The sequence below is a fragment of the Paenibacillus macquariensis genome (assembly GCF_900156375.1).
Lineage (GTDB): Bacteria > Bacillota > Bacilli > Paenibacillales > Paenibacillaceae > Paenibacillus_AQ > Paenibacillus_AQ macquariensis.
The window spans coordinates 115,343-173,013 of the sequence record NZ_FTNK01000004.1; the positions used below are offsets into that span (position 1 = coordinate 115,343).

Consider the following 57,671-nt stretch of genomic DNA (forward strand, 5'->3'; position numbering starts at 1 on the left):
TTTGTTAAATAATTTTACTTCGTTCTAAAATAACGTGGGATAAATTGGAGTCTGTTGTATAATTGATAAATAAGTAGTTGGGGTTATGAATTACAGAGCGCTTCTTTTGAGTGTGAATCACAAATGTGTTAAGCTGTAGCTAACATACTGGAGAGGGTAATTTCCATGAAACGTAAATTTGGGGATCGTGCGAACTGGCGCAGAATATCACGTCGCCGCTTTACCTGCCGTTATGTAGAGACCAAGAGGTTTACAGGCTATATTACGTTATATACCATTTATAACCTAAAGGAACCGCTTTGGAAAACCTATGGCAGTCATACGTATCGGATTGCGGATAAAGGATATTCTTGGCTACAATATTATCCCAAGAACAGCCATTATATCGTGACGGCGATGTTTGATGAGAAGCAAGAAATTATACAATGGTATATTGATACATGTAAAACACAAGGGGTAACTGAACAAGGTGTTCCTTGGTTTGATGATTTGTATTTAGATGTTGTTGTACTTCGTAACGGTGAAGTATTTCTTCTAGATGAAGATGAGCTAGATGATGCACTGAATCGTAAAGATATTACTAACGTTGATTATGAATTAGCAGTATCAACGGCGAAACAATTGCTAGATGAGATTGACGCCCATCATTTCCCCTATTTCCTGATGTCGATAGAACACCGTAAACAATTATTTGAGAACGGTGAATTCAGGAGGAACTCATGATTCTTAACTCTAACATTTCATTGATTCGTAATGGCAACAAAGGTTCACGGTTAATCAAGAGGACTCTATTCATTATTCTAATAATAGCCGTTTTGATACTTGCTTGGTTAGGTAATGTATTATGGAAGGTTAATAGCGTGCATCCATCCGATTCAAGTCAATATGAATCGGTGGATGTTGGCATTATTCTTGGCTCATCGATGTGGGGTGATTCTCCAAGCCCAAGTCTTTCAGAAAGACTGAATTATGGACTGAAGCTATTTCATGATGGGAAATTCAATCACTTCATCGTAAGTGGGGGGTTGGATCAGCCAGATTTCAAATACACTGAAGCTGAAGGGATGCGCCAATATCTACTGGATCACGGTGTATCGGACGATGCAATCATAATGGAGAACAATGCAACCAGCACGTTGGAGAATTTGCAATTCAGCCAATTTATCATGAAGAAGAATGGTTGGAATTCTGCTGTTATCATCACACATACATACCATGGTATGCGTTCTCTCGAAATTGCTGAATATTTGAACTACGATCATCCAGTATTGTCAACGACACAATCTGAGGTTCTTTCCATGCCTTATCATAAGAGTAGAGAAATTCTAGCCTACACGAAGTGGAAATTAGACGAGTGGATGTTAAGGCTTGGATGGAAATCACTCGAAACTGTTAATAACCCTGCGTAAAGTTGAATACATTGAATAGAGATATCATCCCAGTAGATAATGAGGTGATGGTGCATGAGCGGGCGTGTCATGGCCTCTAACGGCCAGCCTGAGGGCAGGCCATCTAGACAAATCAATGTTGTTTTACGTAGCCAAGATACGCCGATACAGACCAATGCGGTTCCTGAACGTGATACCTTAAAGGTACCAAAGGGTACTCCTGAACAAGGTTTGTATCAAGAAATTCAACGAGAGTTAGAACTACTTATTGGGTTAGATAACATTAAAGAATTAGTGTTTGAAATCTATGCACTTCTTCAGGTTGCTGTGATGCGTTCGGATGCGGGTCTTGCAAGTGGTGGGCATGTCTATCACATGATATTTAAAGGGAACCCAGGAACAGGAAAGACAACCGTCGCAAGAATTATTGCCAAGATATTTCAGAAGATGGGTGTACTCAGTAAGGGGCATCTGATCGAAGTAGAACGTGCGGATTTAGTTGGGGAGTATATTGGACATACGGCACAGAAAACGAGAGATCTCGTTAAAAAGGCCATGGGAGGCATTCTTTTCATTGATGAAGCTTATAGTCTGGCTCGTGGTGGGGAGAAAGATTTTGGAAAAGAAGCGATTGATACATTGGTAAAAGCCATGGAAGATAACAAAAACCAATTCATCCTTATCCTTGCAGGTTATTGCGATGAAATGGATTACTTTCTACAGACCAATCCTGGGCTTCCCTCACGTTTTCCCATTCAAGTCGATTTCTCCGATTATTCGATTGATCAACTCATTCAGATCTCAGAACTGATGGCTCGCGATCGAGACTATATTCTCATGCCACAGGCGATACTTAAATTAAGACAGCATATCTCACAGGAAAAGAATGAAAGTTTACATGCATTTAGCAATGCGAGATATGTACGGAATTTAATCGAGAAATCGATTCGTAATCATGCGGTTCGACTTCTCAATCAGTATGAGAATAGTAATCCAGGCAAACAAGAACTGATGACATTACGTACGGAAGATTTCAAGTTTGAAACAACAAAGTCCAACTCGAGTATATAACTCGAGTTGGATGATTCAAACACAACTAACATTTTTATAGCAGATAAAGGGGTAATTTAATTCATGGCTAATAACATCACGTTTGATACAGAAACAGATTTACCAGACCGGGCAGTACTGGTCAGCTTAGTGACAGATTCCGTTAAGAAAAAGGGGATCAATCCGGAATACTCTCTTCATGAATTAGTGCAGTTAGCTGAAACAGCAGGCGTAGAAGTTATGGATACGATTAGTCAGAATCTTGCCAAACCGGATCCTAAATTTTTCATCGGTAAAGGTAAAGTAGAAGAACTTCGAATGGCAATGGAAGCAGTAGATGCAACTACGGCTATATTTGATCATGAACTATCAGGGGCACAGGTGCGGCATTTAGAGGAAAGTCTAGATGTTAAGATTATTGACCGTACCCAATTAATTCTTGATATTTTTGCTCAAAGAGCTAATACACGTGAAGGAATTATTCAGGTTGAGCTTGCGCAGTTAACGTATCTACTGCCACGACTTTCCGGACATAGTACGAATCTTTCTCGTCTTGGCGGTGGGATTGGGACTAGAGGTCCAGGTGAAAGTAAGCTTGAAATGGACAGACGTCATATTCGAAATCGTGTTAACGATTTGAAGGATCAATTAGAAGAAATTACAAAGCATCGTACACTGTATCGCGAACGTAGACAGAAGGCAGGTGTCTTTCAAGTAGCGCTTGTTGGATATACGAATGCGGGTAAATCAACTTTACTGAAAGAGCTAACCGATGCAGACGTATATATTCAAGATCAATTGTTCGCAACATTAGATCCTACCACTCGCGTATTAGAGCTACCTACAGGAAAAGAAGTGGTGATTACGGATACCGTTGGATTTATTCAGAATCTACCTCATGATCTCATTGCTGCTTTCCGTGCAACGCTAGAGGAAGCAAACGAAGCGAATCTGATCCTTCATGTTGTCGATGCTTCTTCAGAAATGAGAGAAGACCAGATGGCAGTGGTTCAGTCTATTCTTGTGGATTTAGGTGCATCTGATAAACCGCAAATTGTACTCTATAATAAGAAGGATCGTTGTACACCAGAACAACTGGAAATGTTGAATACCGGAGAAGGGCATTTGACGATCAGTGCATTTGATGAAGCGGATTTGCTAGCGATAAGGGATGCGATCCAGACTATACTCACAGGGGACACCATTATTTTCCGAATTCCTGCGGATCGCGGAGATCTAGCATCTCTGTTATATCGTGTGGGCGAAATTGTTAATCAAGAATTCGACGGTAGTGATTCACTTTATGAGGTAATCCTTCACAAAGATGATTATGAGAAAAATGGCTATTTGCTACAAGATTATATTGAAGTATCACATACCTAGATAGAATGAACTAAAGACGAACCCCAATATTCGTGATCTTCTTTAGAAAAGATTGCACGGGGGATAGAAAAATTTAGTTCAATCGATATAGACTGATTTTATAGATAACAAATAAATACAATACGCATTGATTGATGACAGCAAGGGAGAATCTAGAAGAGTTATGGCAAGATTTACGGAAGAACTAGAACAAGACATGATCGCGATAGAGCATCAGATTAAAGATCGGATTCAGGCTGTGGATCGCATTGTAGATCTCAATCAATGGAAAGTCATTGACGCATTTCAAAATCATCATGTGAGTGATTTTCATTTTGCTGGATCTACGGGTTATGCCTACAATGATCGAGGCCGCGAGGTGCTAGATTTAGTATATGCCGATGTATTTGGTGCTGAAGCTGCCTTGGTCAGACCTCATTTTGCATCAGGAACGCATACGATTTCTACAGCACTTTTTGGGGTGCTACGCCCTGGAGATGAATTGTTTTATATCACTGGACGTCCCTATGACACACTTCACAAGGTAATTGGTTCAGTAGGAGACGGTCATGGTTCGTTATTAGATTTCGGGATCACTTACCGAGAAGCAGAACTGCAAGAGGATGGAAATGTGGATTGGGTTGCGATTGAGAATGGAATTACGCCTGCCACGAAAGTCATAGGAATTCAACGTTCACGAGGATATGATTGGCGTTCATCGTTCACAGTAGAACAGATTGGTGAGATGGTTCGAAGAATAAAAGCTATTAATCCGGAGCTAATCGTGTTCGTTGATAACTGTTATGGTGAATTTACGGAGGAATATGAACCTACCAATGTTGGAGCTGATCTTATCGCTGGTTCTTTAATTAAGAATCCTGGTGGTGGAATCGCGGAGACGGGTGGTTATATTTGCGGTAAGAAAAAGTACGTTGAATTAGCCGCATACCGCTTAACAGCACCGGGAATTGGTGGCGAGGTAGGCGCTATGATGGGAACGACTAGAGGCATCTACCAAGGCTTGTTCCTTGCTCCAACACTTGTGGGACAAGCGATAAAGGGTAGTATATTTGCTGCGGCCATGTTTGAAAAAGTAGGATTTGTTACGAAACCTGCCTGGCATGAGAAACGAACGGACCTCATTCAAGCGATATCCTTCACTGGACCAGAGCATTTAATTGCATTTGTTCAAGGTATTCAGTTAGCAGCAGCTGTCGATAGTCACGTTGTTCCTGAACCGTGGGAAATGCCAGGGTATGAACATCCTGTCATCATGGCGGCAGGTACCTTTATTCAAGGTGGGAGTTTGGAATTATCTGCGGATGCACCCATTCGAGAACCTTACATAGGGTATATGCAAGGTGGACTAACCTATGCACATGTTAAATATGGGGTGCTAAAAACGATCCAAGTCATGAAAGACAGAAATTTATTGTGAGTTTACCTAACACGTCCTTGACACCGTGCATTGGGAATTGTTACAATGATAGATATTAGATCATTGGAAGGTTGATGAGTCGTGGGAGATGAAATTCGTAGAAATATGGCGTTATTCCCGATTGGTATCGTGATGAAGTTGACTGATTTATCAGCACGACAGATTCGCTACTATGAACAACATCAGTTGATCGTTCCGGCACGTACGGCAGGGAACCAGCGTTTGTTCTCTTTTAACGATGTGGAAAGACTGCTTGAGATTAAGGCTTTGATTGAGAAGGGTGTTAATATCGCTGGTATTAAGCAAGTTATGAACCCGGTGATGAAGGAATCTGAGGAAGCAACAGTTATGACGCCAGATACTGAAGTGAAGCGTAGAGAACTATCGGATTCACAACTTCATCGTTTACTTAAGCAACAACTTGTAACTGGCAAAAGACCGGGGCAGGTGTCATTGTTTCAAGGGGAGTTGTCTCGATTTTTTAATAAATGAGGAATTATCAAGCCAAGTGTATGAAGGTTTGATATTTCATCAAATAAATTAAGTATTATTAGGAGAAAAGGGGAGAGGTTCTGTGAGTTATTCAAAAGAAGATATCTTAAAAATGGCAGAAGAAGAAAATGTACGCTTTGTTCGTTTACAGTTTACTGATTTGCTAGGGACGATTAAGAATGTAGAAATCCCTGTAAGCCAACTGAAGAAAGCCGTCGATAACAAAATGATGTTTGATGGTTCTTCTATTGAAGGATATGTACGTATTGAAGAATCAGACATGTATCTGTATCCTGATCTTGATACTTGGGTTATTTTCCCGTGGGTAGCAGAAGATCGAATCGCTCGGTTGATTTGTGATATCTACATGCCAGACGGAACACCATTTGCTGGGGATCCTCGAGGTATTTTGAAACGCAATTTAAAAGAAGCTGAAGAGATGGGCTTTACATCGATGATGGTAGGTCCAGAACCTGAATTCTTCTTATTCAAAACAGATGAAAAAGGCAATCCAACGACTGAATTGAATGACCAAGGTGGATATTTCGACCTTTCTCCTATGGATCTTGGTGAGAACTGTCGTCGTGAGATCGTTCTTACACTTGAAGAGATGGGCTTTGAAGTTGAAGCATCCCATCATGAAGTAGCACCAGGACAACATGAAATTGACTTCAAATATGAAGATGCTATTAAAGCAGCGGATCAGATCCAAACGTTCAAGTTGGTTGTAAAAACCATTGCTCGTGAACATGGACTACATGCTACCTTTATGCCTAAACCCCTATTTGGAGTAAATGGTTCAGGAATGCACTGTCACCAATCGCTCTTTATTAATGATGAGAATGCTTTCTATGATGAAAGTGATGAATTAGGATTGAGCAAAACAGCACGCCACTATATGGCTGGAGTTCTGAAGCATGCGCGCGCATTTGCTGCTATTACGAACCCGACTGTCAATTCATATAAACGTCTTGTGCCTGGTTACGAAGCACCTTGTTATGTAGCTTGGTCTGGTAGTAACCGTAGCCCAATGATTCGTATCCCTGCATCTCGCGGACTCAGCACTCGTGTTGAAGTACGTAATCCGGATCCAGCAGCGAATCCTTATCTAGCGCTATCTGTTATGCTTAAAGCGGGTCTAGATGGTATTAAGAATGAAACTAAACTACCGGCTCCAATCGACCGTAATATCTATGTGATGTCGGAAGAAGAGCGCATTGAAGAGGGTATTCCAAGTCTACCTTCCAACCTTAAAGAAGCTTTGAATGAACTTATTCGTTCCGAAGTAATTACATCAGCTCTTGGTGATCACGCTCTAGCTTATTTCTATGAGCTTAAAGAAATTGAGTGGGATATGTTTAGAACTCAAGTTCACCAATGGGAACGCGATCAATATATGACTTTGTACTAGAAATTATAACCCTTGGCGCTCTAAGCGTTGAGGGTTTTTCTTTGGGTGGTTATATGAGATTTTGGCGGGCTATATCCTTGATAAGGATGAACAACTTCTTGATACTGTGGAAAATTTATCATGGATGAACAAAGTACAGTTGACCTATCATCTAGAAGCTAATAATAAAAAACCAATCGCACACAATATCGGCGATTGGTTGTAGTTCTAGGAAAATTATGTATTAATTAATTTTTTCTAATTTAAATACAAATTCCATTTTAGCGGTATTGCCTGAGTAACGTCCACGGTTTTCTACGATAGCTACTGTTATTTTTTTACTAAATGAAGATTTAATGGAGGAAACTTTAACAGTTGTATTTGCAACTCCATCATCGGGATATTTATCTTGCTCTTGAGCTTCTGCGCGCAACTTAATGGTACCATTGGAATCTGCTTTGATCGTTACACTCGACCCATCGGATAATTCCTTTCCGTTAACAAACGCTCCCCACCACCATTCATTTCCCACACTGTTATTTTGGACTAAATCCGCGCTTACGAAGGTTACTTTAATTTTTTCAGTCTTTCCGGCAGCGAGTACCGGTTGTACACTCAGAACAAAAAGTAAAACCAACAGTGTACTAAACTTAATAAACTTCCAATTCATGATGCAACCCCTCAACTAGTAAAATTTTAACTAATTGTACCACTTTGGAAAAAATAGGTCTATAGACTTATTAATTTTCTGTTAATCCCGAGATGAACTACTTTTTTTGGAAAGGAAGATGCCTAAAGTAGTATTTAATTGGAAAGCTGTCTCGGCGGGACCAGCTCACACACTAGCTCATAAAGAGGGCGGTAGTCTATGGGGATGGGGCTACAATACTAAAGGACAGCTGGGTAATGGAACTAATAAAAACATCTTAATTCCCATAGGTAAAGATAATGATTGAACCTCTGTTAGGAGAACTGTAATTACAAGCGATGGACATATTATGTTTACTAAAAAGGATGGAATAATTTGATATACAGTTTCGTTTGGAATTGACATTGGAGGTCCCTGAGGAATGGCTGATGACATTCTAAGGGGATCTTTTTGGTTTTTCAAAGTATTTTAGGGGTATTATCATTTTCTCGTGAGAAGTGAATATGAACCGCATTCTTAATGTAGGAATGCGATTCAATATATGTAGAAGTGATAGCGTTGAAAATGGAAAATAGAGGTGAATACCTGATTACTTATTCAGATGTAACTCAGTCTTTAATGACAAGATCCAATAGCCCTGCGAATACATGGGCTTGTTGTTTGGAAATCGAGCAACCTTTTAGGTCATCCAGATTAATACTTAATGAAGAGAACTCACATGTACTGAAATCAAGTCCATCATGTTTCGCTCCAGAGTATTGAGCTTGATCTAGATTGGAACGTAGAAAATTCACTTGTTTCAAAGTGGAATAACAATAGTCTGAGCTAGAAAATGTGCAATCTTCGATGTTAACCTGTTTCATATTTGCAAACCTGAAATTTGAAAATTCCCCTAAACAATTCGTGAAAAGAACGTTTCTAAGTGTAGATTCAGATAAATCCATCCCAATGAGTTTACAATTTCGAAACACTGTTCTGTGAATGCTTGCGTTACTGAAGTCTACATTGGAAAGGTCACACTTATCAAAAATGACATCGGTTAGCTCCAAATTAGTGAAATTAGAATGGGAAAAGTTCACGTTATTAAATATAACCTCATCAAAAGTAACTCGATCTAAGCTCTTATTATCCATTAAGCAGTCTTGAAACTTTCCTCTTTCAATACAATCCTCAGACTGAATCTCCATGGCAAGAGGTGATTTATCGGGTAGATCCAGGGGGATTTTTGGCGATTCCATTTTACTACTTAACTTCTTAGTCTTCATGCGGTTCCCACCTCGTTCTGAACAATCGTACTCATGTACTTATATCCTCCTTGCAAAAAGAATAATATTCAATTAACCAAAGAAAAGAACACAGCTCATGGTAAGCAACCGTATCCTTTCCTGTCGCATAAATAATTAATAACAATTTGAAATGATGATTGCTAATGAATGTCGCGGAAGAGACCCACAACCTTACCTAGGATCGTGACATGATTTAAACGTAATGGCTCATAAGTTGGATTCTCAGGTTGGAGTCTGATATGATCCTTCTCTTTATAAAAAGTCTTGACCGTAGCTTCATCTTCCTCGGTCATCGCAACAACGATATCGCCGTTATCAGCTGTCTGTTGTTGGCGTACAATGACAAGGTCTCCATCATGAATACCAGCTTCAATCATACTATCTCCCATGACAGAGAGCATAAATACTTTCTCATCACCCACGAAATGTTGAGGAAGTGGGAAATAATCTTCTATATTCTCTGTTGCAGTAATAGGTATACCGGCCGTCACTCTACCAACAATTGGTACGCGGGATACATCATGAGTGAAAAGATGAGAGTTCTCAGACTCTTCTTGTCCCAAAATTTCAATCGCTCGCGGTTTAGTTGGATCTCTACGAATGAGGCCTTTCTTTTCTAAGCGGTCCAAATGTCCGTGTACAGTTGAACTAGAAGCTAGTCCAACAGCTTCTCCGATCTCCCGTACGGATGGTGGATATCCCTTAGTACGTACTTCGTTACGTATGAATTCTAGTATAGACTGTTGTCGGCTAGATATCTTCGACATATTTACCCACCTCATTAAAGTGACTTTCGGGAAATTATAACATAGAACTGCCGTTCGCACAAACGTAGGTTCTAAATTGGCAAGAACGTTTGTTCTAAAAAGTGTTGAAAGAAACAAGTGTTCGTGTTATAGTTATTTCAATAACAAGAACAAACGTTTGGGAGATGGTATTAATATGTTGAGATATAGTACTTACGAAAGTATTCATAGACCTAGTAGCGATGCACTTACACGTACAAATACATATGCATGGAGAGTAAAACTAAATGCTTTCATATCCCCACAGTTGATTAAGAGACTGATATGGGTGTTGTTACTATTGACAGTAGGCTGTACTGGGATGGTCAGTGCATTTGCTAATTCTGCCGGAGAGGTTCGTGAAGAGAGACATTTGATCATTCAGCCTGGAGATACGCTTTGGGGGATTGCCATTCAAGAGAAACCTGCTGGTATGGATACTCGCGTATACATCAAAGAAATGAAACATTTAAATGAATTATCTAGCGGTACAATCAAGGCTGGAGAGGTGCTCTCATTACCACAATACTGAATTAGAACGTTCAATAGAGCTTGCTGAGGAGGAATCCTTGACAAGCTCTTTTTATCATGGCAAAGTTAGTACTGTTAGTCTTGATTGGAGGAAAGTTTATGGATATAGACAACGTGATATTACGTATTAATGAACTTGCCCAAAAGAAGAAAACAGTAGGCTTAAATGAGGATGAAATGCAAGAACGTGCGCGTCTACGTGAACACTACCTTCAGAACATTCGTAACAATTTCAAGCAACAGTTGGATTCGATAGAATTCACAGATGAACTATCGAGTTCTGATCAAGACAGTAATAAGTAAACCTACATTATAAGGGGGACAACGGCATGGCTCGTTCGTGGGAGAGAATGGTACAGAAAAATAAAACCCAGCTCAATAAGCAACGTAAGAAACAAGGTAAATCAAGCATTTCCAGTATGTCGAGTGCAGGATCTGCGGCAAGTGGAGAAGCTTTTAAGGGTCGTAAAATAGCTCTTCCTGTTGTGTTAGTTTTGTTAGCATGTTTATATGGACTACTTGGTATTGCTTCAAGTAATGTTCCTGGCAAAGAGAACTTAAATACACCTACGATGACATGGTTTATCATGGGGGCATACATTTTACTTGGGGTCATTATTTATTTGAGACGTCCATACTTGCTTGTAGGTAAAGATACATTACAGACGACGAGGTTAAATAGAGTGCGTGACATATCAGCTTCTAAGATTACAAACATTAAAGTAGCCAAGGGTTCCGTTGTGATCGAGCAGAGTGGCAAGGGTGGTAACTGGGTATTTACTCGTCTCATTAACCGCTATGATATTCAAGCTATGGGGTTACGATTGGAAGAATTCGCTAAAGCAAACAACATACCTTTCGAAAAGTAATGGGTGAGGGAGAGAATTAGAGAGATGTCGATAAATGCTGTTATGTTTGATTTAGATGACACCCTATTGTGGGATGATCGTAGTGTTGAGGAATCTTTTGAAGCCACTTGTAAGAGAGCTGCTGATATTACTGGAATAGATCCTATTCAATTAGAAGCTGCTGTTAGAATTGAAGCTAGAGCGCTGTATGAGTCATATGAGACATATCCTTTCACTACCATGATTGGCATTAACCCATTTGAAGGACTCTGGGGGCACTTTACTGCAGGGGAACAATCTGAATTTCGTCAGCTAGAACAGATTGTTCCTTTATATCGTAAAGAATCATGGAGACTTGGCCTTTTGAAAATGGGTATTGACGACGCTCAGTTGGGTGCGGAACTTGCTGAGCAATTCGGAGCGGAAAGACGTTCTCGTCCACATGTATATGAGGAAACCTTTCAAGTGCTTAAAGAATTACGTGGAAAGGTGAAATTACTTTTACTTACGAATGGATGTCCAGCATTACAGCAAGAGAAGTTGGATGGTGTTCCAGAATTAGCTCCTTATTTCGATGAGATTATCATTTCTGGTCAATTCGGTAAAGGTAAACCGGACGTTTCTATTTTTAATCATGCACTTTCTAGACTAGGCGTTACTAACGATCAAGCACTTATGGTTGGTGATAAACTGACGACGGATATCCGTGGAGGTCTAGCTGCAGGAATTCAGACGGTATGGATTAATAGAACCAACAAACCTGCGGACCCAGAAATTGTACCCAACTTCGAAATTGAGCATCTATCACAACTGCACAAGATCATTGCTCAATTCTCTTAAAACATTATTTCACCAAAAATATGGATTTGTTCTCATTTGTTTGTATCAAAAGCCTTTTTCTCTGTTTCGGTAGAGTGAGAGGTTTTTTTGTTTATATGATAAATGTCACAATATTGTGTATAAATGATTCGTTCTGATGGAGTTTGAGCTTTATAATAGAATTGATAAGTAGAATGAGTACATACTGGTTAGATTTGATAGGCAATGAGTAATTAGAAAGGTTGGTAAATCTATGAGAAGAATGATCGCGGGTACAAGTTTATTATTGATCCTATTAACGGGAGTTGTGGGGTGTAGTAGTGCAAGTAAAGACCACGCAGGGATGGATATGGTGAACGATGGTTCGTTATCACCAGTTATCGTAGAATTAAGCATTCAACCTGATCCGGTGAAAGTGAAAGAGAACGTGAAGATTGAAGTTCTAGTGACTCAGAATAACAAGCAAGTGACGGATGCAGATAAAGTGAGCATTGAAATCGTACCTACAGCAGCCAATGGGAAACATATAGAGATGCCTGCTAAGCATGTGGGTGATGGGAAATATGTCTTGGAGACAAGCTTTGATCAAGCGGATAAGTATAGTGTTACTTCTCATGTAACGGTTGGCGCTATGCATACGATGCCAAAGAAAGAAATAACCGTTACGGACTGAATGAACGCTATATAAAATAAAAAGACAACCTCACTTTTCCATAAACGGAAAGGATGGGGTTGTCTTTTAAAGTGTGAAATATATGATTAAGCTTTCTTAAAGTCAGGATCATTGACAGGTGATGACACCCAGCCATTCTCTTCGATAAAGAGGCGAACAGCGATAATCTGACGGTTATCCATTAATGTGAAGAAATGATTCGTATTCTCGGGTACAGAGATAACATCTCCAGCAGATAATTCAACATCGAAATAGCCAACATCTGCAGATCCTTTGATAACAAAGATTCCTTTACCAGACACAATGGCACGAATTTCATCTTCCGTATGGGTATGGACTTCTTCAAATTTGTTAAGAAGTTCACTCAGATTCGGAGTTGAATCGGAAAGTGTGATGACATCCCATATTTTATATCCACGACGTGCAGCCAAATCTTGAATTTCCGCATCATAAATCTTTAGGATTGTGCTTTTCTGTTCATCCGTTAAAATGAAATTGTTTTGTAGTTCTTCTGGCAACTTAGCCGGTTCCCAACTTTCATAAATAACATCTTGACTCTCCAAAAAAGTACGGACATTTTCTTCTCCAGTGATGCGTTCGTTCGTGTTTCTAATAACGATTTCAGCCATTCGTAACCCTTCTTTCCCACTTGGTTTAATTAGCATTATAATATAGGTTTATTTCTTTGTCGATGATTGATTTAGCAAAATGCTAAGCCTATCAAGAGAAATTGCACGGAAGTTGCTTCTCTATTGTAACGTATTCTGTTAAAATAATATTTAACGTTTTGCAGGGGGGATATAAGTTGAATATACAGAGCCTAGAAGAATCATTAAAAGAACGAATATTCATCATGGATGGCGCTATGGGGACAATGATCCAGCAAGAGGATCTATCGCCAGCAGATTTTGGTGGAGAAGAGTTAGATGGTTGTAATGAAATGTTAGTTCTTACCCGTCCAGATGTGATTGAACGAATTCATGAAGAGTATCTGGCTGCAGGTGCAGATATGATTGAGACCAATACATTCGGTGCAACTTCAGTTGTACTTGCTGATTATGATATACCTGAAATGGCTCGGGAAATCAACTTGAAAGCTGCTGAAATTGCACGCCGAGCTGCAGATAAATATAGTACGGATAGTAAACCTCGTTATGTTGTAGGTGCAATGGGGCCTACGACGAAGACCTTGTCTGTGACAGGTGGGGTTACCTTTAAGGAATTAATTGTATCTTATGAGGAACAAGCCCTTGCTTTGATCGAGGGTGGTGTCGACATGTTGTTGTTAGAGACGAGTCAAGACACGTTGAATGTGAAGGCAGGAAGTATTGGTATTCGTCAAGCTTTTGAAACCAGTGGTGTGACATTACCTATAATGATCTCGGGTACGATAGAACCGATGGGTACAACTTTAGCTGGTCAGAATATTGAGTCCTTCTATTTATCGCTGGAGCATCTTAATCCGATTTCAATCGGACTCAACTGTGCTACAGGACCTGAGTTTATGCGAGATCATATTCGTTCTCTTGCTGCCATGGCCAAAACAGCTGTAAGTTGTTATCCCAATGCTGGACTACCGGATGAGAACGGGCATTATCATGAGTCACCTGAATCACTTGCCTTTAAGATCGCTGACTTTGCTTCAAATGGCTGGTTGAATATTGCAGGAGGATGCTGTGGAACGACACCAGAACATATCCGAGTGATGGCAGAGACGCTATCTAAATATGAAGCTCGTCGTGTGTACGGGGAACATCCTCCAGCAATTTCTGGTATTGATGCAGTCTTTGTTGAAGAGGATAATCGTCCAATCATGATCGGAGAGCGTACGAATATTTCGGGTTCTCGGAAATTCAAACGCCTAATTAAAGAAGAGAAGTTTGATGAGGCTTCTGAAATTGCACGTTCTCAAGTCAAGGGTGGAGCCCAAATTATAGATATAAACCTTCAGGACACGGATATCGATGAGGAATTCGCTGTGAATCATTTCCTTCCAATGGTAGCTAAGAAGATCAAAGCTCCGTTGATGATTGATTCTACATATGATCACATTATCGAATTGGGACTTCAGTATTCGCAAGGGAAAGCGATAATTAACTCTATTAACCTTGAAGATGGTGAATCAAAATTCGAATCCGTTGTTCCTCTGATACATCGATATGGAGCAGCAGTAGTATGTATCTTGATTGATGAGCGTGGACAAGCGGTCACACGTGAAGCTAAGCTTGAAGTGGCAACGCGTTCGTATGATCTTCTTGTGAATAAGTATGGTTTACATCCATCGGATATCATATTTGACCCTAATATGTTCCCAGTAGGTTCTGGTGATCCACAGTATATCGGTTCGGCTGTTGAGACGATAGAGGGGATTAAGTTAATTAAGGAGAAGTTCCCTCTGGCTAAAACCATTCTTGGACTAAGTAATATCTCCTTTGGTTTACCTGATGCGGGGCGTGAAGTATTAAATTCAGTATATTTGTACGAATGTACAAAAGCTGGACTTGATTATGCTATTGTGAACACGGAAAAGCTAGAAAGATACGCTTCTATATCGCAAGAAGAACGTCGCCTTGCAGAAGATCTTATTTATCATACGGATGATAAGACGCTTGCTGATTTTGTAGCAGCCTTCAGAGAAAAGAAAATCGTCAAAAAGGAAGAGATCTCTAATCTTACATTAGAAGAACGTCTTGCTTCTTATGTTGTTGAAGGAACGAAAGAAGGACTTCTTCCTGACTTAGAAGAGGGACTGAAGAAATATTCTGCACTAGAATTGATCAATGGCGCTCTAATGACCGGAATGGCGGAAGTAGGCAGACTTTTCAACAATAATGAACTTATTGTTGCTGAAGTATTGCAAAGTGCTGAAGTTATGAAAGCATCCGTAACGTATCTTGAGGATTTCATGGAGAAGGATGAGAGCAGCGTTAAAGGTAAAGTCATTTTAGCGACAGTAAAAGGTGATGTTCATGATATTGGAAAGAACTTAGTTGAGATTATTCTTTCTAATAATGGTTACCAGATCATAAACTTGGGTATAAAAGTACCACCTGATAAGATTATAGAAGCTTATCGAAATGAGAAAGCCGATATCATTGGCTTATCTGGATTACTTGTAAAATCGGCTCAGCAAATGATCGTTACTGCTCAGGATTTGAAGATTGCAGACATTGATGTTCCGATTATGGTAGGTGGAGCTGCACTTACTCGCAAGTTCACCAAAACGCGTATTAAACCAGAGTATGATGGTATGGTTGTCTATGCGAAGGATGCTATGGATGGGTTAGATATTGCAAACAAACTGATGGACCCAGAACTGCGGGAAGTGATGATAGCAGAGATGCTTGTTGAACAAGAGGCGATCTTAGCTGCTAGCCTTGAGACCGTACCATTACCAGTGTTGACTCGTGCAGTGAAGTCTACGATTGCAACGGACAACCCTGTGCTTATTCCACCAGATACAGAACGTCACGTTCTTCGTAATTATCCTATTTCTCATATTATTCCTTATGTGAATATGCAGATGTTGTTAGGTCACCATCTTGGGTTGCGTGGTTCGGTGGAAACATTATTAGCAGAAGGTAATGCGAAAGCAGTGGAACTAAAAGCGAGTGTAGATACTATATTAGATGAGGCAAGAGAGAATGCAATTATTCAAGCTCATGCGATATACCGCTTCTTCCCAGCACAATCTCAAGGCAATGATATTATTATCTATGATCCAGAAGATCATTCGAAAGTGTTACACACATTCACTTTCCCTCGTCAGAGAGTAGAACCGCATCTTTGTCTATCTGATTTCTTGAAATCTGTAGAGAGTGGAATTATGGATTATGTAGGATTCCTTATCGTTACGGCAGGACATGGGGTTCAACAACTGTCTACAACTTGGAAGGAAAACGGTGATTATCTTCGTTCGCATGTGCTGCAAGCCGTTGCGCTAGAGACCGCGGAAGGATTAGCAGAACGTATCCATCATATGATGCGCGATTCGTGGGGCTTCCCTGATCCAGCGGATATGACGATGAAGAAACGTCATGGTGCTCGTTATCAAGGGATCAGAGTATCTTTTGGTTATCCAGCTTGTCCAGATTTAGAAGATCAAGGACCGTTATTTAAGCTTCTACAACCAGAAGACGTGGGTATCGAGTTAACGGAAGGGTTCATGATGGAACCAGAAGCTTCTGTATCCGCGATGGTATTTAGTCATCCACAGGCTCAATACTTTAATGTTGAGAAAGCATAAATTAACGTTAAATATGAAGTAAATACCACTTGGACATATCAGCATAAGATCCTCCGATATTTCGGGGGATCTTATGTTGGGTTGTTGAAAGGAGAAAGATAAGAAGCATGGAATTATTGTTTCTTGGTACGAATGCAGGTGTTCCAACGCTGCAACGAAATGTGACCTCTATCGCACTGCGTTTATTCGAAGAAAGACGCAGCTTCTGGCTATTTGACTGTGGTGAGGCTACCCAGCATCAAATCCTCAGATCGCCATTAAAGCTCAGTAAGCTTGAGAAAATATTTATAACACATTTACATGGTGATCATCTATTCGGTCTCCCTGGGCTACTTGCTAGTCGTAACAATCAAGGCGGAACTTCGCCCTTAACAGTCTATGGTCCTCGTGGTATTAAAGAGTTCTTAGACACGACTATGAAGTTGAGTCAATCACGTGTGGACTATGTATTAGAGGTAGTGGAGCATGAAGGTGGAATTATCTTTGAAGATAAGGGATTTATTGTTGAATCTAGATTGTTGGAGCACCGGATAGATAGCTACGGATATCGTGTGACGGAGAAGGATCGTACAGGGAGTCTTAATATGACGCTCTTAGAATTGCACGGAATTAGACCGGGTCCACTGTATGGAAAACTCAAGTGCGGTGAGAGTATTGAATTAGAGAATGGGACGGTTTTACGTCCAGAAGATGTGTTGGGACAGCCGAAAAAGGGAAGAATTGTAACCATCCTTGGAGACACACGCCCGTGTCCTGCGGTTGTTACATTAGCACAAGGTGCGGATATGCTTGTTCATGAAGCTACATTCCTTCATGAGATGGTAGAGACTGCTCACGAGTATTATCATAGTACAGCAATTCAAGCCGCTAACGCTGCTAAAGACGCAGAAGCGAAACAATTGGTTTTGACGCATTTCAGCTCACGATATAAAGATATGGAACAACTTGGTCAGCTTCTTGAAGAAGCTAAAGAAATTTTCCCGAATACAATGTTAGCAGAAGAATTTCACATTCTTCCAATTGAGCGTATACAATGAGATAATTGATGTGTAGTACATTGAGAAATAATCATCAATTATTTTCCGGGCAAGCGCAAGTTTAGACACAGGGTTCCATAAAAATGCTAGGGATTTCAGTTATAGTTCGATAATATGTGACGAATGACGAGTGGAAATGATGCGATATGAGGTGTTATATGCCTTAGGAGTCAGGAAATAGTGATTCGTTTAGTATTGTTGGTATTAAATATTGAAACATTTCCCACTATCTGAAGTGAGCGTGGAAGGTGTAACATTCCTGAGTATATGGAATCAGCAGAGAGTTCAGTAAACTTCATTAATGATTCACAGCATTAAGTGAATGGAAATTTACTCATTAATTGGTCTTACGTGAAAGGATGTTTCTTAGAAATGAAGAAGTCTAAAGGTCTATTAATTGATCTAGATGGCACGTTGTATCATGGGAAACATATGATTTCAGGAGCAGACACACTTATAAATACGTTGAAAGAATTGCATATTCCGTATTTATTCGTAACCAATAACTCATCTCGAACAGCAGAAGATGTAGCAGAGGTATTGAACGGTATGGGCATTCAGGCTGCTCCTAGCGATGTTTGCACATCGTCACAAGCAGCGGCAAAGTACATTGCAACTGAATCACCAGGAGCCAGAGTGGCAGTTCTAGGAGAGCACGGGCTACGTCATGCGTTATCTGAAGCTGGGTTGCAAGAGGTAGAAAGCTCACCACAATATGTGGTGCAAGGAATTGACCGATCTTTTACATATCATTCATTATCTGCAGCGATTGGTTGGATTAGTGAAGGTGCACAATACATTCTAACTAACCCTGATTTACTTCTTCCTTCTGATGATGGACAAATACCAGGTGCAGGGACGATCGCGGCTGCAATTGAAGCTGGATCTGGCGTGAAACCTATTGTTATTGGCAAACCTTCCAGTCATTTAATGACCTATGCTACGGATATATTAGGTATGGAGGCAACAGACGTAATTGTCATTGGTGACAATATGCGTACTGATATTGCTGCTGGCGCTGCAGCTGGTTGTGAAACGGTGTTAGTTCTTACTGGAATTACTACGGAAAATAACTTGCAACAGCATATCCAGTCTACTGGTGTGGAGCCAGATGTTATTTTTAAGGACTTGCATGAACTTCTTAATTTCCTGAGCGCTTAAAAGAAATGTAAGCATTTCAATAAATGGCGTTATAATTAATAATTATACAGATGATAGATGAAAGGGTTGAAGAACACATGCCTGAAATGCCCGAAATGGAAAATTACAGACGACTCATTACTGATCAGATATTGGATGTTCCAATCACGAATGTCATTGTGAATAGGGAGAAGTCCATTAATATCGAACAGGATATTTTCATCTCTGAATTATTGAATACAAGGGTTATTTTTATAGAACGTCGTGGTAAATATTTGAACTTTCATTTAAACAATGGACGTAGATTGTTAGTGCATCTTATGCTTGGTGGACTCATATTTGTTGGTAAGAACGAGGATCTTCCTCAGCGGAATACGCAAGTAGAAATTTCATTTGGAGAAACGACGTTATACTTTATGGGGCTTCGACTAGGATACGTTCATCTGTTGTCGGCGAAGGAAGTTGAACAAGTACTGGGTCAGCTTGGTCCAGAAGTGACGGATCGAAGAATGAATAGTGAGCGATTCCTCAATATTGTAAATGGTCGTCGTGGTGCTTTAAAAACGTTACTCGTAAACCAAAATGTCATCGCAGGGATTGGGAATCGTTATGCGGATGAGATAGCTTTTGAAGCGAGATTACTACCATCAGCGAAGGTTCAGGACCTAGAGCCAGAAGCAATAGAGCGATTATACGTTAGTACTAAATCTGTACTAAGTAAAGCCGTTGAGGCTGGAGGGTATATTGACACACCTGTCACGAAAGATGATTCCCACACAGGTAGCTATAAATCGGAGTTTAAAGTATATGACCGTGAAGGTGAGCTTTGCCCACAATGTGGTGGTATCGTGGTTAAAGTCGAGTTGAATAGTAAAAAAACGTTCTATTGCCCTACATGTCAGCATGAACAATGACCTGAAGATCGGGAGTCATATCAGTATTCGAGGTGGCTATGCTAAAGCAGCACGTCGCGCGATCGATATGGGGGCTCGATCTTTTCAATATTTCCCTAAGAACCCACGTAGTTTGCATATTAAAGACTTCGATAGTAAAGATGCGCAAAGATGTAAAATTCTATGCGTAGAGGCCGGAATAGTGAGCATTGCGCATACGCCGTATCCTGTCAATCTAGCTGTAGATCAGAGTGACGAGCAGGCATTGTACGATCTTACAGTGAGGTCAATACAGAATGATCTATGTATAGCCGATGCCTGTGGTTCGTTGGGGGTTGTGGTCCATTTTGGCCATTATAAAGGAAAAGATCCGTTACAAGGTTATAAAAATATAATAAAATGTCTAAATGAGGTACTCTCTTCGTGGGAAGGACACGCAAAGATATTAATAGAGAATCAAGCGGGACATGGTCACAGTATGGGGACTACGCTTGAGGAGATGGTTAATATCCGTAAGTTATCCCAATACCCTGATAAAATTGGCTTCTGTTTCGATACATGTCATGCATTTACGGCAGGAATATGGGATACTTCTCATAGTGATTCGTTATTCGAGAAAGGTGAGGTATTGGATTATTGGCGTAATCTAATGGCTGTTCATCTTAACGATTCCCGTTTTCCTTACGGTTCTGGGCAAGATCGCCATGCACGCGTGGGAGAAGGGTTCATTGGCGAGAAGCCATTTCAAGAGCTATTGACGTATAAAGGTATTGCGAATGCGGCAATTGTGATGGAAACAGAAGCGGGGATAGATGGAACACATAAAGAGGATATCTCCAAAGTCCTTAGGTGGACTTCGCTATAAAGAGAACATGTAGGGTGAGATTGTCAAATCATTGAAGGGGATGATAATTATGATTCATTTGTACTTAGATGACTATCGTCGCTGTCCTAAAGGATTTGCATTAGCTCGTAGTGGAGAAGAATGTTTGATGATGCTAAGGGAATGTAAAGTTGATATCTTATCACTTGATTATGAACTTGGGTTCGATAGTGAGATGTGTGGTAGAGATGTAGTGACGGCGATCATTCGAGAAGGCTTATACCCACGCGAAGTTTATCTACATACGTCAAGTATGTCAGGTAAGCAGGAGATGTACCAGTTGTTCTATGAGCATAAACCTGCGGAAATGATCCTCCACAATGGGCCAATGAGTGATAAGGAGTTACACCGTATTGCGAAGGCCGCTGAATTATCATGAGGACGCTTAACGAGCTCGAGTTACGCTCCGAAATGGATAATAAGGGTAAACCTATAGCTGTATTTATGTACACGCCACTATGTGGAACCTGTAAAGTTGCCCGACGGATGTTGGAAGTGGCGGAGCATTTACTTCCCTCAAATATACTGTCTGTGGCAGATGTTAATATGATGCCTCAAATAGCTCAAGAGTACCAGATTACAAGTGTACCGGCTCTACTGCTTATGGATGCAGATCGCAGCTATCCAGCAAGGATTCGCTATCGTATGGGGTCTGTGGAAGAATTATTAGAAGCGATAAGGAGTGTGATCTGAATGATATCGATGCAACATATTACGCTGCAAAGAGAGAATGATATTATACTGAATGATGTTTCTCTTGAGATTAAGAGTGGTGAGAACTGGGCTATCCTAGGTAGGAATGGTTCTGGTAAGACAACACTGTTAGAAATGATGACAGGTTATCTGTTTCCTAGTCGTGGTCGAGTTGAAGTGATGGGCAATGTGTATGGGCAGTGTGATATTCGTGAAATACGCAAAAGTATTGGATATATCAGTCCTTCATTATTAGATAGATTTACTATGACGGATACCGTGTGGGAAGTTGTGGCAACGGGAGCATATGCGTACTTGCGCTTCTACGAAGCCATACCACAAGCCGTCAAAGAGGATGCGTATCGTCTATTAGAAGAAATGAACATATCAAAGTTAGCTGAACATACATTAGGTACCTTATCTCAAGGCGAACGTAAAAAGGTGTTGCTTGCTCGCTGTTTAATGGGTAATCCTAAGATACTTATAATGGACGAGCCGTGTGCAGGTCTTGATCTTTTTGAACGTGAAAAAATGTTAATAGAAGTAGATCGTTTGCGACAACGCGATATAACGGTCGTCTATGTTACCCATCATGTAGAAGAAATTGTTCCACTATTTACCCATGTAGCTCTTATTAAAGATGGTCGCTTAGCTGGTGCAGGACCAAAGGAACAAGTTCTAAATAAAGAAATGATTATGCGTACCTATGAAATTCCAGTTGAACTGGAATGGGACGGCGGACGTCCCTGGATCAAGGTAACTTCTGGAGGTTAATCCAACTTGGATGATAACAATGTAAATATAAGTGAAGAAGTAGAACAACTAGAGCAACAAGAACAACAACAGTCACGGTTTATAGTTACAGCAAATCATGGATTTGCTCCTTTCGCACAAGAAGAACTACGTCGCTTATTTGGTAGTGTCAAAAGTACGGTACTTATTTCGGGTGAAGTATTCCTGGTGAGTGTTGCATATACATGGAGTGAAGTCGCAAGCATGATTGCGAATCAAGCCCCTATTTTCGTACGCCATATTCAGCCCGTGGATATCGAGATTGGTGCTGATCAATTAGATGTTGGTGTGAGTGAATTGAAGTCCTATCTACTTCGCCAAGAAGAACTACAAGGTGCAAGTGTTTCACTTCAAGTTCGTAAGTCGGAACAAAGCTTAAGTGAGAAAAGTGCGGGTGCCTTGAGAGAGCAACTACTTGCAGAAATGGAAGAACTTCATGCGGAATTTACAGTTCAAGATGCGAAATGGATACTATCGGTATTTGTTTCATCTGATCATATCTATGCAGGTGTATCGCGTCCTCAGGATAACCTCTCCGACTGGAACGGTGGAGCTGTTCGTTTTCAACGAGAAGAAGGCCAGATTTCCCGCGCCAAATTCAAATTGTTGGAGGCAGAGAAATCCTTCGGTATTGATTTCTCAGCTTTTCGTCATGCACTTGATATAGGCGCAGCACCTGGGGGTTGGACTTCCTTCTTACTTGAGCGTGGAATGCACGTGACTGCGGTTGATCCAGCGAAGATGCACGAGTCATTAGTGAATAACTCGCAATTAAAGATTATGCGAAAGAATGCATCGGAAGTGAAGTTCCGTGATAACCAATTCGATCTGCTTGTCTGTGATATGAGTTGGAGTCCAAAACAAATGGTTAAGCTTGTTAAAGATCTACTCTATTGTCTGTCCCCGGGGGGAACAGCCATTGTCACGGTTAAGCTAATGCACAAGAAGCCAATGGCATTGATCAAAGAAGTGATTGCTTCATTTGAAGAGGATCAGATGCAACTACAATATGCTAAACAGTTGTTTCATAATCGCGACGAGATAACTCTTCATATGATTAAATATTAATTCGGTGAAGGGGGGTTAGTTATCTTTTGGAACAATATATCGTTTCGTTTATTACTGATGCGGAAGCTTTTTCACAACTCGTACGTGGTATTCCGGTTGAAGAATTGAATTATAAACCTACAGTTACGTCATGGAGCATAACGGAAATCATCGTCCATGTGGTTGATACTGAAATGATATTACAACACAGAATTAAAGCAATTCTGGCAGAAGATAACCCTATCATACAGGCTTTCGACCAGAACCTATGGGCAAGTGAATTACAATATTCTTCAAGGGATATTGAAGATCAATTAGCGTTGTTTGTGTTGTTAAGGAAAGTATTCGCTCCTACACTTAAGATCATTCGTGATGTAGATGGAGAGCGAGTTGGAACACACTCCACAGATGGATCTATACAACTTAAAGATATCGTTAAAAAGATGTCAACGCATCTGCAAGGGCATATTGAACAAATTGAGCGGAATCGTGCTGCATTTGTATTGCTAAAATAATCCTTTACAAGTCACTTTGAAATGATTTATAATAATCCCAAAATTAACCAATCAAAACAAACAGGGAAAGTATCCCGAAGAGTTCGAAGAATACGGTTTAGACCGGTTCTTTACTTTTCAGGGTACTTTCCTTTTTTTGTTGTGAAATGGAGGTGGAATGATGAATCAACGATTCTTACTTCTGAAAGGACATATCATTGGTGGAAGATACTTGATTCAATATGTTATTGGGTCTGGAGGCATGAGCCATGTTTATTTGGCCGATGATCTGAAATTGCCCGGAAAGCAGTGGGCAGTGAAACAGTGTTTTTCTTTTCCACAGCAATTCACCAACATCGAGGATGAAGCTGAATTATTAATTACTTTGAGTCATCCGAGACTTCCGAGAATTGTGGATTTCTTCCCACCGGATGTCAAAGGAAATGCCTATTTAGTGATGGACTATATTCAAGGCGTGACGTTGGAGAAATATTTGAGTAGTCGAAATGGAATCGTGAAGAATGATTTCATAATACAGCTAGCCGAACAAGTTCTTGATGTACTTGATTATCTACATAGACATGACCCTCCCATTGTATTTCGGGATCTCAAGCCATCCAATATCATGCTGACTTCACAATTAGAGTTACGCTTAATTGATTTCGGCATCGCTCGAAATTACAAGCAAGAACAAAATCAGGATACAGTCAAGCTTGGGACAGTCGGATTTGCAGCTCCAGAACAGTACGGTAGTGGTCAAAGTGATGCAAGATCTGACTTGTATGGATTAGGAGCTTTGCTCTTATATCTTGCCACAGGTGGGTTAGCTAGTGAATGGTCAGAGAGTGTTCACTCAGTCGTCCGTAGTGATTTCCCGAAAGAAATGATGCCTATCATACGTAAATGTTTGCAACAATCCCCTGCAGATCGTTATCAATCGGCAAATGACGTTAAGGTTGTGTTGATGAGTCATAAACAAGGTTCTCTTAGTCAACCTTCTAAAGGCACAGTAACGGGGCATATTGGGACTCGAGTGATAGCAGTTATGGGTGTGAGTTCAGGCGCAGGTACAACGCATACAGCGATTTGCACAGCTCATTATTTGGCTAGAAGCTTTAGTAAAGTAGCCATCGTTGAAATGAATCAGGAAGCTAACGCCTTTACTAGAATTCAGCAAATCGTGGAAGGGGAAAATGATTTAGTTCATCAACGGTCTCGACGTTTCTCGATAGAAGGCGTTGACTATTATCGTCAGACGGCAAGAGCCAATGTGATTGAATTGCTTGGAGGGAGCTACGATTGTGTCGTTATGGATTTGGGATCATATCAGGAGAATGATCGATTGGAAGAGTTCCTGCGTGCGGATGTTCCCATCCTTGTGGGTTGGGGTTCGGAGTGGAGAATGCAGGATATGGCAGAGGTTATCAGCTGTCTTACGAGACATCCTCAGAATAAATGGGTATATTGTCTACCTCTTGCGCCTCCGGATGCAGTACATCGTCTTCGTAAACAACTCAATACAGCTAAAGTTTATAGTGTACCCATGCATATCGATCCTTTTGATCGACGTGAGGAGATGGACCAACTAATGAGTCATCTCTTTCAAGGGATTGTTCCAGAAGTGGTGAAACGACGAAGATTTCGATTCGGATTAAGATAGCTAAATGATCAGAAAGGGGCCACTCAACCAATTGAAAATATGGATGTTTGCCGGTATGTGCGATAAAAGTGACGTTTTACTCTACCTGTGCACACTTCTATCATCTGCCAATCAGAAAGTGTTGTTAGTGGACGGAACAGATACACATAAATATTCACTGTACATTGGACAGTTAGACCGACCATTAGCAATTACTGAATTTATGAAATTTCATGTGGCAAGCGGGTTTACTTCACAAAAGGAACTTGAGATTCATTTACGAAAAGAAGGAGTAGATCAAGACAAATACGACTTTGTTATTTATGACATTGAGAATGCAACCTTCTGTTCAATAGATACATGGAATGTAGCTACAGCGTGCACTTGGAATATGGACTATGGTATTTGGTCATTTCATAAAGGTACTGAATGGATGAATGATTGGATACAACATAACCCCGCATTGACCGAGCTACTTTTTCAGAGAATCTATTTACTAACGGTAGATTGTTTATTGGATCATGTCTTTATGGATAGTTGCAGGGGAAGATGGCCAGTAAAGATGACAAATGAGTCCATCGTTATTCCTTGGGATGAGGTTGATACCACGTTGAAACTTGCGACGAAACATGTAAGGGAATTGCGGATTAAACCTCTATCTAGGCGTTACAAAAGAGTGCTTTGTAGATTAATTGAACAGTTAACGCCATTAGATCAAAGACAAATTAAGCGTGCACTACTACAAGTTGAGAGGGGAAACATATGAGTACAGTTGCATTTTGGAGTCCTTTACTAGGAGGGAGCGGAAGTACAGTTCATACCGCTTCTGTCGCTTCCATGATTGGAATGGAATATCGAGTACGTATGTTGCTGGGACATGGTGGGGCAGCAGGTGAAAGAGTGGAGGAGGCATTTCAGACGGGAAAAGTAGCGTTAGATCATTCGTTCATATCTATGAGTGATTGCGGTATGGATGCATTGGAGCGATTATGCTTGAATCGACGTCTTAACAAAGAAAATATTCGCGATTATACGATGCCCTTGCTCCCTGATAGGTTCGACTTTATTACTGGAAATGCCAAAAAGGAAGGTACACTTCCTGGTTATAGACCTTCGTTATTACCATCGATCCTCTCATGTGCAAATGAATATTATGATCTCGTGCTTATGGATGCGGGCTGTGGGTATGAAGATTTGGATACAAAGGGCGATGGTGCACTTCTTAATAATGCAGACCTTGTTGTCGTGAGTCTAACTCAAAATATTCAAGCCATAGAAGCTTTTTTCTCAGGTGGACAGCTACCTTCTGCACTTCAACATAAGCCTTACATCATTGTTGTTGGTAGATATGATCATCATTCACACTGCACATTACAAAATATGAAGCGGAGATTCGGATTCAAAGGCTCCATACATGGCATTCCGTATTCGACAGACTTATTAGATGCATGGAATATGAAAGCACTATTACCGTTTATACATAGAAGTCGACACATGAATAGTCACCACTCTGCGGCTCCATTCTTTGAAAGTATCCGGTCAGTGGCTAAGGATATTATGGAGCAACTTAACTTGAGCGATTCGTTCAAACGAATAGAGAAGGGCGCTTAAATGAATAAGAGGAAACAGTATAACAAAAAGTCTGTTCTATACGGTAACGAACTACGTTACAAGTTTGAGGGAGTGAGAAATATTGTCAAAGATTAGACAGAAAACAAAAAACTTGATTCTTGCAAGTCTATCTGGTGCTCTCGTTATGGGGACATTATCAGCAGGTGGGATTACATATTTAATTAAACAACAAGCCAAAGATGAGAAAACAATCCGTTTAGCCTATCAGGCGCAAATTGATGAGGCCGAAAAACGCCTTAAAGATCAAAATGCTGCAAAAAAAAGAGTGGTAGTCACTTCAAAGGAAATGAAGGCGGGAGAAAGTTTAACAAAGATGGATTTAAAGGTAATAGAATTACCTGAAAAAGATGTTCCTGAGAATATGAACGAAGGAATAGAAGATTTACTAGGAAAAGTCATAAAGATTGATGCTGGGGTAAATACGCCATTAATTAGCTCTATGCTCTTTGAGGAAGGAGTTACCTCGCAAGATCTTAGAATTCAAGAGTACAATGTGCTTCAGCTACCAACCCAACTTAAAAAAGGACAATTTGTGGATGTCCGAATCATGTTTCCAACGGGGCAAGACTTCACAGTCTTATCGAAGAAAAAAGTGAAGGATTTGTTTGGGACTACGGTATGGCATGAAGTAAATGAATTCGAAATTTTAGCGATGCAAAGTGCCATTGTGGATGCCTATATCCATGGCGCGAAACTGTATGAAATAACTTATGTTGATCCGTTTATGCAGGACAAATCTATTCCTAACTATCCAATAAATCTTAATGTATTAGATCTTATACAATTAGACCCAAATATTCTCGAGAAAGCTAAGAAATCAATGGATACTTGGGGAAGAACAAGAATGGAAAAGTCGATGTCAGAGATGAATGAGATGGATATCATTAAGGTGCAAAATGGTAGTACGATGCTGCAACAACAAGTATTAAATGATCAGATAGTACAACAACAAAAGAATCAAGGCATAACTAATGGTCAATCTGCACCAGAAACAGTTCCCAATATCATCGGTAACACTTCAGACAGTATTCCACAAAATGAAGCGGCAACGGAGCAACCGATCACTACAAATCATTCTGATGAAAAAGAATCCATTGTTCAACCTGTTCATTCTGGAGAGAAAGAAAAAGAAGTGTTTGAACAACCATTAATTAATCCATAGAGAAGGGGGGATAGCATTGAATACAACAATATTTTTTGGGTCGTGTGATATAAGCGATTTGCTTCAATATACGTGCAAAATATTATCGACGACGGGGAAACGAGTACTGCTTGTTGACAATACACTAGAACAGTATATCTATTATGGTTCCCAAATTCATCATGGTGAGTTGAAGCTAAGTGAGAATGATGGATTTGAAATAGCACATGGGTTTCATAAGCTATCAGATCTTGAGGTATTTCTCACAAAGATCGAAAAATATGATCAAGTTATCATTCATTGTACTGATCCAAATTTCCTCTCCAAATCAGATTTGCAAAAGTTCAATAAAAAGTACGTTGCAGTGAACAACGAACGTATTGTCCTTGAAAAGACAGTTGAGTTCTTGAATGAACTGTTTAGTAGTAAAGGAATAGGTGATGGACCCATTCAATTAACAAAACTAGTTGTGAATCAGGTCCCGTGTAACATAGCGGAAGACTATTTAGAATCTGTTCTGGGGAAATATCCAATCGCATGGTCTGACGAATCTTATGAGATGTTGTTTGACGAAATTGACTTCGTATCTAAAATTAACAATCAGCATAGTGGGCAGAACAATATTAATCGGTTGTCACGACTATTCAAAAAAACGCTAATTAAGTTGTCTGAGGAAATATCAGGGTTAGAGAAAAAAGAGATAAAGTCAGCTTTTAAACAAGCCAAAAGGAGGAAAATCGTATGGGGCAAATAGCTTTTTGGTCACCGGTTGGAGGGCAAGCCGGAATTACAGCTAATATGGGTGCGGTTGCAACTGTTATTTCCATGGAGTACATGACCACAACCTTAATGAGTCATACACAATGGGAAAAACCAACATTGGAATCTACATTTATTAGAAACAAAGTAATTAGTGAAGGCGAGATTAATTATTCTACTGCAGGTATAGATGCATTGGAACGATTGGTACGAAGTAACAAATTAACGCCAGAATTAGTTCGTGATTTTACAACTCCGATTCTAGCAAATCGACTCGATCTGATGACAGGAACGACTAAACCAGATGCTGAACTTTCCGAATCTATACCGGATGTCGTAAATAGCATATTCTATGCAGCGAAGCAATTTTATGACGTATCGCTCATTGATGTGGGGAATGGCTTGGACAATTCATTTACAAATGCGGTTCTACACAACTCGGATTTGATTGTTGTGAATTTGAATCAAAATCAATCTGTTTTAGAACAATTCTTTAATGAATGTGAATCCAACGAAATGATAAAGGATAAGGAATTTGTGATCGTTTTAGGACAATATGATCGAAATTCTAATTGTAACCTCGGGCATATCAAGCGAACGTTTAAATGTAATAAGCCGATGTATACGATACCTCATAATACGGGTTATATGGATGCTATTAATGATAGATTAGTCGTAGAATTCTTTCTCAAAAATAAAAATATTCGACCAGTGAATGTTAATTATCATTTTATGGAAGACGTTAGAAAATGTGCAAAGGGAATTCTCGTTGCTTCAGGAATAGACACAAAGACTTATAGCGAACGGGGGGCTTGAGTATGTTGACGAGTCAGTGGATCAATACATCCCTGATAGTCGTAATGGTCTTCGTGATCGGGGTTATCGTAATCTTTAAACTTACCGAAAAGAGAGAATCCAACAGCAAAGACCCTCATGATCTGGATAAGAAATTTACGATCCCAGCTATGGTCGAGTTCGTAAAAAAGGCACTAAATGAAATAACGACTTCCAACGTGGATATATTGGGTCTCTTATCTGAAGAAGAATACAATCGGCACATCAGTCAAAGATTACAACTGAAAAAGGCGTTAAAGGGTTCCACTTATGGTGACCGAAATGATAAAAACTATGTCAAAAGCACAATCTTTGATCTTCTTTATAAAAACTATGGATTAAATAGTGAGAATATCAATCTGGTCATTCCGTTCAATAACGGTAAACAATTAACATCTCAAGATAAATTTGAAATCATCATACATAAATACAAGAAGAAGTACGGTATGGATGCATTATCAAAAATGATTGATAACAACAATCTCGCAGAATTAAAAGAAATGATCGATGATCATCAATCGGAATCATATATCATAACGGTAGCAGAAATGGATGATGTATTTAACAAGGAACAGAAGAGTTTAACCTTCGAGGATATGCTAAGTATTGTTGTACAAAGGATTTATCAAGAATTCAAGGGATTTAGCGTGATAGATGACATTCGTGATATGCGTATTGATGGCGTGTCGGGTGGGGTATCTGGTATTCCTATCGATCAGATTGATCCAGACGATGATCTGATGATTAGTTCAAGTCAAACCAAGATGAAGTCCATACCTTTGGGTCACGACAGTGTGTGGATATTTTATAAAGGTAAGACCATTCATTTAGCCTTCCTCTCTTTCAATACCGAAGCTGAGTTAAAGAGAGTCTGCCAAAATATCTATCGATATAATAATCCCGGACAATTGTCAGATGCTAATGGTTTTAAAGTCAACGATATGAAAGATGGTTCTCGTGTTGTAGTGGTAAGGCCTAGTTTTTCAGAGTCTTGGGCTTTTTTTGTTAGAAAATTTGATACAGGATCTGCACATCTGGAAGAATTAATATCGGAGAAAGACACGAACCGTGTTTTAGTCATAACGCTCCTAATCTATTTGATCAAGGGTTGTAGAATTATCGGACTTACGGGAGCACAAGGTACGGGGAAGACGACACTATTGATGGCATTGGTCAGATACATTCACGCTTCTTATACCATTCGGGTACAAGAAATGACGTTTGAATTGCGTTTAAGGAAAATATATCACAATCGCAATATTCTATCCTTCAGAGAAACCGATACGATTACGGGCCAAGCGGGACTTGATCTTCAGAAAAAGACAGATGGTGTAGTTAACCTACTTGGTGAAATTGCTACTGACGTTGTAGCGGCTTGGATGATCCAAATGGCTCAAGTTGCGAGCTTATTCACGTTGTTTACGCATCATGCTAAGACGACAAAAAGTCTAATAGAATCCATTAGAAACTCATTACTCAAGACTGGAATGTTTACAAATGAAAAAATTGCAGAACAGCAGGTCGTTAGTGTATTGAATTTCGATATTCATATGAAGAAAGATCAGGATGGCAAGAGATACATCGAGAGAATCACCGAAATTGTTCCTCTTGATCTAGATACTGATTATCCAACAGACTATCGAGATATCTCTGATCCACAAGCGAAGATGGAATCATTTATGAACACAACAACTGAATATTTCAGAAGACAAACGGACCGGAAATTGTACGAGGCTAAGAATATCATCGAATATCGGGTGGGGGGATATGTGCCAGTGAATCGTATTTCTACTAGAAATCAGGAAGAAATGCTGGAATTCATGTCACCACGGGAGAGAAATGAGTTTATCGAGTTCACAGAAAAGAACTGGGGGTGAATGAGATGGATTTAAGATCGATAGGAATTGCTGTCCTGTTGGGTTCCATATCTTTAACTGTCTTTTTCTACATCTGGCTGAAACTGTTAACTAGAAGGGCTGAAAGAGACGGAACACAAGAGGTTATTAACTCATACGAATTATTAGCTGGTACCAATAAGCAGAAATGGAAGAGAAGACTTTCTCTATTCTTTCAAGATTCCTACATACTTCTCTTAAGGGTTCCGCTTATTCGAAGGTATGTTCTGAGAATAAGAAAAAGACTACAAGCGATTCATGCTTATGACGAACATACGATGCGACGTGAGACTATCAAAATTGTCTTTTCTACAATTAGTATTGTGTGCTTGGTAGTTATTATATTTATATTTGTAAATCAAGATTTCACTTTTATATTTATGGTTCTACTTGCAGCGTTGGTTGTGAATGGGATGTTGATTGATACATTTGTATATCGTGTTGAAGATCGCTTGCTCATTCAACTTGCGTGTTTGTTAAAAGATGTACGCCACAATTATCATCAGCACGGGATGATTGAAGAATCGATATTCGATTCAGCTGAGACTTCTTCTAATGAAGCTGCACTGCATGCTAGAAAAATACATGAAGTCCTAACATCCAATAACCCTGAAGAGAAGCTTGAATTATACTATGAATCTGCTCCCAACCGTTATTTAAAAGGGTTCGCAGGAATGTCCTTCTTAGTGCAAGAGTTTGGAGACAAGATCGTTAAAGAAGGTTCGTTATATTTAAATAATTTAAACAAGCTTACTGAAGAGATTAATTTGGAAATATTAAAAGGCAGGAAATTAAACTTTCTCTTTAAGGGGTTAACAGCCATTGCCGTAATCCCAATACTATTTACACAACCGATAGAAAGTTGGGCAAGTAATCAATTTCCTCTGATGGCAGCATTCTATACAAGTAAGATGGGGTTTTTAACCAAATTAATCATCTTTGGAGTGGTTCTTGGTTCGTATGTTCTTCTCAAAAAAATGCAAGATCAGCAGGAGGGGACATATGTTGCAAAACTTAGGAGAAACCCGTGGGAAAAACAATTGCTAAAGATTCCAGGAGTAGTATGGATCGTTGATCGTCTAACTCCGGCACGTAGAACGGGTGAACACTTTAAGATAAGTAGATTGTTGAAAGATGCTAATGCAGCTTATACAATCGAATGGCACTATCTTCACAAGTTATTGTTATGTCTTATTTTATGTGTTGGGATGTTGATGTCCTTCTCAACGATGCACTATATTGCAATTCACAATGTGATGACAGCTCCTACGAATAACACCAACTTGTTTGGAAAAATGTCGGTTGAAGAATTGCAGAATGCAAATCAGCTAACGGATTTCGACACCTTCATCATGAAGCAAGTAAAGGGGGTGAAGAATGACCAGCTACAAGACAACGTGGTGACGTTAGTCAAACAAGATGAAACGGTATCTTTTAACGAAACGTTACTTAACGCTACAACCATTCGGATTCTATCAAAAATACAAAAGGTTAACTCCGAGTACCTCAAATGGTGGGAGCTTCTAATTAGTATCGCGTTAGGTTGGATTGGATATCAAATACCCTATTGGATGTTGTTATTTCAGAAGAAAATCCGTGCTATGGATATGCAAAATGAAACGGATCAATTTCTTACAATCGTTGCAATGCTTTGTGAAATAGATCGTATGTCTGTTGAAGTTATCCTTGAATGGATGGAGAGATTCTCTAATATTTTTAAGGAACCATTACACAAATGTGTTCAGAATTTTGAAAGTGGTGCTGAACAGGCTCTGGAACAGGTCAAGCTGGATGCACCTTTTACGCCACTTGTTCGAATAATTGAGAGGCTTCAGTTATCAATTGCTAGAATCCCCATTAAGCAAGCATTTGACGATCTTGAAACAGAACGAAAGTTCTACTTCGAGCAAAGAAAACAATCTTATGAAGAAATGATTGAATCAAAAGCAGGATGGGGAAAAATGATAGGTTTTGCACCCATGTATGCCGTTATTTTTCTGTATTTAGTTATTCCATTAATTTATATGAGTTTCACACAAATTGGTGTCTACTACGAACAAATCAACAAACTTTAATTCGGTAATAAAAAATTAACCATACACATTAGGAGGAGATATGAAATGAATAACGCATCAACGGCTTTAAAAGTATCTGCAGGTATCTTTTTAACGATCGCACTGATCACGATTGTAGTAGTACTGTTTATCTCAGCACAGGAGGCAACCAAATCAGCTCAGAACAATTTCGCAGATATCCAAACGGAAATGTCTCAAGCATCGTTCACTGTTTATGACAACACGACAGTGTCAGGTAGCCAAGTTCTAAATGCTCTTCGGAAGTTCCAAGACAAAGGACAATTTGGTGTTGAAGTTAAAACAGGAAAAAATACAACGGGTTCTTGGTATTTCAAAAATATTAACACGATAGTACCCGCAGGAAGCTCTGGGTATGGATCTGTGACTACTACATCACCAGGAGGAAGCATCGCTTCTGCAAGTAATGAGTCTGAAATGGATTATGTGAATCCATCGGGTAAATTTGAAGCTAATGTTATTAAAGACAATAGTAATGTAATTCGAGGTATTACTTTTAAACAGAAATAATAGAACTCATCCATTACATAAGGAGATGTGTTATTTGCGTCTCCTTTTTGATAAAAAAGAAGGTGACTGTTATTGCAATTGAAAACAATAGTTCTGATGCCATAGGTCTTAGCTTTGCCGTCTCTATGTTTGTTGTTTCTCTAACACTATCGTTATACCTATTCTCAACGACAGGGGATACGATACAGCAAACCTACGAAATGAATAGTCGGTCTGATAATAATATATATTCTACGCTCAAGGTACCTTCGGATTATGTTGTAAGCGGAGCGGAAGTAAGACAATCTCTTTACACAATGAAAGAGATTGGCGTTGATATTGAAGTGAATGGTGTGATTTATTCCAAGTCGTTAGATCCAACTACACTGAATGTCTCGGTTATTGATCTAAATAAGAAATATTCACCTACATATGTAAGAGATAATAAAGGTGTACTAACCATGTTACGTTTTAAATAAAGGGGATGTTACGTCTTGTCGAATTCGGTTGCAACAGTGTTCGCTGTGATCATAGCGATTGTCCTTATCTTAATATTTCCTGTCTCAAGTGCACTGAACAAACAAGATGACATATCCGAAGTTGTAGTTCTAAATGCTGTATCTCATTTCGTAGATTCTGTTCGAGACAAGGGATATATAACACCTACCATGTATAAAGAGTTCGTAGATCAAATGGCTTTAACAGGGAATACCTTTGATGTTCAGATGGTTCATCGACACAAAAGATATGATCCTATCTATAGTAATGATGGTATTTTTCAAGATGGATACCAAGTCAATTATGAGGAATTCTTTAATGCTCAAATCAACGGGAAGATCTTTCCGAGAAATTCAAGTGAAACAGTAGATTCACCCAAAAGAATTTATAAATTTGCAGCGGGTGATTTTTTCGATGTTACCGTTAAAAACACAAACCGAACGATGGGGACATTGATGAATGACTTCCTTACAGGGGGGATTAACAAACCTAATGCAACCATTGTAATTCCTTATGGAGGCATGGTCCTCAATGAAGACTATAACTAAACTTGCCATACTTTCGGTCCTGATCCTTTTACCTTACTTTGTGTTCAATAATATTAATCTGGAACATCAACGAGAAACGCTGATTACAGAAATTAGATATAACAAGGCAATAGATACGGCGACACAAGATGCTGCAAAGGCGCTCTTAACTAATAGTAGTCAAAGAGACGAAACACAATATGAAAGTCTAAAAAAGGTGAAAATCAATAAAGAGGAAGCAGTACAAACCTTCTTACAAACGATGTATTTGAATTTCGGTGTTTATAATGATCCGGATGGACAAGGTGTTCTAAAAACCTACATTCCAGCGTTAGTTATTGTTGGATATGATGGCTACTATATGTATTCATGGGATGAATATACGAATGCAGCTGGTGAGAAAGAAGTCAAACATGTATGGAGTCCTAAAAAGCCATACGCTTATGCTGATAATACTGGGAATACATTTGCTTTTACTCTTGATGATTATGTAACGGTTAACAGAAATAGTGATCAAAAGTGGTTGGAAGGATTTCGGAGTGAAATAGCGTCAGAAGCTTCTATACCCTTATTATATGATTCTAATATCTTCGATCAAGTGCGGAGAACTTCAATTGTTCATGCCATTCAGCAAGACCTTCAATTTCAAATCAATAAATACAATAATTACGCTAAGCGTTACGGCGTAGCCTATACCTTTACATTACCTCTCATTAGCCAAGAAGAATGGAATAACACGATCAATGATGTTGGTGTGTTGGCTTTCGTACAGGGAATTCCAATGGGGGAGAAGTATTATAACAACTACGCTTTGGGAGGAAGTCGAATCGTGAAGAAACCAATATATAACGGGATGATTGCGAATGGACATAAATACTATTATTCTCGAAATTCCTGCGTGTCCTCTTTTACAACGGAGGAGGTGTTCACCACTGAGAGGGAAGCAGCAGCTAATGGATATATTCCTTTGGATTGCACAGTAGGAAACAGGAACTAAACTAGATGAAGCGAAAATTATACAATTTTATGTGGAAAAAGATTACAATTAAGTTAATAACTAAAGGGGGAACAAACGATGAAAAAGAAAACATATCTTGCAGTATTGGTAACAACAATAGCATTAGCGGGGCAATTCACTACGTGGGACAAGCCATCGATAGCGAATGCGGAATTGTCGGAAGATATGAATAAGGCTGTAAGTACCATGAATAGTACTGTGCAACTATCCGACATTTCGACACATTGGGCAAAAGGGGCAATCGACAAAGCCGTAGAACGTGGGTTTGCGAAAGGTTATCCGGATGGTACTTTCAAGCCGAATTCCAATGTAACGCGAGCGGAGTTCATTAAAATGACGGTAGAAGCATTGAAAATATCGGTTGATTCGACAACTACAGGTGGAACTTGGTATGACGCCTATGTAAATGCAGCTAAGAAAGCAAATTTATATGTTGAGTCTGATTTTAATTCAGGCAACTTGAATTCACAGATGACGAGGAAAGAAATGGCGCGGTTTTCTGCAAGAGCGATAGGGGAAAAGACGACAGATGATGCGAAGTGGATGTATTTAGCGACAAAGAAGGGCTTAATTTCGGGACTTGGAGCGGGTAAGCTTGGAGAATCTGACAACACGACTCGAGCACAATCCGTTACGATCATTGATCGCATATTAACAGTAAATGCCGGTGGAATACTTCCAATTGATAAGTATGCTGTAGCAAGTGCGGAAGTGGTTTGGCACGGTACTAATATATTTACTGTGATGCCTGAAGTGTTCACTACAAGTGATGAGTCTAAGAAAGCGAATGTGGCTGAATTATGGAAGAAAGAAAAGATGGTTATTAATTCAAAAGAGGGTGATTATCGAGGAGAAGTAGAATATGTTATTGCTATTGATTTAGCAGATCCCAATGATCCTAACTTAAAATTAGTGCCACCTATCTCTAGTTTGAAATGGCAAAATAATATTAGTTCGGAGACAACATTAGAAGGTATCCCAGTCTCGAAGTGGAAAGATAGCTATCTAATTTATTATAAATCTAAGGTGACTTACAAAAATAACACAATAAATTATGCACCTCGGAATTATGTTCCTCTTAACATCTCAGGAACATACGGAGATAGGAATGTATATGCAAAGGGAACGTTAAATAGACTCGCTCCTGTATTTAAGGATAAGCCCTCTGACCAACCAATGTATATACTACCCAAGCAGGGATGGACGCAAAATGCAAATTTATCCATTGCTATTTATACACCTGTATATTCAAATTATTACTTTATTAATCAACCGATATTATCTGTAACTGGACCGTTTTTCAAAAATTAAAGGTGGGTGTTTTGTTTGAAAGTTAGAAGAGGAGTCATATCCCTTGTTTTAGTATTCTCTCTATTTTTTTCAACACTTAATTCTTTATTTCCTATTCTTACTATAGCTGCATCTACGGAAACGCTATTTAAAACAGACGACATTAAATATACCCCATCTGATGCTTCTCTGTTGAGAAACTTTAGATCCGTCTTCTATAAAATACCAAGTATTGATACGAAACCTTTCAATTTAGATGCAGGTGCGGGTAAGATAATAACCAAAATATTAATAAAGATGGGGGGGGAAGAAGACCGAGAGATAATTGTAAACGCTCGAAAGTACAATAAATCGTTAACCTTTAGTGGAGAAGCCATCCCTTTCAAATCGGTTGATAATACGCCGAATGGTACTTGGATTGCATGGTCAAGAAGTATCGCGGGAACTAATTGGATTCCTGGTACCAGTACTGGATACGATTGGGATGTTTATCCTGGAGTAAGTTTACCAACTGGTAGTGAAACAATTGGTGGTGTAACAAAAGATAAATGGCCAGGTAAAAAGGTTTGGATGGATATACCGTATGGTAGAAATATGCAGTATCTAAGCATTGGACCTGTTGATTATGGTGCTTTTAGTACGACGTACCTTGATGATGATCCTATAAGATTAGCTACATTTAATCCATTTCTTATTAACCAAAACGTAAGAATAGACGATGCATCAACGGTGACATCAGTAGACGGACCAAGTGGAAAAACTGATCTGACTACGCATTTAATCGGGTTTACAGTACCTAACTTAAACACCGGTAAGATTAAATTCGACCAATCATATGATCACGAAGGTTTTAGGGTGCCATTAGGTGGTAATGGTGCTGCTGCGATGATGTACTATTTTGCGACTTACAAATATGATATCAAATCCTTTTCGTATCGATATCCATATCAATATGAAGTGTACACGATGGATGACGATGGCACTACGATCCCTGGTCCCACAGATCCCCCGCCGACCGGCGGGTGCACTGTCGCCGGCATTGATGCTCCATCTCAGGGGTCGGCTCCTCAATCGTCGGTCATGGACCCATCGGCTACGGGGGCAATTAAAGCAGATGATGGTAGTAATAGCCCCTACAATTTCGATGTAGGCAAAGGAATCCCTACGTCAGACAATCTATACGCTAATACGCTAGCGTTTAACTATCTGTATCAACATACATTTGGACAGATGAATGGAAAAGTCAATTATGAATGTAACGTCGATGTTGATTATATTCTGAAGTGGAAAGAAAAACAGCCTCCGACAACTGGACCTGATGGCAAACCCGTTACAGTAGCTGACAAAGACATGTCTGAGACTGAGTCGAAAACATATTCTTTCACATTCACCAAAGATTATACATACTGGGAAATCAAAAATTTAGAGCTGTATGGTATCGACAAATCTGTCATGAGGAACTATGCCTTACCCGGAGGGGAGGTAACACTTACCCCTTCAGGATATACGCCTCCTACACTGGCATCATTACATAGTGATACTGTAGAAGATCATGTTAAACCCCAAGAGGGCGCAACAATAACGTATACACCACCTGCGGTAGTAGGAGGGGCTACTAAGCCATCTCCCCCGGACGATACGAGTAGACTAAAGGGAATGGCTGAAAGTGGAACAAAAGATCCTCTTGTCAAGAACGACAAGGTTGATTTTAACGGTCAAAAAATTATGGATGATTCAGAAGTGAGTAAGACAGGTCCCACGCCAACTAAGATTCCAAATCCAACGATGATCAGTAACCGCGTCTTATACCAAGATGGACTTTTGATCTCAAATTCATTACTTAACAAACTTAATACTACGAGTACCGGAACAATCTACTATACATTGCTCCCTCAAAATATAGGAGGGGGATCTGATAAACCGTATCCGGTTAATGCCATAAATACAGTGACTGTGCATACACCTACCGTCATTTATGCGAATGCTTCGGATGATGCAGCGCATAACCAAAAGACTGCTCCTAATTATAGCCGCAGGGCATTTATACTAGACCGCAATTTCAAAGTCTATATGCCTACTAGTGGTCAACATCGGAATATTCCAGGTTATGGCGACAGGGATTATGCAAAATATATTAAAACCAAACAAGTGCGGTTTGAATTTGATGTCTATACATCAGATAAATCCACGTTCTATCCCAAGGATACTTGGATTACCATTCCCGTATCAGAGCTTGAGACGACATTTTTCTTACCCGTCTGGGTTAATGAGGGAGATTATACTGTGTATTTCAGATCCTTTGCTGAAAACGCTCCTGCATCCGGATTCACTACCGAATCCGAATCGAATCTTAACTTAGATAACCATGTCGCAACGGATACTGTACCGGTAGAAGTCATAGGTAGATTGTATGATTTCCATATCACGGATATTGCTGATCCAATTTGGGAAACGGTATTTCGATCAGCTAAGGGAAGCAGTACTTCTAAAGGCACTTCATATTCAGTAGGGACCAAAGGGATTGATGGAGCTACTAACGGAAAAGTTGCTCCGTATGTACTACCAATTCTTAGAGGAAGTCATCCTGTAGCAAGCTTCAAGACGATGACTGTTAAAACAGGGTATCACTTCAAATTCGATCTGAAGACGAAAGGAAACATGTTCGAGGATAAGGATGCTATTCGGGTAACTCCAACGTTTTACTTCCAAGATAATAGTGCGTCAACGTCTGCACGGCGAGTTGAAGTTGATCTCTACTATCATTCGGACACTAAAAAGTTTGTGAGGATCGGTTCTGCATCTGATGTGGAACGTCGAAATATCATACTTAATCAGCGCTTACGAAATGTACCAGTTACAGATATTGTGAACACTGCGGGATCGCTTTACGATATGAAGTTAGGGTGGACAATGACAAGGCCACAGTACTTAACGGCATATCAAAAAAGGTCAACAGAACAAACATATGTAGGAGGGTACGATATTCAATTGCTTCCTTCCCCTTTACGAACCTTCATTAATACGTTCGACAGGCCAGCAAATGCAACTGCTAGTCCAGCTAGAACGAATGCGTCGATTCAACAATGGTATGGTGAGTACAGTTTACCAGCTGCTGTCTATGCCGTTGCTAAAGGTACAGATTTAGCCGCGTATGGCAAAACGAATAAACTCGATGAAAAGTCACCGATTTTTTTTCGTAATGGTTATATTTCACTTAACTTTAATTTGGAAACGATTCGAAATGCCGATTTAAACAAACCACATCTGCAATATATTAATGGCCCGCTTGATAACCAGTGGTGGAACATGGAAGGATATGATGGTTCGGATGGCGTGCGAGACCGATTGATTACCGATCCGTATGGTGTGCAATACCTTCTTAAAGATGGCGATGTCGTTTTCTATGATGCTAACAAGTCATCTTATGATGATTACGCACCTAACGGGACGCACTAGTTAGCCAGCTGATTATTGTTTCTCTTTTATCCGAGTATTCTCTTTGGCCCTGTATTCTACTTGAATATGGGGTCTTTACATTTCTGAATTTCAAAAATAAAGGAAGTTCAGCTTACAGCGAGCATCCTATTTATGTTACAATATAATCTTGATGATATTTTTAATGTAAATAAAAGTGATTTTTATAATAGATAGGGGTTAAAGAGTAAAGATGAGTTTATTAACAGTTGAAGGTCTCTCCCATAATTTCGGGGGACGTACGTTGTTTAGAGATGTTACTTTTCGTTTGTTGGAAGGGGAACGTGTAGGGTTTGTTGGTGCCAATGGGGTTGGTAAATCCACATTGATGAATATTCTTACGGGTACACTTCTTAAGGATGAAGGGAAAGTAGAATGGACGCCTCGCGTTCGTTTTGGTTATTTGGATCAGCATACGAAGTTAACACCAGGAAAAACGATTCGTGATGTTCTTAAGGATGCTTTCTTGCCGCTTTTGTTACTTGAGCAGGAAATGAATGAGATTACGAACAAGATGGGTGAAGCAACACCAGAAGAATTAGAAGTGCTCCTAGAGCAAATGGGAGACATTCAAGAGCAGTTAGATATTGGGGATTTCTATTTGCTTGATGTTAAAGTAGAAGAAATGAGCCAAGGTCTAGGTCTTACTGCTATTGGTTTGGATCGTGATGTAGCATCATTAAGTGGTGGACAGCGGACGAAGGTATTACTTGCGAAGTTATTACTTGAGAAGCCGAACGTGTTACTGCTGGATGAGCCTACGAACTATTTGGATGTAGAGCATATTGAGTGGTTGACACAGTATTTGAAGAACTATCCACATGCCTTTATGTTGATCTCACATGACACGGATTTCATGAATCAAATCGTAAATATCATTTATCATTTGGAATTCTCCAAATTAACAAGATACACTGCCAATTATGAGAAATTCCTTGAAATGGCTGATATGACGAAGAATCAGCATGTTGATGCTTACGAAAGACAGCAAGAGATGATTAAGAAACAGGAAGATTTCATCGCACGTAATAAAGCGCGAGCTTCTTCGTCCAAGCAAGCGAAGAGCCGTGAGAAACAATTGGATCGATTAGATCGAATTGAGAAACCAGAGGAAGCTTCTAAGCCGACATTCAAATTTAAAGAAGCTAGATCAAGTTCTAAGACTGTATTCGAAGGAATTGATTTCGAAATTGGTTATAGTCACCCTCTACTTCCTAAGATGAATATGGTCATCGAACGTGGAGATAAGATCGCTATCGTTGGTTGTAATGGTGTAGGTAAGTCTACTTTGCTCAAAACCATTCTCGGTAAAATACCTACGTTAAGCGGAAGAACATACCTAGGTGAATATCTGCAACCAGCATACTTTGAGCAAGAATCGGTTGCTGGCAGAATCACACCTCTTGAGGACGTGTGGAATGAATTTTCAGCACTAACTCAAAGTGAAGTGCGTTCGCATTTAGCACGTGTGGGTCTTAAGAATGATCATATTACACGTCCTTTAAGTATGTTGAGTGGTGGAGAGCAAGCTAAAGTGCGGATATGTAAGTTGATGATGCGTGAAGCGAACTGGATTCTATTCGATGAGCCTACGAACCATTTAGATATCATTGCTAAAGCTGAATTGCAACGGGCGCTTAAGGAATTTAAAGGAACGGTAGTTCTAGTCTGCCATGAACCAGAATTCTATGAAGACTGGGTAACGAAAGAATGGAATGTGGAAGCGTGGGCTTCTAAGGTCAAGACTGTATAGTACGGAAAGGATGAATAAATAACATGTCCAATGATGAAATCCTACAGGAATTGCCATCAGATGCCTTGCACCGCTATTCGCGCCAAGAGCGATTTACACCTCTAGGAACGTCCGGTCAGAAGAAACTTGGACAAAGTCATGTTCTTATTGTGGGTTGTGGCGCATTAGGAACCTCTATTGCTGAGACTTTAGTAAGAGCAGGGGTTGGACATGTTACTTTAGCTGACCGGGATTATGTAGAATGGAGTAATCTTCAGAGGCAACAGCTTTTTAGTGAACAGGATGCGAAGGACCGTCTACCCAAAGCAGTGGCTGCTAAGCGTCGGTTAGAAGACATCAACTCGTTAGTTACAATAGATATTCATGTTATGGATGTTCGAGTGGAAGAGTTAGAGTCTCTAATTACGGATGTCGATCTCATTATGGATGGGACAGATAATTTCGATACACGCCTACTGATGAATGATATTTCACAGAAACATAATATTCCGTGGATTTACGGTGGTTGTGTCGGTAGTTACGGAATAACGTATACGATACTGCCCGGGGAAACACCATGTCTGAATTGTCTCTTAGGGGCCGTTCCTCTAGGTGGGGATACATGTGATACCTCAGGTATTATTCCGCAAGCAGTACAGATGGTCACTGCCAACCAGACAACGGAGGCACTTAAGCTTCTTAGTGGTCACCCAGAAGCACTGCGTCGTAAGTTATTATCCTTTGATCTATGGCGAAATGAATATGTCTCCATTGGGGTTGATTCTGCGAAGAAAAGTGATTGCCTTTCTTGTGGAGATCAAGCGACGTATCCGTATTTATCCGCTGCTAACTTAGAAAAGGTTGATGTACTCTGCGGACGTGACACCGTTCAGATTCGTCCTAGTCAGCGTCAATCTGTGAATCTTGAACAGTTAGCTGTTCGGCTCTCAAATCTTCAAGAAGGTAATGTAGAAAGTAACCCGTTTCTAGTATCGTACAGTATTGGTGCACACCGTTTGGTTGTTTTCCCAGATGGAAGAGCATTGATTCATGGTACGAAAGACATTGCTGAAGCTAGAACGCTGTATCATCGCTATTTTGGATAATTCAATTCAAATCAATCCATTCCTAATCATTAGGAATGGATTTTTTTTGCTTGGTGCAAGCTAGGGTATAGATGAATATTTCCGATACGATTTTAGAAATTGGTGGAGCCTGTGAATGAGATTATTCTGTATGTAGCATACGATGGTGAGTCCGCGGTTCCCATTATTGCGGCAATAAGAGAAGCGAATTACGAAGTGATCGAGGTTTCCAATAACAAAGGGGCACAAGAATATGCAGAAATTCATGATATAGATATGCTGATTTTGGACCAAGCAAGTGACAAGATGGACTATACCCTGATAGGTGAGTTGCATACAGGGAGAAGACCTTTTGTGACGATGGTCCTGTCCGATCAGATGAAGACTGAAGATATAATAAATGGGTTTAATGAAGGGGCCAATGAATATATAACGAAGCCAGTTCAGATTGAAATCGTATTGGTTCGTATTCATAATTTGTTTAATCTGGTGTCGAAAGAAGGACATGATAAGTCGCTCCCTATCACCATTGGTGACCTAACTATTGATCCCAAAAGCCGCAGAGTCATGCGTAATACACAGGACATTCAATTAACACGTAAAGAATACGATTTGTTATCGTATTTAGCAAAACATGTCAATGAAGTGTGTAGTAGAGAAGAGATTCTACAACAAGTGTGGAACTATGATTTTCTTTTAGGAACGAATGTGGTAGATGTATATATACGTCATTTGAGAGTTAAATTGGACAAGGGGTTCCAACACAAAATGATTCAAACCTCACGAGGGGTAGGATATATATTAGAGGAACCTAGATAGATTGAACTAAAGACGATCCCCCATATTCATGATTATCTATAGAAAAGATTGCACTAGTGAGCCCAAACTTTAGTTCATTATATTTAGATAATTAAATTCATGTGAGCACGCAAAAAAACTGACAGTCAAGAAAACTGTCAGTTTTATATATATGAAGTATGAATGGTTGTGGTTAAAGGACACGACGTGCTTTAAGATAGGTTTTCTTCCAGTTACCTTTGTTTAGATCAGAGATTACAACACCTGGTTGTCCGTAAGTATGAAGGATTTTACCGTTGCCGATATACGTCGCAACATGTGTGACATTCTTTCCAGTCGCTCTACTTCCTGTAGAGAAGAATACGAGATCTCCTACTTTAAGATTAGCTTTAGAAACAGCAACTCCCATTTTGGATTGTGCTACAGATGTACGTGGTAATGTAACACCATATTTACCATAGATTCGTTTCATAAGTGAAGAACAGTCGAAATTTCTAGTTGTAGTCGTTGCAGCACCGAATTTATATGGCGTTCCAAGAAAAGTTTTACCATAGCTGATGATTTTACTAGCTTTTGATGTTGTTGCAGTAGCGGTAGTTGCTGCTTCAGCAACTGGGCTAGCGACCGTGATCGCAGCAGTTAAAGCAAGAGATGAGCATATTCCTATTACTGCAAATCTATGAGTCCATGTATGTTTAGTCATGTTGTAGTACCTCCGATAGTTTCTGTTTTAATAGTGTCTAGTTGTGCTCGAAACCAAGTATAACAGTTTTGTAACAACCTAATATTTGGAGATCTACTAAAAAAGACTGATATACCAGTCGCTAGAGTTGCTTTATTAAAATTTGATTAAAAGTTACAAATAATTAATTAATTGTCGTATGTAGACATAGAAAAAGCCAAGAATGCTATGACAGCATAGGTTCTTGGCTTTTTCTAAGGAATCTTATAGATTACAAAATTGTATTAATTTAATCTTTGCTTTGGATCACGAGTAACAATCCGCTTTCGATAGAGACGGAACCTTGTTCACCTGTAAGGCGATTACTAATCCCTAGCGATTGTCCTAATTTCAAAGTTGCATCCTCTAGCGGATACTCAAATCCTTCTATAGTAATACCCGTCACTTCAGCAGTCATCGGTAGGAGTGAAACATAGGTATACCCCAAATTGGTGACTTCAAGTGAAGAGCCAGTCATCGAGATGTAATTGTTCTTGTCGAGTATTGTGAGTGAAGTATGGTGTTGAAGTGCTCGATTGAGCATCTGAATGTTAGCTAACGTATGATCAAGACGAGTACCTGTTCCGCCAATTAATAAAATATGCGTAGGACGTTGTTTAAGCGCAATCTCAAAGGCCAGTTCGGTGTCTGTAAGATTCTTATCTATCGCATCGCAGTCCATCATTTCACCACTAGATGAAGAAACGATTAATTTCTCCTCTTCCGAGATGGAATCGAAATCACCGACAGATATATGAGGATGAACGTTATTGTTGATTAAGAATAAGGCACCTTTATCGGCTCCTATAATGTAGTCATCTTTTTCGATTTGATCCAAGAACTCTGGAAATAGGCTTCCACCTGAAAAAATGATTACGCGTTTATGTGTCATATGTATGTCCTCCAAGATCATTTTAATAGATAGATTGAACTAAATGCGAAGTATCAATACTTAATTGAAGCTAAAGACAAGTATAAATGAGAATTCATGGTTGCACAATTCATATCGTCATGATTACAATGGTGACAGCATCATGATAGGAAAGAGGTCGCTCTAGTGGATATGCATATATTTGAGTGGTTTAGTATTATCGGAACGATAGCGTTTGCGATGTCGGGCGCTTTTGTTGCAATGGAAGAAGAGTATGATATCCTCGGAGTGATCGTCTTAGGACTTGTCACAGCATTTGGTGGAGGGATTGTACGAAATGTGTTAATTGGTGTTCCTGTGACGTCATTATGGAGTCAGGGATTGCTGATTCGTCTGGCGCTTATTTCTGTCGTGATTGCTTTTATACTACCTCTGAAATGGATTAAGCACTGGAAGAAAACAGAAGCATTATTCGATGCGATTGGATTGTCTGCCTTCGCGATACAAGGAGCAATCTATGCAACGGAAATGAATCATCCCTTAGGTGCGGTTCTCGTCGCCGCTGTTTTAACTGGGATCGGTGGGGGAATCATACGTGATATACTTGCGGGGCGAAAACCACTTGTATTACGTGATGAGATCTATGCCGTATGGGCGATGATTGCAGGTCTGGCCATTGGATTGAATTGGTTGCACAATTCTTGGGAGCTGCTAACATTGTTCGTATGTGTCGTTGTATTTAGAATGTTGTCTGTCTTCTATAAGTGGAGACTGCCAAGACGTTCTATAAGTAATTCTACATCAAGTCTTAGCGGATAACTGATCCGTATACTAACGCGTTTGTTTGGAAAGGATGAGCACATTTGATTAACGTACTATTTGTCTGTCTCGGAAACATTTGTAGATCTCCCATGGCTGAAGCTGTACTACGGGACAAGATTAAGAAGCAAGGATTAGAGCATCAAATTACTGTGGATTCCGCAGGTACAGGAGATTGGCATATCGGTCATCCTCCGCATGAAGGAACTAGAAGACTGCTAGATTCGCATGTGATTGGTTATGAAGGAATGGCAGCTCGACAAGTGATAAGTCAAGATTTCAGTGCTTTTGAGTACATAGTCTGTATGGATGAATCGAATCTGACGAACCTTCGGAAAATTGAGGGAGGAACAGAGGCAAGTATCATTCAGTTTATGGATTTATTACCAGATGAGAAGTTACGTGAAGTGCCAGATCCTTATTTCACTGGAAACTTTGAAGAGGTATATGAATTGATGAACGCGGGTTGTGACGTATTATTGGATAAAATAGTGAAAGAAAAGCTATAATGATTACAAGAGGCATGATTTAACATGCCTTTTTGAAAGACTCTTCATGAAAGCGCAGTCATTTTGATGCGAAAAAATAAATCCTAACCTCATATCGATAACATGAGCGTGTAGGATTTACTTTTAGAATTAAGATCTTATTCTTCAAAAAAATACAATAGAGCGTCTGGTAACTCTTTTTGCCAGAACCCCCAAAGATGACGACCCTCTTTTTCTTCATAATGAACTTGTGCTCCGCGTTCTTCTAAGAGGTTCTTCGTATCTCTATTCAACTGAACGAAATCATACGTACCTGTGTCTGTCGTGAATTCATTCTCTTGAAGACCCACAATCATGAAGATGTTTAACCAGGATAAGTCTGTTTCAGAAGCAATAAGTTGTTGTGAAGCTTCATAATAAGCACCGGACAAGCTAAGAACCCGCGTGAACAAGTGTGGATATCTAAGGGCTATATGAAGAGAAACGCTCCCACCAAGGGAGTCACCAGCAATCAAAGTTTCGGAGGTCTCGGTTCGAACGGGATATTTCTGCTGCACATAGGGGATAATTTCTTCAGCAAAACATTTCACGTATGCCTCAAATCTGCTACCGAAAGGTGCATATTCTGCTGTGCGGACGGATGTGTCGACCTCCACACCTACAATAATAAAAGGTTCAGCACCTCCATCAAGTATGAGGCCATTGGCAATAGTAGCAATACGACCGAAATTGAAAAATTCTTCACCATCTTGGCAGTATACAACAGGGTAGCTAACAATTTCATTATATCCAGGAGGTAAATAGATACGAAGATTACGAGTTTCTGCAAGATAGTTACTGTTTATTTCTTCTTTTATAATGGTCCGTTTTAAGTAACGAGAATCGGTCATCTAAGGTCACCTTTTCTTGGGTTGATTTTTTTGCAATGGGCAAAGCGATAAGCTAAGATATTGTTGTGAATTAATTCGCTGTGTTGTTTAATTGTACTATCTGTTATACCAATTATTTTGTACTGTTATACATACAAAAATCAAAATAATTGATTTAGATGGTATTTACCTTTGACTTAACGTATAGAACAGGTATATAATAATTCTATAACAGGCGCACATGATAATCAAATTTTTTTGTTGAGGTGAAGATGATGAGCAAGGTTCCTTATGAAGTGTATACAGAGGAAGTAGAAGCGCTGTCCGTTCTATCTCCAGATGGTGAAATCGTTAATGAAGCTATGATGCCGAAACTTACTGATGATCAATTGAAAGAAATTATGTATCGTATGGTATTTACACGTACTTGGGATGACCGTGCAGTTAACTTAGGTCGTCAAGGACGTCTTGGTTTTTATGCTCCTGTGTCTGGTCAAGAAGCAACGATGATCGGTAGCGAGTATGCTCTACAGAAAGAAGATTTTGTATGTCCTGGATATCGTGACATTCCGCAATTGGTATGGCATGGCCTTCCACTTTATCAAGCGTTCTTATATTCACGTGGTCACCAACATGGAGGTCAAATTCCAGAAGGTGTTAACGTATTGATGCCACAGATTATTATCGGTGCGCAAATTCTCCATGCAATGGGTATTGCAATGGGATTCAAACTTAAAAAACAAAAACAAGTAGCTATCACATATACAGGTGACGGTGGTTCGTCTGAAGGTGACTTCTATGAAGGTCTAAACTATGCAGGCGTATATAAACTACCGGTCATTTTCTTTGTTCAAAACAATGGTTATGCAATCACTACACCATTCTCCAAACAAACAGCGGCTCTTTCTATTGCTCATAAAGCAGTAGCTGCGGGTATTAGAGGTATTAAAGTTGACGGTATGGACGTATTTGCTGTCATTAGTGCTGTGCAAGAAGCTGCAGAACGTGGTCGTAATGGTGAAGGTGCAACATTGATCGAAGCCGTAACATATCGTTTCCGTCCACATTCCTTGTCAGATGATGCTAGTAAATATCGGACGAAGGAAGAAGAAGTGGAATGGAGTGCGAAGGATCCTATCGCACGTCTTGCTAAGTATTTGGAGAAAAAAGGTCTTTGGACTGAAGAAGATACAGCACGTGTAAGAGAAGAAGCTAAGGCTGAAGTAAATGAACAGATCAAAAAAGCAGAGAAAACAGAAAAAATGACAGTATCCGGTTTGCTTGACAGTATGTTCGAGACTACACCGAAATATCTGGAAGAACAAAAAGCCGATTTCGAATAGAGATAATTTACAACATATAAATAACCAACGTGACTGCGAATGTTTAAGGAGGATATGAAGCAATGGCTCAAATGAATATGAAAGAAGCAATTCGTGATGCGATGCGCGTAGAACTTGAACGTGATCCGAACGTCTTGATCTTCGGAGAAGATGTAGGGAATGTAGGTGGTGTTTTCCGCGTAACAGAAGGTTTGCAAAAAGCTTTCGGAGAAGATCGTGTATTTGATACTCCACTAGCTGAATCTGCCATCGGTGGATTGGCTGTAGGACTTGGTATCCAAGGATTCCGTCCAATTGCTGAAATTCAATTTATTGGATTTATCTTTGAAGCGATGGATCAAATGTTGATTCAAGCAGCTCGTATGCGTTACCGTTCAGGTGGACGTTACCATTCTCCAATCGTTTTCCGTACACCATTCGGTGGTGGCGTTAAAGCGGCAGAACTACACACAGATTCCTTGGAAGGTTTGATTGCTCAAACTCCGGGTATTAAAGTAGTAGTACCATCTAATCCTTACGATGCAAAAGGACTATTGATCTCTGCAATTCGCGACAACGATCCAGTATTCTTTATGGAGCATTTGAATCTTTATCATGCATTCCGTGCAGAAGTTCCAGAAGGTGAATACACCATCGAACTTGGTAAAGCTAATATCGTTCGTGAAGGTTCTGACGTAACCATCATTTCTTACGGAATGACTGTTCATACAGCTACGAAAGCAGCTGATGAGTTGGAGAAATCAGGAATCAAAGCTGAAATTATTGACTTACGTACATTAAATCCACTTGATATAGATACGATTGTAACATCGATTAAGAAAACGAATCGTGCGATTGTTGTACAGGAAGCGCAAAAGAGCGCTGGTATTGCAGCTGAGGTTATTGCTCAAATCAACGAAAAAGCTATTCTACACTTGGAAGCTCCAGTACTTCGTGTTGCGGGTCCAGATACGATCTATCCTTTTGCACAAATCGAAGATTCATGGCTCCCTACACCAGCTCGTATTATCAAAGCTGTTAATACCGTGTTGGAATACTAACAGCTCGCAGTCATTAATAAGGAGGTAAAAACATTGGCTAAATTTGAATACCGTTTCCCAGAATTAGGCGAAGGTTTACACGAAGGTGAAATCATCAAGATGCATATCAAAGTTGGTGATAAAGTTACTGATGATTCTATCGTAATGGAAGTACAGAATGACAAAGCAGTTATTGAAGTTCCATGCCCAGTGGATGGTACAGTACTAGAAGTGCTAACCAAAGACGGACAAGTATGTCGCGTAGGTGACGTTGTAGCTGTTATTGATGCTGTAGGTGACGTTCCTGAGCAAGATGCTCACGCTAGCGATCATTCTAGTCAAGAAGCAGACGTAGCAAAAGGTAGCGCTGACACGACTTCTTCACCAGCTAATGCTGAAGTTGTTGCTTCAGCAGCTCCGAATAAAGACGTTCTTGCAACACCAAGCGTGCGTAAATTCGCTCGTGAGCAAGGTATTGATATCTCTACCGTAACGGGTACTGGTAATAACGGTAAAGTTACGAAGGAAGATGTTGAATCCTTTAAGAACGGTGGTCAAGCGACTTCAGCTGCACCGGCAGCTGCTGCAACTTCGACTGAAGAAGCTCCTAAGGCTGCTTCAACTGCAACAACTTCGGTTAGTGTTAGCGGAGAAGAAGAACGTGTACCATTCAAGGGTATCCGTAAAATGATCTCTAACGCGATGGTTAAATCAGCTTACACTGCTCCACACGTAACAATTATGGATGAAGTAGATGTAACTGACTTGGTGGATTTCCGTACACGTATGAAACCAATCGCTGAGAAAAAAGGAATCAAAGTTACTTATCTTCCATTTATCGTGAAAGCACTTGTTGCGGCTTGCCGTCAATTCCCTGCACTTAATGCGATGATTGATGAAGAAAGCAACGAAATTGTTTACAAGAAATACTACAATATCGGTATTGCTACAGATACAGATAATGGTTTGATCGTTCCAGTTATCAAAGACGCTGATCGTAAGAGCATCTGGATGGTTGCTGATTCAATCAAAGACCTAGCGGTTCGTGGACGTGATGGTAAATTGTCCCCTAACGAAATGAAGGGTAGTACAATTTCAATCTCTAACATCGGTTCTGCTGGCGGTATGTTCTTTACTCCAATCATCAACTTCCCTGAAGTTGCAATTTTGGGTACAGGTCGTATCTCTGAAAAAGCCGTAGTTAAGAATGGTGAAATTGTTATTGCACCAGTTATGGCATTGTCATTAAGCTTTGACCACCGTATTATCGATGGCGCTACTGCACAAAACTTTATGAACTACATTAAAACACTGCTCAATAATCCTGAGCTATTAGTAATGGAGGTTTAATCATGGTAGTTGGAGACGCTTCTCTTGATATCGATACGTTAGTCATTGGTGCAGGTCCTGGTGGTTATGTAGCAGCAATTCGTGCTGCTCAACTAGGCCAAAAGGTATTAATTGTAGATAAATCCGAAGTTGGTGGAGTATGCCTTAACCGCGGATGTATTCCTTCCAAAGCTTTGATTGCTGCTGCTCATCATTATGAGTCTGCACAACATGGTGCTGCATTTGGGGTAAGTGCAGAGAATGTGAAAGTAGATTTCGGTAAAACACAAGAATTCAAAAACAGTGTTGTTAAGAAATTAACTGGTGGCGTTGCTGGATTGCTTAAAGGTAACAAAGTGGAAGTATTCAATGGTGAATGTATGTTCATCAATGAGAACGAAGCTCGTGTCTTCAATGATCACGAATCTCCACGTTACCGTTTCAAGAACTGTATTATTGCTACAGGTTCTCGTCCAATCGAACTTAAACCATTCCCATTCGGTGGTCGTATTATGTCTTCAACTGAAGCATTGGATCTTCCTGAAATTCCGAAGAGCCTAATTGTTATCGGTGGTGGATATATCGGTGCTGAGCTTGGTCAAATGTTCTCGAAATTCGGTACAAAAGTAACGATCGTTGAAGGCTTGGAATCCGTTCTTAACGGTTTCGATCCAGATATGACTAAACTTGTTGTTAAGAACATGACGAAAACAGGTATTGAAATTATCACTAATGCTAAAGCTGAAAGTGCTACACAAACAGATAAAGACGTTACTGTGAAATATTCTGTTGGTGGAGAGTCCAAAGAAGTAACTGCTGAGTACTTGCTTGTTACAGTTGGACGTCGTCCGAATACAGACGGTGAACTTGGTCTTGATCTTGTAGGTATCGAAATGGACGAACGTGGATTAGTGAAAGTTGACCATCAAGGTCGTACGAACTTCCCACATATCTTCGCTATTGGTGATATCGTTGCAGGTCCTGCTCTTGCTCATAAAGCTTCCTATGAAGCTAAAGTAGCTGCTGAAGCTATCTCTGGTCATACATCTGTTATTGATTACAAGTGTATCCCAGCAGTAGCGTTCACAGATCCTGAATGTGCAAGCGTTGGTTATACAGAGAAAGAAGCGAAGGAAAAAGGCTATGAAGTTGTTGTAGCTAAATTCCCATTTGCCGGTAACGGTCGCGCATTGTCTCTAAATAGCCCTGACGGCTTCGTGAAGTTGATCTCTGAAAAAGGTACTGACCTTGTTCTAGGATGCCATATTGCAGGTCTTGAAGCTTCCAACTTGATTGCTGAACTTGGTTTGGCTATCGAAATGGGTGCAACACTTGAAGACATCGCTTTGACAATTCATGCTCACCCAACATTGGGTGAAATCGTGATGGAAGGTGCCGAGCTAGCTCTTGGTAACCCAATCCACATGATGGCTCCACGTAAATAAGAAATCGTAACTAATATATAAAAGAGTGCTTCTGGCCATTGATGAAATGGTTAGGGGCGCTTTTTTTGTTTTGTTGAATGCATAAGATCTATTCTGTGTGGTGGATGCTTCGCGAACGGACATTTTCTCCAATCGCTGTGGTCTCCAAATTTCTGGATTGAAACCGCTGTAGAGGTTGAAATTCGAAGACCAAGCACATGCTTTCGAAGTAGCTTTCTTGCAGAAAGCTTTTAGGCGAGCGCTTACGCTTTTCCGAAATGTTCCGTCCGCTGCCTTACTTTGAGCATAACAAGTTATTCACATGTGTTAGAAAATCCATTCTTACAGTAAAGTTTTCAAATCGGATATGGGAGACCCCTGTTTATTATTAATTTAAGATCTACAATAAAATCAGCTACATCAGAACAGCATGGACATTACTCGAAGTAGCGAAGGTGACGGAATTGTCCTGTAGAAGCGTTAGCGTTCGCCTACAAGTTTTCCGCAGGAAAGCTACTTCGAAAGCATATACTTGCTCTCTGATTTCAACTACACTGCGGCATTATACAATCAAGAAATCAGAGGGCAACAGCGATCGGAAGGACAATCCGTTATCGAAGCGGACATTTAAACATAATGAAGGTTTTTTCCGTTCGATTAAAATTTATTGAAGTGTATATATTTATTTTAATGATAAATACATGTTACACTTAGAACACAAAGATTCGAATAGGCTTGTCACGTATAAGCGATATAAAATATAGTGAGGTGCTTTAATCAGTGAAGAATTACTTAGAATTGCTACAAGACATATTAGACAACGGTACACCTAAAGAAGATCGGACAGGCACAGGGACGGTATCGGTATTTGGACGTCAGCTTCGTTTTGATCTATCGAAGGGGTTCCCACTTTTAACGACAAAAAGAGTTCATCTTAAATCTGTCATTCATGAACTGTTATGGTTTATTAGTGGTGACACAAATATAAAGTATTTGAAAGAAAATGGCGTCTCGATATGGGACGAATGGGCTGATGAGAACGGGGAACTGGGCCCTGTATATGGTTCACAGTGGAGATCTTGGGAATCCCCAAGTGGAGAGCGAATCGATCAAATCGCGAACGTGATTGAAGCGATTAAGAACAATCCTGATTCACGTCGACATATTGTAAGTGCATGGAATGTGGCTGAAATTGACCAAATGAAACTTCCACCATGCCATTTTGTATTTCAGTTCTATGTTGCTGGTGGGAAGCTGTCATGCATGCTGACTATGCGCTCTGTAGATACATTCTTAGGCCTTCCGTTTAACATTGCGAGTTACGCGTTACTAACGCATATGGTGGCTCAGCAGTGCGGTCTAGAGGTGGGTGAGTTTATTTGGTCCGGTGGCGACGTGCATATTTATTCAAATCACATGGAGCAAGTGCATACTCAACTGCAGCGTGAACCTTATGATCTACCAGAATTGGTAATCAAGCGCACACCTGATTCAATATTTGATTATACTTTTGAAGATTTCGAATTTGTTGATTATAAATATCATCCTGGGATTAAAGCTCCAGTGGCCATATAAAGAGAAAGAGAGAAAGAAGGAGATAGGGATGGGTATTACGATGATTTGGGCCATGGGCCGCAATGGTGTCATGGGCAAAGACAATGGAATGCCGTGGCGTTTACCACGTGATATGGCTTTCTTCAAAGAACAAACGATAGGTAAGCCTGTTGTAATGGGTAGAAAAACATGGGAGTCATTTGGTGGTAGACCATTAAAGGATCGTACGAATATTGTGATGACACGTGATTCAGAATATACGTCACAAGATGCTCAGATTATTCATAGTCTAGAAGAAGCGTTAGAATATGCAAATAATCAAGAGCTTATGATCATTGGTGGGGCACAAATTTATGAGAAATGGTTGCCATATGCGGACCGTCTGCTTGTGACAAGAATTGATGAAGACTTTGAAGGCGACACTGTCTTTCCGGATATAGACTGGACTTGTTGGAACTTATCTGAGGAAATCCCAGGGGTGAGAGACGAGAAGAATCCTTATGATTATCGTTTCTATATCTATAATCGCAATAACTGTTAAACCCTTCCATGTCCTGTTACTTTAATGATAAATAGTACAAATAATAATGCGGATAATCCATTAATATAAAATCATGGGGATGCTAGAATAATATAAATTATAACGTATTTATTCACTCGCATATTTATGTACTTATATAAATAATTATGTTGATGAGAGAACGGGATGGGGGAATAGGGTAATGTCTACGCCAACAGGTTTTATGGAATTTAGTCGTCAGCTTCCTATAGATCGTGATCCATCAGAGCGGATTAAAGATTGGGAAGAATTTCATAAGCATATGTCTGATGAAGAGCTTCGGACGCAGGGTGCTCGCTGTATGGATTGCGGGACACCATATTGTCATACGGGAGTTGATATGGCAGGAGGAACATCGGGTTGTCCTGTAAATAATCTTATTCCGGAATGGAATAATTTAATTTATCGTGGATTGTGGAGAGAAGCGCTAGATCGTTTACATAAAACGAACAATTTCCCTGAATTCACAGGTCGTGTCTGTCCAGCGCCTTGCGAAGGTTCTTGTACCGTAGGTTTAATTGGTCAGCCGGTAACGATTAAAACAATTGAGCAAGCGATTATTGATAAAGGTTTTGAAGAGGGCTGGGTTGTTCCTAAGCCTCCAGAGAGACGTACAGGTAAACGTGTAGCTGTGGTAGGTTCTGGTCCAGCAGGTCTTGCAGCAGCAGCTCAACTCAATAAGGCAGGGCATAACGTAACGGTCTATGAGCGTGCTGATCGTATCGGTGGGTTGTTGACCTATGGTATTCCGGCTATGAAGCTTGATAAAGGCGTAGTACAACGTCGCGTAGATATTCTTGAAGCCGAAGGCATTGAATTTGTGACTAACGCGGAGATCGGTGGTAACATACCTGCGCAGCAGTTAGTGGATGAATATGATGCTGTCGTTCTCTGCGGTGGTGCAACGAAACCTCGTGAGTTCAACATCGAAGGTTCAGATCTTAAAGGCGTCCATTATGCGATGACGTATTTGAACGGAACGATTAAGAGCTTTTTAGATTCAGGATTGGAAGATGGAAATTATATTTCTGCTAAAGATAAAGACGTCATTGTAATCGGTGGTGGGGATACTGGTTCTGACTGTGTGGCAACGTCACTCCGTCATGGCTGTAATAGTATTACGCAGTTCGGTACGCATGAAAAGGCACCGCTTGAACGTGATTCATTAGGCAATCCGTGGCCGCAATTTCCAAATGTATATACATTAGATTATGCACAAGAGGAAGCGAAAGCTATTTACGGGCAGGATCCGCGTGAGTTCTCGATCATGACAACGAAATTTGTAGGCGATGAATCGGGCCAATTGCAAGAATTGCATACGGTGCAAATTCAGCGGATGATTGATGATACTGGCCGTAAAGTGTATCAACCTGTTCCTGGAACAGAACGTGTATTCAAAGCACAAATGGCGTTAATCGCCATTGGATTTGATGGTCCTGAACAGACTTTGATTCAGAAGTTAGGTCTTGAAACGGATCGTCGTTCGAATGTGGAAGCACACAAAGGCAGATATACGACCAATGTAGACAAAGTATTTGCAGCAGGAGATATGCGTCGTGGACAAAGCTTGGTGGTATGGGCTATTAACGAGGGTCGCGAAGCCGCTCGTGAAGTAGATAAATACCTCATGGGATCTACAGTACTTGTCTAAATATTTATTAATAACAAACAGTAGGCTAAAGGGATGATCTTTAGTCTACTGTTTTCGTTTTAAGTATAGATAACAAAAAAAAGGAGTCGTCCTATAGGTCTAGATATATCAGACCTTCAGGGCGATCCCTTTTTATATATAGCTGATTGGTATTATTTAGAGAAAGAAGTGTTATAAATTGAAA

The 57,671-nt window shown here is 40.0% G+C and carries 58 protein-coding genes (1 of these 58 cut by a window edge); 50 read left to right on the forward strand and 8 right to left on the reverse strand.

The genetic code is table 11. The features are described from left to right. Window positions 1-165: 165 nt before the first annotated feature. The 8 genes from BW961_RS09030 (at window position 166) to BW961_RS30410 (ending at window position 7,346) form a co-directional block, all read left to right on the forward strand. On the forward strand, window positions 166-723 hold the full coding sequence (locus tag BW961_RS09030; RefSeq protein ID WP_068585709.1) for a ribonuclease FAU-1 family protein: 558 nt from the start codon (window positions 166-168) through the stop codon (window positions 721-723). Beyond that, window positions 720-1,409, forward strand: coding sequence for a YdcF family protein (locus tag BW961_RS09035; RefSeq protein WP_068585706.1), 690 nt, complete (start codon window positions 720-722; stop codon window positions 1,407-1,409). Before BW961_RS09030 ends, BW961_RS09035 begins: the two co-directional genes overlap by 4 nt. Window positions 1,410-1,463: 54 nt before the next feature. After that, window positions 1,464-2,459, forward strand: coding sequence for an AAA family ATPase (locus BW961_RS09040; RefSeq protein WP_068585702.1), 996 nt, complete (start codon window positions 1,464-1,466; stop codon window positions 2,457-2,459). Between the two features lie 63 nt (window positions 2,460-2,522). Continuing rightward, complete coding sequence (hflX, locus tag BW961_RS09045) at window positions 2,523-3,821, forward strand: GTPase HflX (RefSeq protein WP_068585700.1); 1,299 nt, start codon at window positions 2,523-2,525, stop codon at window positions 3,819-3,821. Window positions 3,822-3,984: 163 nt separating this feature from the next. Next, window positions 3,985-5,238, forward strand: a complete 1,254-nt coding sequence (locus tag BW961_RS09050; RefSeq protein WP_068585697.1) for a methionine gamma-lyase family protein — start codon at window positions 3,985-3,987, stop codon at window positions 5,236-5,238. An 81-nt stretch (window positions 5,239-5,319) separates the two neighbouring features. Beyond that, window positions 5,320-5,730 (forward strand): MerR family transcriptional regulator, encoded by a 411-nt coding sequence (locus tag BW961_RS09055; protein WP_068585694.1) that lies wholly within the window; start codon window positions 5,320-5,322, stop codon window positions 5,728-5,730. An 82-nt stretch (window positions 5,731-5,812) separates the two neighbouring features. Beyond that, window positions 5,813-7,141, forward strand: coding sequence for a type I glutamate--ammonia ligase (gene glnA, locus BW961_RS09060; protein WP_068585691.1), 1,329 nt, complete (start codon window positions 5,813-5,815; stop codon window positions 7,139-7,141). 61 nt (window positions 7,142-7,202) lie between these two features. Continuing rightward, a complete protein-coding gene (locus tag BW961_RS30410; protein WP_156510134.1) occupies window positions 7,203-7,346 on the forward strand; it encodes a hypothetical protein in 144 nt (47 codons plus the stop codon). Window positions 7,347-7,364: 18 nt separating this feature from the next. Here BW961_RS30410 and BW961_RS09065 read toward each other — a convergent pair whose 3' ends face one another. Beyond that, the gene (locus BW961_RS09065) at window positions 7,365-7,790 is read right to left on the reverse strand and encodes a hypothetical protein (protein ID WP_068585688.1); all 426 of its coding nucleotides are present in this window, start codon (window positions 7,788-7,790) and stop codon (window positions 7,365-7,367) included. 118 nt (window positions 7,791-7,908) lie between these two features. Here BW961_RS09065 and BW961_RS09070 point away from each other — a divergent pair, with 118 nt between their 5' ends. Next, window positions 7,909-8,076: a hypothetical protein gene (locus BW961_RS09070; RefSeq protein ID WP_082867481.1), complete on the forward strand. Its 168-nt coding sequence runs from the start codon at window positions 7,909-7,911 to the stop codon at window positions 8,074-8,076. A gap of 301 nt (window positions 8,077-8,377) precedes the next feature. Here BW961_RS09070 and BW961_RS09075 read toward each other — a convergent pair whose 3' ends face one another. Together BW961_RS09075 and lexA are read right to left on the reverse strand one after the other, a co-directional pair. Next, the gene (locus BW961_RS09075) at window positions 8,378-9,034 is read right to left on the reverse strand and encodes a pentapeptide repeat-containing protein (protein WP_068585685.1); all 657 of its coding nucleotides are present in this window, start codon (window positions 9,032-9,034) and stop codon (window positions 8,378-8,380) included. A 161-nt stretch (window positions 9,035-9,195) separates the two neighbouring features. Continuing rightward, entirely contained in the window at window positions 9,196-9,822 is a 627-nt protein-coding gene (gene lexA / locus BW961_RS09080; RefSeq protein ID WP_068585682.1) for a transcriptional repressor LexA, read from the reverse strand. Window positions 9,823-9,997: 175 nt separating this feature from the next. Between lexA and BW961_RS09085 the strand changes: the two genes are divergently transcribed. The 5 genes from BW961_RS09085 (at window position 9,998) to BW961_RS09105 (ending at window position 12,711) form a co-directional block, all read left to right on the forward strand. After that, window positions 9,998-10,372, forward strand: coding sequence for a LysM peptidoglycan-binding domain-containing protein (locus tag BW961_RS09085; protein WP_068585679.1), 375 nt, complete (start codon window positions 9,998-10,000; stop codon window positions 10,370-10,372). Window positions 10,373-10,470: 98 nt separating this feature from the next. Continuing rightward, window positions 10,471-10,674, forward strand: a complete 204-nt coding sequence (locus tag BW961_RS09090; protein WP_068586089.1) for a DUF896 domain-containing protein — start codon at window positions 10,471-10,473, stop codon at window positions 10,672-10,674. 26 nt (window positions 10,675-10,700) lie between these two features. Further along, on the forward strand, window positions 10,701-11,240 hold the full coding sequence (locus tag BW961_RS09095; RefSeq protein WP_068585675.1) for a hypothetical protein: 540 nt from the start codon (window positions 10,701-10,703) through the stop codon (window positions 11,238-11,240). A gap of 24 nt (window positions 11,241-11,264) precedes the next feature. Continuing rightward, the gene (locus tag BW961_RS09100; RefSeq protein ID WP_068585673.1) at window positions 11,265-12,059 is read left to right on the forward strand and encodes an HAD family hydrolase; all 795 of its coding nucleotides are present in this window, start codon (window positions 11,265-11,267) and stop codon (window positions 12,057-12,059) included. 232 nt (window positions 12,060-12,291) lie between these two features. Further along, window positions 12,292-12,711, forward strand: a complete 420-nt coding sequence (locus BW961_RS09105) for a FixH family protein (RefSeq protein WP_068585670.1) — start codon at window positions 12,292-12,294, stop codon at window positions 12,709-12,711. An 86-nt stretch (window positions 12,712-12,797) separates the two neighbouring features. Here BW961_RS09105 and BW961_RS09110 read toward each other — a convergent pair whose 3' ends face one another. Further along, on the reverse strand, window positions 12,798-13,340 hold the full coding sequence (locus tag BW961_RS09110; RefSeq protein ID WP_068585667.1) for a cupin domain-containing protein: 543 nt from the start codon (window positions 13,338-13,340) through the stop codon (window positions 12,798-12,800). Window positions 13,341-13,564: 224 nt separating this feature from the next. Between BW961_RS09110 and metH the strand changes: the two genes are divergently transcribed. From metH to BW961_RS09245, 27 genes are all read left to right on the forward strand, one after another. Next, window positions 13,565-16,957, forward strand: coding sequence for a methionine synthase (gene metH / locus BW961_RS09115; protein ID WP_394327621.1), 3,393 nt, complete (start codon window positions 13,565-13,567; stop codon window positions 16,955-16,957). Window positions 16,958-17,064: 107 nt separating this feature from the next. Continuing rightward, window positions 17,065-17,994, forward strand: a complete 930-nt coding sequence (gene rnz / locus BW961_RS09120) for a ribonuclease Z (RefSeq protein ID WP_068585661.1) — start codon at window positions 17,065-17,067, stop codon at window positions 17,992-17,994. Between the two features lie 372 nt (window positions 17,995-18,366). Beyond that, on the forward strand, window positions 18,367-19,155 hold the full coding sequence (locus BW961_RS09125) for a TIGR01457 family HAD-type hydrolase (protein ID WP_068585658.1): 789 nt from the start codon (window positions 18,367-18,369) through the stop codon (window positions 19,153-19,155). Window positions 19,156-19,232: 77 nt separating this feature from the next. Next, on the forward strand, window positions 19,233-20,048 hold the full coding sequence (locus BW961_RS09130) for an Fpg/Nei family DNA glycosylase (RefSeq protein WP_068585655.1): 816 nt from the start codon (window positions 19,233-19,235) through the stop codon (window positions 20,046-20,048). Continuing rightward, the gene (locus BW961_RS09135) at window positions 20,038-20,892 is read left to right on the forward strand and encodes a deoxyribonuclease IV (RefSeq protein WP_068585652.1); all 855 of its coding nucleotides are present in this window, start codon (window positions 20,038-20,040) and stop codon (window positions 20,890-20,892) included. The genes BW961_RS09130 and BW961_RS09135 overlap by 11 nt, the downstream gene beginning before the upstream one ends. 49 nt (window positions 20,893-20,941) lie before the next feature. After that, on the forward strand, window positions 20,942-21,289 hold the full coding sequence (locus tag BW961_RS09140) for a cyclic-phosphate processing receiver domain-containing protein (protein WP_068585649.1): 348 nt from the start codon (window positions 20,942-20,944) through the stop codon (window positions 21,287-21,289). Further along, window positions 21,286-21,603 (forward strand): thioredoxin family protein, encoded by a 318-nt coding sequence (locus tag BW961_RS09145; RefSeq protein ID WP_068585646.1) that lies wholly within the window; start codon window positions 21,286-21,288, stop codon window positions 21,601-21,603. The genes BW961_RS09140 and BW961_RS09145 overlap by 4 nt, the downstream gene beginning before the upstream one ends. Continuing rightward, window positions 21,604-22,377 (forward strand): ABC transporter ATP-binding protein, encoded by a 774-nt coding sequence (locus BW961_RS09150; protein ID WP_068585642.1) that lies wholly within the window; start codon window positions 21,604-21,606, stop codon window positions 22,375-22,377. A gap of 6 nt (window positions 22,378-22,383) precedes the next feature. Further along, the gene (locus BW961_RS09155) at window positions 22,384-23,463 is read left to right on the forward strand and encodes an SAM-dependent methyltransferase (RefSeq protein WP_068585639.1); all 1,080 of its coding nucleotides are present in this window, start codon (window positions 22,384-22,386) and stop codon (window positions 23,461-23,463) included. 26 nt (window positions 23,464-23,489) lie between these two features. Next, on the forward strand, window positions 23,490-23,957 hold the full coding sequence (locus BW961_RS09160) for a DinB family protein (protein ID WP_068585636.1): 468 nt from the start codon (window positions 23,490-23,492) through the stop codon (window positions 23,955-23,957). 157 nt (window positions 23,958-24,114) lie between these two features. Then, window positions 24,115-25,596, forward strand: a complete 1,482-nt coding sequence (locus BW961_RS09165; protein ID WP_170878547.1) for a serine/threonine-protein kinase — start codon at window positions 24,115-24,117, stop codon at window positions 25,594-25,596. 31 nt (window positions 25,597-25,627) lie between these two features. Continuing rightward, window positions 25,628-26,341, forward strand: a complete 714-nt coding sequence (locus BW961_RS09170; RefSeq protein WP_068585629.1) for a hypothetical protein — start codon at window positions 25,628-25,630, stop codon at window positions 26,339-26,341. Continuing rightward, a complete protein-coding gene (locus BW961_RS09175; RefSeq protein WP_068585626.1) occupies window positions 26,338-27,186 on the forward strand; it encodes a CpaE/TadZ family protein in 849 nt (282 codons plus the stop codon). Before BW961_RS09170 ends, BW961_RS09175 begins: the two co-directional genes overlap by 4 nt. Window positions 27,187-27,268: 82 nt before the next feature. Beyond that, the gene (locus BW961_RS09180; protein WP_068585623.1) at window positions 27,269-28,369 is read left to right on the forward strand and encodes a CpaB family protein; all 1,101 of its coding nucleotides are present in this window, start codon (window positions 27,269-27,271) and stop codon (window positions 28,367-28,369) included. A 16-nt stretch (window positions 28,370-28,385) separates the two neighbouring features. Beyond that, a complete protein-coding gene (locus BW961_RS09185; RefSeq protein ID WP_068585620.1) occupies window positions 28,386-29,102 on the forward strand; it encodes a hypothetical protein in 717 nt (238 codons plus the stop codon). Continuing rightward, the gene (locus BW961_RS09190; RefSeq protein ID WP_068585616.1) at window positions 29,090-29,923 is read left to right on the forward strand and encodes a CpaE/TadZ family protein; all 834 of its coding nucleotides are present in this window, start codon (window positions 29,090-29,092) and stop codon (window positions 29,921-29,923) included. The genes BW961_RS09185 and BW961_RS09190 overlap by 13 nt, the downstream gene beginning before the upstream one ends. Window positions 29,924-29,925: 2 nt before the next feature. Further along, window positions 29,926-31,818 (forward strand): P-loop NTPase family protein, encoded by a 1,893-nt coding sequence (locus BW961_RS09195; RefSeq protein WP_068585613.1) that lies wholly within the window; start codon window positions 29,926-29,928, stop codon window positions 31,816-31,818. 5 nt (window positions 31,819-31,823) lie between these two features. Then, window positions 31,824-33,911, forward strand: a complete 2,088-nt coding sequence (locus tag BW961_RS09200; protein WP_068585610.1) for a hypothetical protein — start codon at window positions 31,824-31,826, stop codon at window positions 33,909-33,911. A 45-nt stretch (window positions 33,912-33,956) separates the two neighbouring features. Then, window positions 33,957-34,439 carry an ABC transporter permease gene (locus BW961_RS09205; RefSeq protein ID WP_068585608.1) on the forward strand — a complete coding sequence of 161 codons (483 nt, stop codon included), beginning with the start codon at window positions 33,957-33,959 and terminating at the stop codon, window positions 34,437-34,439. A gap of 47 nt (window positions 34,440-34,486) precedes the next feature. Next, window positions 34,487-34,897, forward strand: a complete 411-nt coding sequence (locus BW961_RS09210) for a hypothetical protein (protein ID WP_068585604.1) — start codon at window positions 34,487-34,489, stop codon at window positions 34,895-34,897. A gap of 15 nt (window positions 34,898-34,912) precedes the next feature. Then, window positions 34,913-35,464, forward strand: a complete 552-nt coding sequence (locus BW961_RS09215) for a hypothetical protein (protein WP_068585602.1) — start codon at window positions 34,913-34,915, stop codon at window positions 35,462-35,464. After that, window positions 35,448-36,440, forward strand: coding sequence for a hypothetical protein (locus tag BW961_RS09220; RefSeq protein ID WP_068585599.1), 993 nt, complete (start codon window positions 35,448-35,450; stop codon window positions 36,438-36,440). The genes BW961_RS09215 and BW961_RS09220 overlap by 17 nt, the downstream gene beginning before the upstream one ends. A 78-nt stretch (window positions 36,441-36,518) precedes the next feature. Then, a complete protein-coding gene (locus tag BW961_RS09225) occupies window positions 36,519-37,772 on the forward strand; it encodes an S-layer homology domain-containing protein (RefSeq protein WP_068585597.1) in 1,254 nt (417 codons plus the stop codon). A 15-nt stretch (window positions 37,773-37,787) separates the two neighbouring features. Further along, window positions 37,788-41,207 carry a DUF5704 domain-containing protein gene (locus BW961_RS09230; protein WP_244555910.1) on the forward strand — a complete coding sequence of 1,140 codons (3,420 nt, stop codon included), beginning with the start codon at window positions 37,788-37,790 and terminating at the stop codon, window positions 41,205-41,207. Window positions 41,208-41,418: 211 nt separating this feature from the next. After that, window positions 41,419-42,978, forward strand: a complete 1,560-nt coding sequence (locus tag BW961_RS09235) for an ABC-F family ATP-binding cassette domain-containing protein (protein WP_068585594.1) — start codon at window positions 41,419-41,421, stop codon at window positions 42,976-42,978. Between the two features lie 23 nt (window positions 42,979-43,001). Further along, a complete protein-coding gene (locus tag BW961_RS09240; protein ID WP_068585591.1) occupies window positions 43,002-44,063 on the forward strand; it encodes a MoeB/ThiF family adenylyltransferase in 1,062 nt (353 codons plus the stop codon). 111 nt (window positions 44,064-44,174) lie between these two features. Beyond that, entirely contained in the window at window positions 44,175-44,861 is a 687-nt protein-coding gene (locus tag BW961_RS09245; protein ID WP_068585588.1) for a response regulator transcription factor, read from the forward strand. Between the two features lie 172 nt (window positions 44,862-45,033). Here BW961_RS09245 and BW961_RS09250 read toward each other — a convergent pair whose 3' ends face one another. Both BW961_RS09250 and BW961_RS09255 read right to left on the reverse strand, forming a co-directional pair. Further along, window positions 45,034-45,543, reverse strand: coding sequence for a C40 family peptidase (locus BW961_RS09250; RefSeq protein ID WP_068585585.1), 510 nt, complete (start codon window positions 45,541-45,543; stop codon window positions 45,034-45,036). Between the two features lie 268 nt (window positions 45,544-45,811). After that, complete coding sequence (locus BW961_RS09255; RefSeq protein WP_068585582.1) at window positions 45,812-46,453, reverse strand: thiamine diphosphokinase; 642 nt, start codon at window positions 46,451-46,453, stop codon at window positions 45,812-45,814. Between the two features lie 171 nt (window positions 46,454-46,624). On the opposite strand from BW961_RS09255, the gene BW961_RS09260 reads away from it, so the two are divergent. Continuing rightward, the gene (locus tag BW961_RS09260; protein ID WP_068586084.1) at window positions 46,625-47,251 is read left to right on the forward strand and encodes a trimeric intracellular cation channel family protein; all 627 of its coding nucleotides are present in this window, start codon (window positions 46,625-46,627) and stop codon (window positions 47,249-47,251) included. Window positions 47,252-47,295: 44 nt separating this feature from the next. Continuing rightward, window positions 47,296-47,760, forward strand: a complete 465-nt coding sequence (locus tag BW961_RS09265) for a low molecular weight protein-tyrosine-phosphatase (RefSeq protein ID WP_068585579.1) — start codon at window positions 47,296-47,298, stop codon at window positions 47,758-47,760. Between the two features lie 137 nt (window positions 47,761-47,897). Here BW961_RS09265 and BW961_RS09270 read toward each other — a convergent pair whose 3' ends face one another. Further along, window positions 47,898-48,629, reverse strand: coding sequence for an alpha/beta hydrolase (locus BW961_RS09270; RefSeq protein ID WP_068585576.1), 732 nt, complete (start codon window positions 48,627-48,629; stop codon window positions 47,898-47,900). Between the two features lie 254 nt (window positions 48,630-48,883). On the opposite strand from BW961_RS09270, the gene pdhA reads away from it, so the two are divergent. The 7 genes from pdhA to BW961_RS09305 all read left to right on the forward strand — a co-directional run bounded on the left by pdhA (window position 48,884) and on the right by BW961_RS09305 (window position 57,487). After that, the gene (gene pdhA, locus BW961_RS09275) at window positions 48,884-49,951 is read left to right on the forward strand and encodes a pyruvate dehydrogenase (acetyl-transferring) E1 component subunit alpha (RefSeq protein WP_068585574.1); all 1,068 of its coding nucleotides are present in this window, start codon (window positions 48,884-48,886) and stop codon (window positions 49,949-49,951) included. Window positions 49,952-50,013: 62 nt separating this feature from the next. After that, the gene (locus BW961_RS09280; RefSeq protein WP_068585571.1) at window positions 50,014-50,991 is read left to right on the forward strand and encodes an alpha-ketoacid dehydrogenase subunit beta; all 978 of its coding nucleotides are present in this window, start codon (window positions 50,014-50,016) and stop codon (window positions 50,989-50,991) included. A 33-nt stretch (window positions 50,992-51,024) separates the two neighbouring features. Next, window positions 51,025-52,320, forward strand: coding sequence for a dihydrolipoamide acetyltransferase family protein (locus tag BW961_RS09285; RefSeq protein ID WP_068585568.1), 1,296 nt, complete (start codon window positions 51,025-51,027; stop codon window positions 52,318-52,320). 2 nt (window positions 52,321-52,322) lie between these two features. Then, window positions 52,323-53,744 carry a dihydrolipoyl dehydrogenase gene (lpdA, locus tag BW961_RS09290; protein WP_068585567.1) on the forward strand — a complete coding sequence of 474 codons (1,422 nt, stop codon included), beginning with the start codon at window positions 52,323-52,325 and terminating at the stop codon, window positions 53,742-53,744. Between the two features lie 759 nt (window positions 53,745-54,503). Beyond that, window positions 54,504-55,298 (forward strand): thymidylate synthase, encoded by a 795-nt coding sequence (thyA, locus tag BW961_RS09295; protein WP_068585564.1) that lies wholly within the window; start codon window positions 54,504-54,506, stop codon window positions 55,296-55,298. A 28-nt stretch (window positions 55,299-55,326) separates the two neighbouring features. After that, window positions 55,327-55,818 (forward strand): dihydrofolate reductase, encoded by a 492-nt coding sequence (locus tag BW961_RS09300; RefSeq protein ID WP_068585561.1) that lies wholly within the window; start codon window positions 55,327-55,329, stop codon window positions 55,816-55,818. A gap of 181 nt (window positions 55,819-55,999) precedes the next feature. Further along, a complete protein-coding gene (locus BW961_RS09305) occupies window positions 56,000-57,487 on the forward strand; it encodes a glutamate synthase subunit beta (RefSeq protein WP_068585558.1) in 1,488 nt (495 codons plus the stop codon). Window positions 57,488-57,639: 152 nt separating this feature from the next. Here the strand turns inward: BW961_RS09305 and BW961_RS09310 are convergent, their stop codons facing one another. Beyond that, window positions 57,640-57,671: the end of an AbrB/MazE/SpoVT family DNA-binding domain-containing protein gene (locus BW961_RS09310; protein WP_068585555.1), read on the reverse strand. 235 nt of this gene lie beyond the right edge of the window; 32 of the gene's 267 nt are visible here — the last part of the coding sequence; its start codon lies off the right edge, out of view — the gene reads right to left on this strand; the stop codon is at window positions 57,640-57,642.

Coding starts and splice junctions, on each gene's coding strand:
- BW961_RS09030 (WP_068585709.1), top strand. CDS start 166: ATGAAACGTAAATTTGGGGATCGTGCGAACTGGCGCAGAATATCACGT.
- BW961_RS09035 (WP_068585706.1), top strand. CDS start 720: ATGATTCTTAACTCTAACATTTCATTGATTCGTAATGGCAACAAAGGT.
- BW961_RS09040 (WP_068585702.1), top strand. CDS start 1,464: ATGAGCGGGCGTGTCATGGCCTCTAACGGCCAGCCTGAGGGCAGGCCA.
- hflX (WP_068585700.1), top strand. CDS start 2,523: ATGGCTAATAACATCACGTTTGATACAGAAACAGATTTACCAGACCGG.
- BW961_RS09050 (WP_068585697.1), top strand. CDS start 3,985: ATGGCAAGATTTACGGAAGAACTAGAACAAGACATGATCGCGATAGAG.
- BW961_RS09065 (WP_068585688.1), bottom strand. CDS start 7,790: ATGAATTGGAAGTTTATTAAGTTTAGTACACTGTTGGTTTTACTTTTT.
- BW961_RS09070 (WP_082867481.1), top strand. CDS start 7,909: ATGCCTAAAGTAGTATTTAATTGGAAAGCTGTCTCGGCGGGACCAGCT.
- BW961_RS09075 (WP_068585685.1), bottom strand. CDS start 9,034: ATGAAGACTAAGAAGTTAAGTAGTAAAATGGAATCGCCAAAAATCCCC.
- lexA (WP_068585682.1), bottom strand. CDS start 9,822: ATGTCGAAGATATCTAGCCGACAACAGTCTATACTAGAATTCATACGT.
- BW961_RS09085 (WP_068585679.1), top strand. CDS start 9,998: ATGTTGAGATATAGTACTTACGAAAGTATTCATAGACCTAGTAGCGAT.
- BW961_RS09090 (WP_068586089.1), top strand. CDS start 10,471: ATGGATATAGACAACGTGATATTACGTATTAATGAACTTGCCCAAAAG.
- BW961_RS09095 (WP_068585675.1), top strand. CDS start 10,701: ATGGCTCGTTCGTGGGAGAGAATGGTACAGAAAAATAAAACCCAGCTC.
- BW961_RS09100 (WP_068585673.1), top strand. CDS start 11,265: ATGTCGATAAATGCTGTTATGTTTGATTTAGATGACACCCTATTGTGG.
- BW961_RS09105 (WP_068585670.1), top strand. CDS start 12,292: ATGAGAAGAATGATCGCGGGTACAAGTTTATTATTGATCCTATTAACG.
- BW961_RS09110 (WP_068585667.1), bottom strand. CDS start 13,340: ATGGCTGAAATCGTTATTAGAAACACGAACGAACGCATCACTGGAGAA.
- metH (WP_394327621.1), top strand. CDS start 13,565: ATGGATGGCGCTATGGGGACAATGATCCAGCAAGAGGATCTATCGCCA.
- rnz (WP_068585661.1), top strand. CDS start 17,065: ATGGAATTATTGTTTCTTGGTACGAATGCAGGTGTTCCAACGCTGCAA.
- BW961_RS09125 (WP_068585658.1), top strand. CDS start 18,367: ATGAAGAAGTCTAAAGGTCTATTAATTGATCTAGATGGCACGTTGTAT.
- BW961_RS09130 (WP_068585655.1), top strand. CDS start 19,233: ATGCCTGAAATGCCCGAAATGGAAAATTACAGACGACTCATTACTGAT.
- BW961_RS09135 (WP_068585652.1), top strand. CDS start 20,038: ATGAACAATGACCTGAAGATCGGGAGTCATATCAGTATTCGAGGTGGC.
- BW961_RS09140 (WP_068585649.1), top strand. CDS start 20,942: ATGATTCATTTGTACTTAGATGACTATCGTCGCTGTCCTAAAGGATTT.
- BW961_RS09145 (WP_068585646.1), top strand. CDS start 21,286: ATGAGGACGCTTAACGAGCTCGAGTTACGCTCCGAAATGGATAATAAG.
- BW961_RS09150 (WP_068585642.1), top strand. CDS start 21,604: ATGATATCGATGCAACATATTACGCTGCAAAGAGAGAATGATATTATA.
- BW961_RS09165 (WP_170878547.1), top strand. CDS start 24,115: ATGATGAATCAACGATTCTTACTTCTGAAAGGACATATCATTGGTGGA.
- BW961_RS09175 (WP_068585626.1), top strand. CDS start 26,338: ATGAGTACAGTTGCATTTTGGAGTCCTTTACTAGGAGGGAGCGGAAGT.
- BW961_RS09190 (WP_068585616.1), top strand. CDS start 29,090: ATGGGGCAAATAGCTTTTTGGTCACCGGTTGGAGGGCAAGCCGGAATT.
- BW961_RS09195 (WP_068585613.1), top strand. CDS start 29,926: ATGTTGACGAGTCAGTGGATCAATACATCCCTGATAGTCGTAATGGTC.
- BW961_RS09200 (WP_068585610.1), top strand. CDS start 31,824: ATGGATTTAAGATCGATAGGAATTGCTGTCCTGTTGGGTTCCATATCT.
- BW961_RS09205 (WP_068585608.1), top strand. CDS start 33,957: ATGAATAACGCATCAACGGCTTTAAAAGTATCTGCAGGTATCTTTTTA.
- BW961_RS09220 (WP_068585599.1), top strand. CDS start 35,448: ATGAAGACTATAACTAAACTTGCCATACTTTCGGTCCTGATCCTTTTA.
- BW961_RS09225 (WP_068585597.1), top strand. CDS start 36,519: ATGAAAAAGAAAACATATCTTGCAGTATTGGTAACAACAATAGCATTA.
- BW961_RS09235 (WP_068585594.1), top strand. CDS start 41,419: ATGAGTTTATTAACAGTTGAAGGTCTCTCCCATAATTTCGGGGGACGT.
- BW961_RS09240 (WP_068585591.1), top strand. CDS start 43,002: ATGTCCAATGATGAAATCCTACAGGAATTGCCATCAGATGCCTTGCAC.
- BW961_RS09250 (WP_068585585.1), bottom strand. CDS start 45,543: ATGACTAAACATACATGGACTCATAGATTTGCAGTAATAGGAATATGC.
- BW961_RS09255 (WP_068585582.1), bottom strand. CDS start 46,453: ATGACACATAAACGCGTAATCATTTTTTCAGGTGGAAGCCTATTTCCA.
- BW961_RS09260 (WP_068586084.1), top strand. CDS start 46,625: ATGCATATATTTGAGTGGTTTAGTATTATCGGAACGATAGCGTTTGCG.
- BW961_RS09270 (WP_068585576.1), bottom strand. CDS start 48,629: ATGACCGATTCTCGTTACTTAAAACGGACCATTATAAAAGAAGAAATA.
- pdhA (WP_068585574.1), top strand. CDS start 48,884: ATGAGCAAGGTTCCTTATGAAGTGTATACAGAGGAAGTAGAAGCGCTG.
- BW961_RS09280 (WP_068585571.1), top strand. CDS start 50,014: ATGGCTCAAATGAATATGAAAGAAGCAATTCGTGATGCGATGCGCGTA.
- lpdA (WP_068585567.1), top strand. CDS start 52,323: ATGGTAGTTGGAGACGCTTCTCTTGATATCGATACGTTAGTCATTGGT.
- BW961_RS09300 (WP_068585561.1), top strand. CDS start 55,327: ATGGGTATTACGATGATTTGGGCCATGGGCCGCAATGGTGTCATGGGC.
- BW961_RS09305 (WP_068585558.1), top strand. CDS start 56,000: ATGTCTACGCCAACAGGTTTTATGGAATTTAGTCGTCAGCTTCCTATA.